We start from the raw sequence: 50,793 nt of genomic DNA, 5'->3' as shown, positions 1-50,793 counted from the left end.
GATCTCTGTAAGTGTGACTGGAGTTCAGTCTTGTGATCTACCGATCGGGCGAGCGAGCACGGCGGGCACGGGCGAGCGGGCACGGCGGGCACGGGCGAGCGGGCACGGCGGGCACGGGCGAGCGGGCACAGCGGGCACGGCGGGCACGGGCGAGCGGGCACGGCGGGCACGGGCGAGCGGGCACTGGCACGGCACGGCGGGTGCGGTGGCGCCTATGGACAGCGCAAGGAGGCGGGGCCCCGATGGCTCACGCCACCGAGGCCCCGCCTCCTTGCTGCTGGTTGTGCTACTCGTCCGCGCCCGCGACGGCGGTGCCAGCGGCTGTGCCACCGAGGTCGGCCGGCACGGCGTCCGGAACTTCGACCGGCTTTTCCGCGCCCCGGAAGACGAGCTTGGACTTGTCGATGTCGTTCGGGTCGCCCTCGCAGTCCACCACAACGATCTGACCCGGGGTCAGCTCGTTGAACAGGATCCGCTCGGAGAGGTTGTCCTCGATGTCGCGCTGGATCGTGCGACGAAGCGGACGGGCACCGAGCACCGGGTCGAAGCCCTTCGCCGCCAGGTACTTCTTGGCGTTGTCGGTCAGCTCCAGACCCATGTCCTTGTTGCGCAGCTGGCCCTCGATCCGCTGGATCATGATGTCCACGATCGAGAGGATCTCGCTCTGACGCAGCTGGTGGAAGACGATGGTGTCGTCGATCCGGTTGAGGAACTCAGGCCGGAAGTGCTGCTTGAGCTCGTCGTTGACCTTCTGCTTCATCCGGTCGTAGTTGGACTCGGAGTCCTCCGACTGCTGGAAGCCCAGCGACACCGCCTTGGCGACGTCACGGGTGCCCAGGTTGGTGGTCAGGATGATGACCGTGTTCTTGAAGTCCACGATCCGACCCTGACCGTCGGTGAGCCGACCGTCCTCGAGGATCTGGAGCAGCGTGTTGAACACGTCCGGGTGGGCCTTCTCGATCTCGTCGAAGAGGACCACCGAGAACGGCCGACGCCGCACCTTCTCGGTCAGCTGCCCGCCCTCGTCGTAACCGACGTAGCCGGGAGGGGCACCCACGAGCCGGGAGACCGTGTAGCGGTCGTGGAACTCGGACATGTCCAGCTGGATGAGGGCATCCTCGCTGCCGAAGAGGAACTCGGCGAGCGCCTTGGACAGCTCGGTCTTACCGACACCGGACGGACCGGCGAAGATGAACGAGCCCGACGGGCGCTTCGGGTCCTTCAGGCCGGCCCGGGTACGCCGGATCGCCTTCGAGACCGCCTTGACCGCGTCCTCCTGGCCGATGACGCGCTTGTGCAGCTCGTCCTCCATGCGCAGCAGGCGCGAGGTCTCCTCCTCGGTCAGCTTGTAGACCGGGATGCCGGTCCAGTTGCCGAGCACCTCGGCGATCTGCTCGTCGTCGACCTCGCTGACGACGTCCAGGTCACCGGCCTTCCACTCCTTCTCCCGCTGAGCCTTCTGGCCGAGCAGCTGCTTCTCCTTGTCGCGCAGCTGGGCGGCGCGCTCGAAGTCCTGAGCGTCGATCGCGGACTCCTTGTCGCGACGCACCTGGGCGATGCGCTCGTCGAAGTCACGCAGGTCTGGCGGCGCGGTCATCCGACGGATCCGCATCCGGGCGCCGGCCTCGTCGATCAGGTCGATCGCCTTGTCCGGCAGGAAGCGGTCGGAGATGTACCGGTCGGCCAGCGTCGCGGCCGCCACCAGGGCGGCGTCGGTGATCGAGACCCGGTGGTGCGCCTCGTACCGGTCGCGCAGGCCCTTGAGGATCTCGATGGTGTGCGCCAGCGACGGCTCACCCACCTGGATCGGCTGGAACCGGCGCTCGAGAGCGGCGTCCTTCTCCAGGTGCTTGCGGTATTCGTCAAGCGTGGTGGCGCCGATGGTCTGCAGCTCACCACGGGCCAGCATCGGCTTCAGGATGCTCGCGGCGTCGATCGCGCCCTCGGCGGCACCCGCACCCACCAGGGTGTGGATCTCGTCGATGAACAGGATGATGTCGCCGCGGGTGCGGATCTCCTTGAGCACCTTCTTGAGGCGCTCCTCGAAGTCACCGCGGTAGCGGGAACCGGCGACCAGCGCACCCAGGTCGAGCGTGTAGAGCTGCTTGTCCTTGAGAGTCTCGGGCACCTCGCCCTTGATGATCTTCTGGGAAAGCCCCTCCACCACGGCGGTCTTACCGACGCCGGGCTCACCGATCAGGACCGGGTTGTTCTTTGTACGGCGGGAGAGCACCTGCATGACCCGCTCGATTTCCTTCTCGCGCCCGATGACCGGGTCGAGCTTGCCCTCGCGGGCGGCCTGAGTCAGGTTGCGACCGAACTGGTCCAGCACCAGGCTGGTCGACGGCGCGGCCTCACCCGGCGCGGCGCCCGCCGCGGCAGGCTCCTTGCCCTGGTAGCCGGAGAGCAGCTGGATCACCTGCTGGCGGACCCGGTTGAGGTCGGCGCCGAGCTTGACCAGCACCTGGGCGGCAACGCCCTCGCCCTCGCGGATCAGCCCGAGCAGGATGTGCTCGGTGCCGATGTAGTTGTGGCCGAGCTGCAGCGCCTCGCGCAGCGACAGCTCCAGCACCTTCTTGGCCCGCGGCGTGAACGGGATGTGCCCGCTCGGCGCCTGCTGACCCTGGCCGATGATCTCCTCGACCTGCTGACGGACACCCTCCAGGGAGATGCCGAGGCTCTCCAGGGCCTTCGCCGCGACGCCTTCACCTTCGTGGATCAGGCCCAGCAGGATGTGTTCCGTACCGATGTAGTTGTGGTTGAGCATCCGGGCCTCTTCTTGGGCCAGGACGACAACCCGTCGCGCTCGGTCGGTGAACCGCTCGAACATGCCCTCGTGCTCCTCACGTGCCGTGCGCCTTGATGGTCAAGATCTTGGCGGGGCCGGTGCACGAACGTCCGGGACGGGCGTCCGTGCCTCCTTACTCTATCGTCGCTGACCGACTCAGCTGAGGTCGTGTGTCTCTGGTCCGGGTCGGTTCCACGTCGTTTTGGACAACCGTCCGCGCTCAGGAGGTGTTCCGGTAGTCCTGTCGCTACGCGCAGAGCGAAATCCGACTGGCACGACCAGAGCCCGATCCGGGCCTCGGAAGCGCTCCGGAGGCCCTCAGGAGGGGGAACCGGGGGTCGCTTCGACCGCCGCACCCCGACCCTGGGGAAGGTTGTCCACAGGCTGTGGATAGTTGCTCCACTGGTTGTGGACAACGCCGGTGGGCACGAAATGCTTCCCCGCCCCTCAACTCCCGCCCGCACCCCCGGACACGGCGACGCCGGCCCGGAGAACTGCTCCGGCCCGGCGTCGGTGTCGCCTGCGGTGGCGACTAACCACCAACAGCTGATGGATCAGCGCTTCGCGTGGTACTCGTCAACGATCTCCTGCGGGATACGACCCCGGTCCGAGATGTCCTTGCCGGCCTTCTTGGCCCACTCCCGGATCGCCTTGTTCTGTTCCCGATCGGCGGTCGCGCCGCCCCGACCGCGGGCAGCCCGCCCACCGATCACCACGCCGCCCCGGCCGACCTTGGTGCCGGCACCCACGTACGAGGCAAAAGCGTCGCGCAATTTAGCGGCGTTGGCACTCGACAGGTCGATCTCGTACTGAACGCCGTCGAGGGCGAACTTGACGGTCTCCTCCGCGTCCCCGCCGTCCAGGTCATCGACCAGCTTGTGAATGATCTGCTTGGCCACGTCCCACATTCCTTTCGAGCAGGGCACTCCTGCTAACGAGAGAACAATAACCCCCGCACTGCTTGCCGCGTCAATAGGATGCCGTTACGGCGTGGGCGAGCCCGGGCGAGACTACTCCGGGCGGACCAACGGGAAGAGGATCGTTTCCCGAATTCCCAGGCCGGTCAGGGCCATCAACAGCCGGTCGATTCCCATTCCCATACCGCCGGCCGGCGGCATTCCGTACTCCATGGCCCGGAGAAAGTCCTCGTCGAGACGCATCGCCTCGTCGTCGCCACGGGCCGCGAGCTGCGCCTGGGCCACCAGCCGCTCCCGCTGCACGACCGGGTCGACCAGCTCGGAGTACGCGGTGCCCAGCTCGAAGCCGAGCACGTAGAGGTCCCACTTCTCGGCCAACCCCGGCTCACTGCGGTGGGCCCGGGTGAGCGGGCTGGTTTCCTCCGGGTAGTCCCGCACGAAGGTGGGTGCCACCAGGCCGGGGACGACCAGTTCCTCGAACAGTTCCTCGGCCAGCTTGCCCGGCCCCCACTTCGGATCTACCGCCAATCCCACCTTGTCCGCGTACTCCACCAGGCGGGATCGGTCGGTGCGGACCGTGACCTCCTCGCCGAGCGCTTCGGAAAGCACGCCGAAGAGTGTCACCGAGCGCCACTCGCCACCCAGGTCGAACTCCTGCCCGTCGGCGTGGGTCACCACCATCGAACCGCTGACCGCGATCGCCGCCTGTTGCACGAGATTACGGGTCAGCTCAGCCATCGTGTCGTAGTCGCCGTACGCCTGGTACGTCTCCAGCATCGCGAACTCGGGCGAGTGCGAAGAGTCGACACCCTCATTACGGAAGTTGCGGTTGATCTCGAAGACGCGGTCGACGCCGCCAACCACGGCGCGCTTGAGAAACAGTTCCGGAGCGATTCGCAGATACAGATCGGTGTTCAGCGCATTGCTGTGGGTCACGAACGGGCGGGCCGCCGCGCCACCATGCAGCAGTTGCAGCATCGGCGTTTCCACCTCGATGAAGCCCTGCCCGTGCAGTGAGTCGCGCAGACTGCGCACCGCGGCGGCTCGGGTACGGACCATCTCCCGTGCCTGCGGCCGGACGATCAGGTCGACGTAACGCTGCCGGACGCGGGCCTCCTCGGAGAGCGGCTTGTGCGCCACCGGCAACGGGCGCAGCGCCTTGGCGGTCATCTCCCACTGCTGTGCCAGGACCGACAACTCACCCCGGCGGCTGGTGATCACCTCACCGGTGACGCCGACATGGTCGCCGAGGTCGACAAGGCGCTTCCACGCCTCCAGCCGCTCCGGCCCCACCCGGTCCAGGGAGAGCATCGCCTGCAACTCGGTGCCGTCGCCGTCGCGCAGGGTCGCGAAGCACAGCTTGCCGGTGTTACGTACGAAGATCACGCGGCCGGTGACCGCTACCTGGTCGCCGGTCGCGGTGTCGGTCGGCAGGTCGGCGTAACGGGCCCGGACCTGCGCCAGGGTGGTCGTCCGGGGAAAGCCGACCGGGTAGGGCTCGACGCCCTCGGCGAGCATCCGGTCCCGCTTCTCCCGGCGGACCTTCATCTGCTCGGGAAGGTCATCGGCGGGGTCCACTGGCACGGCGTTCTGCTCGCTCACGGCACGCTTCCTCGTCACGAAGATTACGGGGGGTCAGGCCCGAGCGTACTCAAGCGCTCAGGTGGTCGTTATCGGATAACCTGCCCGCCATGGCGGATCACACTCAGGCGCTCTCGTTCGGCGCGGCCGCGGCCGACTACGACCGGTTTCGGCCCCGCTATCCGGTGGACGCCGTGCGGTGGGCGCTCGACGGGTTGGGCGGCTCCGCCCGGGTCGTCGACCTGGGCGCGGGCACCGGCATCCTCACTCGGGGGGTGCTCGCCCTCGGCCACCAGGTGACCTCGGTGGAGCCGGACCCCGAGATGCGCGCCCAACTGGACGCCGCCACCCCCGGCACCACCGCGCTGGCCGGCGGCGCCGAGACGCTGCCGCTGCCGGACGGGGTCGCGGACGCCGTGGTGGTGGGACAGGCGTACCACTGGTTCGACAGGGAGCCGGCGCACGCCGAGATCGCGCGGGTGCTCCGGCCGGGCGGGACGTTCGCCCCGATCTGGAACCTTCGGGACGATCGGATCGAGTGGGTCGCCGAACTGGGCCGGATCGCACACATGGGGGACAGCACCGGCAGCGTGCTGGACAAATACGCCGACTTCGGCCCCGCGTTCGAGCCGATCGAGCTGGGCGAGTTCACCCACCACACAGCGCTCACGTCGGACGAGCTCGTCTCGATGATGCACACCCGCTCGTACTGGCTCACCGCCCCGGCCGAACGGCGGGAAACGATCGACCAGGAGCTGCGGGAACTCCTCGCCACCCATCCGGACCTGGCCGGGCGCGCGACCGTGGACCTGCCGTACCGCACGATCGTGCTGCGGGCCCGGCGGCGCTGAAGCCCCGCCCGACGGCTGTCCCCCGGCGGCGGCCGGGGTTCACAGGTTGCGGTCGTAGACCATCCGGAGGCCGATCAGCGTGATCATCGGCTCGTGGTGGGTGATGGTGCGGCACTCGTTGATCACCAGGGAGGCCAGGCCGCCGGTGGCGATCACCGCCTTCACCTCGCCCAACTCCTCGGTCATCCGCTCGACGATGCGGTCCACCTGCCCGGCGAAACCGAAGTAGAGGCCGGCCTGGAGGCACTCGACGGTGTTCTTGCCGATCACCGAACGGGGCTTGGTGGCCTCGACCTTGCGCAGCTGGGCCGCCCGGGCGGCCAGTGCGTCGAAGGAGATCTCGATGCCCGGGGCGAACGCCCCGCCGAGGAACTCGCCCCGACCGCTGATCACGTCGAAGTTGGTGGTGGTGCCGAAGTCCACAACGATCGACGGCCCTCCGTAGAGGGCGTACGCGGCAAGCGTGTTCACCACCCGGTCGGCGCCCACCTCCTTCGGATTGTCGATCGCCAACTGCACCCCGGTCCGCACGCCCGGCTCGACGATCACGCTCGGCAGGTCGGCGTAGTAGCGACCGAGCATGGTGCGCAGCGAGCGCAGCGCGGCCGGCACTGTCGAGCAGGCGGCCACACCGGTGATCTCGACGTTGTCCCCGGCGAGCAGGCCCCGGAACATGAGGCCCAACTCGTCCGCCGTCGAGCGGGCATCGGTCTTGATCCGCCAGGAGTGCACCAGCTTGTCGCCGTCGAAGGTCGCCAGCACGGTGTTGGTGTTTCCGATGTCGATGCAGAGCAGCACGCACGCAGCCTAGACAACGACCGTACGGGCGGGTGCGGACCGGGCGACGGACCGTATCCTTGTCGTATCGCGACATGAGCATGGATCAATCCACGGCGCGGCCGGACGGGGAGCGGACATGTCGGGGACGTGGTGGGTGCGGGGCCGCAACACCCTGCGCCGGCGTCGACGACACGTGTTGGTGCTTGTCGCGTTGGCCGGCGGCGCCATCTGGATGATCGTGCAGGCCTGGCGGGCGTCCCTTCGGGAGAGCGGCAGCTTCGCCGGCGACCTCTACCTCAACATCGGCGCGGCTCTGATCATGACGCTGCTGACGTACGTGGTGCTCAACCCGCTCTTCCGCGAACTTCAGACGGTCAGCATCATCGAGCACCCCCGACTGGACCGGGACGCCCTGATCGAACGGGTCGCCCAGTCCCGGGAGATCGTGGCCATCCTGGAGACCTGGACCAGCATGTTGGAAGGTCCGTACGCGGCCCGGTTCGTAGCCGCGTTGCGCTCCGCGCTCGTCAACGGCGCCGTGGTCAAGGTGTTGCTGCTCGACCCGGACTCGCCGGCGGTCCGGCTGCGCGGCGAGGAGCTGCGCCGGCGGGACGCCTCGGTCGCCATCCTCAACAACCTGTGGCACCTCGCGCGGCTCAGCGAGGAGTTGCCCGAGTCGGCCCGCGCCCGGCTTCAGGTCCGGGTCTACAGCGCGGCCCCCTCCGTACAGATGTACCGCTGGGACGGGAAGGCCTTCATCTCGTTCTTCCCGGTGCAGGGCAGCACCTTCGACACCCAGCAGATCGAGGCGTTCGTCTCGACCCCGTTGGGCGAGTTCGTCGACGACCGGTTCGCCGAGCTCTGGGACACCGCTCCGCTGGAGGACCTGGCGGCCTGCCTCACGCTGCGGCTCTGCCTGCGCCAGGCCGGTCGGGACCTGGAAACCTGCGACGCCCTCTACGTACGCTCCGACGGCGACTGGTACATCGCCGGCACCGACCTGGTGCGCAACGTGGCCCGGCACGGCCTGGCCGGGCTCAGCGTCGTGCTGGACCGGCCCGAGGCGGCCGGCGAGATCTTCGCCATCGGTGAGGCCGACGAGCTGCCGCCGGAGATCTACAACCGGGTGCTGGAGCTGTTCCGCGCCAAATACGGTTTGGACGGCCGGCAGGACACCGAGAACCGGGTGATCTTCAACCTGGCCGCCAGCTCGCTCACCACCGTCTGAGACGCCGGTCTCAGCCCGCTACCCGGTCCGCAGGTCCATGGCGATGTCCAGGATCGGCGACGAGTGGGTCAACGCCCCCACCGAGAGGAAATCCACGCCGGTGGCCGCGTACCGCCCCGCCACCTCCAGGGTCAACCCCCCGGTCGCCTCCAACTCGGCCCGGTCACCCACCGCGGCCACCGCCTCGGCCAACACCTGCGGCGTCATGTTGTCGCAGAGCAGGAAGTCCGCCCCGGCCTCCACCGCCTCCACCGCCTCGTCGACTCCTGTCACCTCGACCTGCACCGGCACCTCCGGGAACGCCTCCCGGACCCGCCGGTACGCCGCCGTGATGCCCCCGGCGGCCAACTTGTGGTTGTCCTTGATCATGGCCACGTCGTAGAGGCCCATCCGCTTGTTGGTGCCCCCGCCGGCCCGCACCGCGTACTTCTCCAGCGCCCGCAGGCCCGGCGTCGTCTTGCGGGTGTCCAGCACCATCGCCTTCGTGCCGGCCAACGCGTCCGCCCAGGCACGCGTGTGGGTGGCCACCCCGGACATCCGGCAGAGCAGGTTCAGCGCCGTCCGCTCGGCCGTCAGCAGCAGCCGGGTCGGGCCGGTCACCGTCGCCAGCACCGCACCGCGGGCCACCCGCTCGCCGTCCCGGGCCAGCACCGACACCTCGACGGTACGACCGAAGCCGGTCACCTCACCCACCAGCTCGAACACGGCGGCCGCCACGGCCATCCCGGCCAGCACACCATCCGCGCGGGCCACCAGGTCGGCGGCGTCGGTCTGCTCCGCCGGAATGGTGGCCACGCTCGTGACGTCCAGGAAATCGGGGCCCAGATCCTCGACCAGCGCGGTTTCGATCACCTGCCGCACCTGCGCCGGATCCAGCCCGGCCGCCCGCAACGCCGCCTCTGTCGACCCCGTCATGAGTTTCCCTCCCACTGTTGGCCCACCCGGCCCTCCGCCCCGACCGACCCGACCAGGTGACCCAGCCACCGCTCGTCGGCCGTCGGGAAGTCCTCCCGCCAGTGGCAACCCCGGGTCTCACCGCGTGCGTACGCGGCGGCAACCAGCGTCGACGCCACGGTGAGCAGGTTGGTCGCCTCCCAGTCGGCGGTCCGGGGTCGGCCCCGGGCAACGCCCAACTCCCGCAGCGTCCCGGCCGCCTCGGCCAGCGTCGCCGCGGATCGGAGCACCCCGGCCCCCCGGGTCATCGCCCGTTGCAGGGTCGGCGTCGCCGCCGCGGGCAGCACCCAGCCGGCGCCCCCGCGCCAGGCACCGGTGTCCGCTGGCTGAACCTGCTCGGGCAGGCCGGCCGCGATGTCCTCGGCGATCCGCCGGGAGAAGACCAGACCTTCCAGCAGCGAGTTGCTGGCCAGCCGGTTCGCGCCGTGCACCCCCGTGCAGGCCACCTCGCCGCAGGCGTACAGGCCGGGAATCGAGGTGCGACCGCGCAGGTCGGTGCGGACACCGCCGGAGGCGTAGTGGGCGGCCGGCGCCACCGGGATCAGCTCCGTCGCCGGGTCCACGCCGATGGCCAGGCAGGACGCCACGATGGTGGGGAACCGGCCGGCCAGGAAGTCCCCGCCCAGGTGCCGCGCGTCGAGGAAGACGTGGTCCGCGCCGGTGGTCAGCAACACCCGGTGGATGCCCTTGGCCACCACGTCCCGGGGTGCCAGCTCCGCCAACTCGTGCTGGCCCACCATGAACCTCTTGCCGTCGGCGTCCACCAGGTACGCGCCCTCACCGCGCAGCGCCTCGGAGACCAGCGGCTGCTGCGCGTGGCCGGCACCGGGCACTCCCGCGCCGGGCGGGGTGATCAGGGCGGTCGGGTGGAACTGGACGAACTCCACGTCGGTCACCGCCGCGCCGGCCCGCATCGCCAGCGCCACCCCGTCGCCGGTGGAGACCGCGGGGTTGGTGGTGGCCGCGAAGGTCTGCCCCATGCCACCGGTGGCGAGCACCACCGCCCGGGCCAGCAGCGCGCCGACGCCGTCCTCGCTGCCCTCGCCCAGCACGTGCAGGGTGATTCCGCAGGCCGGGCCGAGCCCGTCCGGGCCGTCGCCCGGCGCTCGCAGCAGGTCCAGGACCAGGGCGTGGTCGACAAGTCGGATCCACGGGTCGCGCTGCACCGCGGCGTGCAGCGCCCGCTGCACCTCCGCGCCGGTGGCGTCACCGCCGGCGTGCACGATCCGGTCCGCCCGGTGCCCGCCCTCGCGGGTCAGCATCAACGAGCCGTCCGGGTGGCGATCGAATTCGGCACCGATGCGCATCAGCTCCCGCAGCCGGGTCGGGCCCTCCTCGACAAGCACCCGGACCGCCGCCGGGTCGCAGATTCCAACCCCGGCGATCTCGGTGTCGCGGGCGTGCGCCGCCGGGGTGTCCGTCGGGTCGAGCACGGCGGCGATGCCGCCCTGTGCCCACCGCGTCGAGCCGTCGTCGATGTTGACCTTGGTGACCACCGTGACGTGCAGGCCCGCCTCACGCAGGTGCAGCGCCGCGGTCAACCCGGCCACCCCGGAACCCACAACGATCACGTCGGTGGTCTCCACCCAGCCGGGTGCGGGCGCGGCCAGCAACGCGGGCAGGGCCGGCAGGTCGACGGTCGGAAGGTCCATCCCCCCAGTCAACCCGAACCGTCCTCGCTCGGGGCGGCGGGGGCGGGACGAGTGGTCTGGGCTACCCCGTCCGCGCCGTGCCGGCCGTCAGCCCGTTGTCACTTCGTCCGGACCGGAAGGCCGGCCGGGCCCGCGCCCTTCAGCGAGGCGGTCACCCTACGGTCGCTGAGCCACAGGTAGCAGCGGACACCCCGGTCACCGACCCGCCAGCGCCCCGCACCCGGCGGCCGGACCACCAACCCACTGCGAAAGCGCAGGTGGACGTCGTCCGGCACGCCCACGTACCGGCCGAGGACGGTGCGGCACCCGTTGTACAGCGGCGCCCAGTCGGCGTCCCGGGTCGGGTACGCCATGTCCGGCGCGCGCCACACCCCGACGAACTCGGCGTCGTGCTGTCGCGCGCACTCCACCGGGATCAGCGTCTGCACCCCCGCACCGGCCGCGGCGCGGGTCTGCTGGCAACCGAGCCGCAGCCCGGTCGCCCCCTTCAACGCGTCCCGCAGGCTGCCCGACCGGACCACCACTGTGGCCGCGGCCTCGACAGTGGTCAGCTCGGTGAGATCACACCGGAACCACCGGGAACCGGCCGCCCAGCCCGGCCCGGAGGGCAACGCCACCGACAGCCGCAGCCGGCCGGCCCGCCAGTCGTCGCCCACGTACCCGGTCGCCCGGGTGTCGCACTCGGTGAACGCGCCCCGCAACTCCGCCGAGCCACCCGCCGGCACACTCGCCCGTTCGACCGGAAACGCCCCCACATGCACCGTTTCCAGGCGGTGTGGGCCGGCACAGTCCACCGGCTCGTAGGCGGCCAGGGTGACCACATCGGTGAAGTCGGCGGCCTGGCAGACACCGGCGGCCGGGGTGAACGCCGACGGTGGCGGCAAGGCCGCCCAGTCGTCGGTCAGGTCACCGTCCAGGTCACCCGACCCGGCGCAGCCCACCAGCAGCACCGCCGTCACGGCAGCGGCGAACACGGTCGTCCTGGCACTGCGCATAGCGGCCTCCCCCAGCCACCGACCGGCTTTCGCCAGCGCGCCAAGGGTAACCGGAAATGACCTTCCGGTGACAGACCGGAATCGCCTCGCGCGGGATCAGACTCCGGACACGGCCAACGGGCTGGGCACCGGGTGGCCGGCCGTGCCGGGTGCCACCGCGGCCGGGTCGACACCCAACTCGAGCACCCGGTTGTCGGCGTCCACGTGCACCACCCGCGGACGGTACGACCGAGCCTCGGCATCGTCCATCTGGCCGTACGAGATCAGGATGACCAGGTCACCGGGGTGCACCAGGTGCGCTGCGGCACCGTTGATGCCGATCACGCCGCTGCCCCGCACGCCGGGAATCACGTACGTCTCCAGCCGTGCGCCGTTGGTGATGTCCACGATCGCCACCTGCTCGCCGGGGAGCAGGTCGGCGGCGTCGAGCAGGTCCTCGTCCACCGTCACCGAACCGACGTAGTGCAGGTCGGCCTGGGTCACCGTGGCCCGGTGGATCTTCGACTTGAGCATGGTCCGCAGCATCGGGGTGGCCTTTCACGAAAGTGGTGGAGGGTGGCGCGGCCCGGTCAGGGGCGGGGGGCGAGGTGGATCGCCGCGTTGTCGATCAAGCGGGTGGCGCCCACCCACGCGGCGATCACCAGCCGCGCCGGCCCGGTGATCGGCCCCGGCTCCAACTCGGGGTCGGTGAGCACCAGGTAGTCGAGGTGGGCACCCGGCGTACCGGCGCCGAACGCGGCGTGCGCGGCGGTCAGCACCGCACCCGCGTCCAGGCCGTCCTCGGCGGCCCGCGCACCGGCCCGCAACGCGGCGGACAGACTCAGCGCCGCCGCCCGCTCCGACTCGCTCAGGTAGCGGTTGCGGCTGGACAGCGCCAACCCGTCCGGCTCCCGGACGGTCGGCACGCCGACCACCTCGACCGGCACGTCCAGGTCCCGGGTCATCCGCCGGACCAGGGTCAGCTGCTGGTAGTCCTTCTCGCCGAAGAACGTCAGGTCCGCCCGGGTGAGCTGAAGCAACTTCAGCACCACGGTGAGCACCCCGTGGAAGAAGCCGGGGCGGCTCGCGCCCTCCAACTCCGCGCCGAGCGGGCCCGGGTCGAGGCGTACGCGGGGCTGGCCGTCCGGGTACATGTCCGCCACCGACGGGGCGAAGACGAGATCCACGCCCGCCCGCCGGCACACCTCCAGATCGGCGTCGAGGGTGCGCGGATAGCGGTCGAAGTCCTCGTTCGGCCCGAACTGCAACGGGTTCACGAAGATCGTCACCAGCACGTGGTCGGCCTGTTTCCGGGCCGCGCGCAGCAACGTCTCGTGCCCGGAGTGCAGCGCGCCCATCGTCATCACCACACCGACAGTGCCCTTCAGCCCGGCCCGAGCCTCGGCCAGCTCGGCGCGCGAGTGTACGAGCTGTGTCATGCGGCCACCTCCCGGGCGGTGTCGGCGAGCACGCCGAGCAGCGACTGCGCGTCCACCGGCCGTAGCCGGCCGGCGGCGATCGCCCGATCGGCGGTACGCCGGGCCAACGCGAGATAGGCGGGGACGGATTCCGGCGCGGTGGCGGCCAACCGGGCCAGGTGCTGCTGGACGGTGCCCGCGTCGCCCCGGGAGACCGGGCCGGTCAACGCGTCGTCACCGAGCCGCAGCGCGTTTTCCAGGGCGGCCCGCAGCAGCGGGGCGAGCACCTTCTCCGGCCGGGCCACCCCGGCGTCGCGCAGCCGGTCGGTCGCCTCGTTGACGAGGGTCACCAGGTGGTTCGCGCCGTGGGCCAGCGCGGCGTGGTACAGCGGGCGGTCCGACTCGGCCACCCACTCGGGCACGCCACCCAGGTCGGCGACCAGCCGGGCAGCCAGCGGGCGCAGCTCCGCCGGGGCGGTCACCCCGTACGAGATGCCGGCCAACCGGGCCAGGTCGTCCGGCGTACCGGTGAAGGTCATGGCGGGATGCAGGGCCAGCGGCCGGGCGCCGACCGCGGCGGCCGGCGCCAGCACGGTCAGGCCGTGCGCGCCGGAGGTGTGCGCGACCACCTGGCCGGGACGCAGCGCGCCCCGGTCGGCGAGGTCGGTCACCACGCCGGCCAGCGCGTCGTCCGGCACCGCGATCAGCAGCAGGTCGGCGGCAGCGTGGGCGACAGCGGCGGCCGGGCGGCGCGGCACCTCGGGCAGCAGCAGGGCGAGGCGAGCCCGGCTGGCCCCGGAGTCGCCGGTGACGGCGACCACGCGGTGCCCGGCGGCGACGAGCGCGGCGCCCAGGACGGCGCCGACCCGACCGGCGCCAACAACGCCGACGGTGAGAAGACGGGAAGGAGGGGCGCCGGTGACGGCGCGGTCCCGTGGTGTGGCAGGCCCAAACTGGGCGGCCGGGCGCGGGCGCAGCGGTGCGCTCATGACGACGATCCAGTCCTCGAGAAGGGGTACCGGTCGATCGCAAGTATGCGCCCGCGTCACGGGGCCGAAACAGGAGGTGTGAAAACGTTCACCACCGAAGGAAGTGCCCGGTAGTGACCGGTCGGCCTCAGCCCGGGGCCGTCGTGAGCGTGCGTAGTTCGGTGGCCACCTCGGCGATCAGGTCGGCGAACGAGCCGCCATCGCTCTCGGGTGCGACCCAGCGGGCGAGCGCCACCCGGAAGACCATCACACCGGACTCGGTCGCCAGGGCGGCGGTCGTCTCGCTGAGGCCCTTGGCACGCAGAGCGGCGGCGACCGCGGCCGTCAGCGAGCTCGTCTTGCGCAGCTCACGCTCCTGCAACTCGGGACTACTGACAATGATCGACTGGCGCATCCGGACCAGCTCGAGGCGGTCGGTGAAGATCTGCTCCGCCACCTGGCGGAAGGCGGCGACGACCGCCTCGAACGGCCCGACGTCCGTCTCGGCCACCGCCTTGACCAGAACCCCCTCCAACTGCTCGCCGCCGCTGAAGAGCGCCTCGCGTTTGTCGCCGAAGAGCCGGTAGAAGGTGCGCTTGTCGAGCCCGGCCCGGGCGGCGATGTCGGCGACCGTCGTCTGCTCGAAGCCGCGCTCGCGGAACAGCTCGAAGGCGGCCGCCTCCAGGCGGCCACGCGCGTCGGGTTGCCAGCGGGCCATGCGGCGATGGTATCCGATGTCACGCTGCGACATTCTTTCCGGCCGAGCTATGTCACATCGCGACATCGTGCGATACGGTGATGTCACAAGGCGACATGACCATCTCACAAAGGACTCGCCATGCGCGTATTCGTCACCGGCGCCTCCGGCCACCTCGGCTCCGCGGTCGTACCGAAACTGATCTCCGCCGGACACGACGTCGTCGGCCTGGCCCGCTCCGACACGTCCACCGCCGCGATCGAGAAGCTCGGCGCCGAGGTACGCCGTGGCGACCTCTCCGACCTCGACGCGCTTCGGGAGGAGGCGGCCGGCTCCGACGGGGTGGTCCACCTGGCGTTCCGCCACGACCTCCTGGTCACCGGCGACCTGGCCGGCGCCGCCGAGGTCGACCTGGCGGCTCTCACGGCACTCGCCGACGGTCTGGCCGGCTCCGGCAAGCCCCTGGTCGGCACGGGCGGGACGGCCATGCTCGTGATGAGCGGCATCGTCGGCCGACCCGGCACCGAACACGACACCTTCCCCAGCGGCGGCTACCGGATCGACGCGGACAACCTCGTGACCGGCCTCGCCGCCCTCGGCGTGCGCTCCTCCGTCGTCCGGCTCCCCATCGTGCACAGCTCGCTGGACCACGTCGGCTTCATCACCACCATCATCGCGGCGGCCCGGCAGCACGGGTACGCCGCGTACGTCGGCGAGGGGGCCAACCGCTGGCCGGCGGTGCACACGCTCGACGCGGCCGAGCTCTACCGACTCGCCCTGGAAAAGGCCCCGGCCGGTGCGCGCCTGCACGCTGTCGGCGACGCGGGAGTCCCCTTCCGGCAGATCGCCGAGGCCGTCGGCCGCAACCTCGACATCCCGGTCCGGAGCATCAGTCCCGACGAGGCGAACGGGTACTTCGGCTTCCTCGGGACGTTCGCGCAGCTGGACAACCCGACGTCGTCCGCCGTCACGCGCGAGCTGCTGGGCTGGACCCCCGCCCACCCCGACCTGATCGCCGACCTGGATGCGGGGCACTACTTCCAAGCGTGAACCACGACCGCGCGGCCGGGGATCACGAGTCGCGCCGGAACCGGTGACCGTAGGGTCGGCACGGTGACACACCCTGAACTCGAAGTGAACTGATGTCGATCCGGTGGCGGGACGCGATGAGCCGGGCCCTCTACGGGCCGCACGGCTTCTTCGTTGCCGGCGCCGGGCCGGCCGACCACTTCCGAACCAGCGTGCACGCCTCCCCGGCCTTCGCCACCGCGCTGCTACGGCTGGTCTCTCAGGTCGACGCGACCCTCGGCCACCCTGACCGACTCGATGTTGTCGACGTCGGTGCGGGTCGGGGTGAGCTGTTGCTCACCCTGCTCAGGCTCGTCGCGTCGGACAGCGCCGTCGAGGTTGCGGTGGGGGTTTCCGGGGAGCCCACCCGCTCCGGGCGGTCAGGCTTGATCCCTCCGCGGGCGGGCTCCCCGGAAACCCTGACTCCCACGGCCTCCGCCCGCCGGTCGCTCGACGAGCCGTCGTCCGGCACCGCCCGTCCGTCGCTCGCGGAACGCGTGCGCTTCACAGCCGTCGAGTACGCCCACCGCCCCGAGAACCTGCCCGAGGAGATCAACTGGACGTCCGAGATCCCCGCCGAGATCACCGGAGTGCTGCTCGCCACCGAGTGGCTGGACAACGTCCCACTCGACGTGGCAGTGCACACCGAAGACGGCTGGCGATACGTGCTGGTCGACCCGGAGAGCGGCGCGGAAACGCGCGGTGATCTGGTCAGCCCTGACGATCTTGATTGGCTGACAGAGTGGTGGCCCAGCCCCGGGACCTTGCCCAGCACGGACTGTGACCCGAATCCGGGGGTGACCTCGACGGACGCGACAAGCGGAAGCGAGTCGGGCTTCGGGGCAGCCCGGCCGGCGGAGGGATCAAGCCTGACCGCCCGGAGCCGGCCGGGCTGCCCCGAAACCCCCCACAGCGACTACCCACGAGCCGAAGTCGGTCGGACCAGGGACGAAGCCTGGGTCAACGCGGTGCGGAAGATCGAACGCGGGCTCGCGGTGGCTGTCGACTACGGACACTTGCGGGACAGCAGGCCGACGAACGGGACGTTGACGGGTTACCGGGGTGGGCGGCAGGTGCCTCCGGTGCCGGACGGGTCGAGTGACGTGACCGCGCACGTGGCCATGGACTCGGTCGCCTCCGCTGGTGCGGCGGTCGCCCGGTGTGCGTACTCCCTGGTCCCGCAGCGGGAGGCGCTGCGGGCGCTCGGGGCCGACGGCGGCCGACCGCCGCTGAGCCTGGCCGGCACCGACCCGGCGGGGTACGTGCGGGCGCTGGCCGCCGCGTCGGCGGTGGCCGAGCTGACCGATCCGGCCGGGCTCGGCGGGCACTGGTGGCTGCGGCAACCGGTCGGCATCCCGCTCGGCCCGGCCGTGGCACGATGACGGGCATGACCACCGACGCCGGGGACCTCCGTGAACTGACCGTCGGCACCGGGGCCGGCCTGGTCGCCGGCACCGGCGACCAGCAGCTCGGCACCGACATGGTGTTGAACATCGGCCCGCAGCACCCCTCCACGCACGGCGTGCTGCGACTCAAGCTGGTGCTCGACGGTGAGCGGGTGGTCGCCTGCGAACCGATCATCGGCTACATGCACCGGGGCGCGGAGAAGCTGTTCGAGGTGCGCGACTACCGGCAGATCATCGTGCTCGCCAACCGGCACGACTGGCTCTCGGCGTTCTCCAACGAGCTGGGTGTGGTGCTCGCTGTGGAACGCCTGATGGGCATGGAGGTGCCGGAGCGGGCCACCTGGCTGCGGATGGCCCTCGCCGAGCTGAACCGGGTGCTCAACCACCTGATGTTCCTCGGCTCGTACCCGTTGGAGATCGGGGCGATCACGCCGATCTTCTACGCCTTCCGGGAACGGGAGACCATCCAGGCGGTGATGGAGGAGGTCTCCGGCGGCCGGATCCACTACATGTTCAACCGGGTGGGCGGCCTCAAGGAAGAGGTGCCGTACGGGTGGACCGGCCGGGCCCGCGCGGCGATCGGCGAGGTACGCCGGCGGCTGCCCGACCTGGACCACCTGATCCGGCGCAACGAGATCTTCCTGGCCCGCACCGTCGGCGTGGGGGTGCTCTCCGCCGCCGACGCCGCCGCGTTCGGCGCGTCCGGGCCGGTGGCCCGCGCCTCCGGGCTCGACCTGGACCTGCGCCGCGACGACCCCTACCTGGCCTACGACGAGCTGGACGTGCCGGTGGTCACCAAGACCGCCGGCGACTGCCACGCGCGTTTCGAGGTGCTGCTCGACCAGGTGTACGCGTCGTTGGACCTCGCCGAGCAGTGCCTGGACCGGGTGGACCAGCTGACCGGGCCGATCAACACTCGACTGCCGAAGGTGCTCAAGGCGCCGGAGGGGCACACGTACGCCTGGACGGAGAACCCGCTCGGCATCAACGGCTACTACCTGGTGTCCCGGGGTGAGAAGACGCCGTGGCGGTTGAAGCTGCGGACCGCCTCCTACGCGAACGTGCAGGCGCTGGCCACCCTGCTGCCCGGCTGCCTGGTCCCGGACCTGATCGCGATCCTCGGTTCGATGTTCTTCGTGGTCGGCGACATCGACAAGTGACGCGGCCCGGCTGACCGGTCAGCGCCAGCGGTCGCCGGGCGGGGCACCGCCGGCGCGCGGTGCGTCGTCCTGCGGCGGGTAGCCGTAGCGCTCGTCGACCCGACGCCGACCGGTCCGCTCCGGCGCGGGTTCGGCCTGGTGACCGCGCGGGCGCGGCGGGCGCCACTCGTCGGGAACCGGGACGCCGCCCACCGGCAGCGCCGGCCGGTCCGCCGGCTCGGCCCGGTGGTACGACTCGCGCTCCTCGTGCCGACGCGGCTCCCCGTAGCGGCGCGGCTCGTCATGCTGGCGCGGCTCGCCGTGCTGGCGCGGCTCCCCGTGCTGGCGCGGCTCGTCATGCTGGCGCGGCTCGCCGTGCTGGCGCGGCTCGTCATGCTGGCGCGGCTCGTCATGCTGGCGCGGCTCCCCGTAGCGGCGCGGCTGCTCGTGTTGGCGGGGTTCCTCATGGCGGACCTCGGCCCAGCGGTCGGCCACCCGGTACTCGGTGCCGGTGGCGTCGGCGCGTACCTCGGCCCGGCGTTCGCCGACCCGCAGCTCACGGCCGTTCTCGTCGTCGCGGACGGCCGCCCACCGGTCCCCGGCCCGCAGCTGCGACCAGTACTCGCCCGTGTCGTCGGCCCGCAGGGCCGGACCGGGCTGCGGGGCGACCGCACTCGCCCGCTCGCGCTGGTCCGACCAACCGCGATCGTCCGGGCTGTCCCAGGAGCCCGAGGTCGGCCGCTCCGGCGCGTGGTGCGACCTGGGGGCCGGGCCAGGCTCGTCGGGCTGGGCGTACGTGTCGCGCGGATCGGTCCACTCCGGCTCGTCGCGGCGACCTGTCCAGCCCGGCTCGTGGCCGTCAGGGTCGGGCCCGTTCCGGTCGGCACCCCAACCCGACGCCTCCCGCGCGCCGCTCCACTCGGGCTCCCCAGCGGTCGAGGGCTGCGCCCCCCACGCCCGGTTGTCGCCAGGGCGGGCCCGGTCGTCGCCAGGGCGGGCCCGGTCGTCGCCAGGGCGCCGGTCGTCGCCGTACTCGGCTCGGGGGCGCTCCCCCGGCTCGCTCCTCGCTCGGCCGGCCGAGCGGGCACGCTCGTCCGCGCCGCCACCCCGGGTCCACTCCTGCGCCGGCGCGGTCCACCGGCCGGGGTATTCGCCGTCGTAGCGCCCAGTCGGCTCGGCCGGCCCGCCGTCCACCACTGTGTGGCGGGTGGTGACGTGCACGGTTTCGGTGTGCCGGACCACGCCGACCGGCCGGTGCGCCGGCTCGGGGCGGTCGTGCTCCCGGGGACGGGCTGAGCCGTACGCGGTGTCGGCCGGCCGCGCTGCGCCGTACGTTCTGGCGGTCGCCCGCGGCTCGGCGGCCTCCCGTGGGTAGACCGGCTCGTCGTCGTCCGGGTGCGGGGAACGGCCCCGCCGGGACACGTCGTCCGGGCCGGACACCCGGGCCCGGCCCGGCGGTGCGTCACCCGGCACCGAGACGCGGCTGCGGGCCACCGGCGCGTTCTCCAGCGGCGGCTCGACGCTCGGCACCCGCGCCCGGCCGGGACCCGGCGGCTCCGCAACGGGGGCGGCAGCGCCAGCGCCGACGGGGGCGGTACCGGCGAGTGCGGCACCACTGGCGTCCAGCCGGCGACGGACCGCGGCGATCCCCTCCTGTGCCCGGTGCGCCTGGTCGAGCGCCTGGCTACCGCGCTGCGTGGCGGTCGCGATCTCGGTACGCAACTCCCGGCGAAGTTCCTCGATCTCATCCAGCAGCTCGTCGGCTCGCGCACCCTCGCCGTCGGGCCGCAGCGCGATGGAGAGGCCGATCAGCACCACCGCGACGATGGCGAGCACCGCGGCGAAGCGCAGCGGGCCGTTACCGTCGGCGACCAGCAGGATCAGCGCCGCCACCGGCGCGAGAGCGACCCCCGCCCAGAAGAGCACGGTCAGCAGCTGTGGTCGACGCCGGGCGTCAGAGGTGGCCGGGGCTGGCATGGATGTGCAGCCTACCGACGAGTTTCGCTGGAGGGAACGGGGTCCCGGGACGCGCGGACGCCCCCGCCCGGTCGGGGCGGGGGCGTCCTCAGCACGCGCGGAGAGGGCTCAGCTGGTGGCGAACGCGCCGTCCGAGGAGAAGATCAGGCCCACGCTGATCGAGCCGTCGCGCAGACCGCTCTTGGTCAGCGGCCCGCCCTGGTCCAGCGAGGAGAACTTGCCCACCGACAGCCCGTACGTCTTCTCCAGACCCGGCTTGCAGAACGGACGCTGCTCGCACTCCGGCGGCCCACCCAGCACTGTCGCGCTGCCGGAGCACTTCGCGGCCAACTCGGAGAGGGTCCGCACGCCGTACTTGTCGGCGAACGCCTGGGTGACGGCGAAGGCGTTCTGGTCCTGGGCGGCGGCCGGGGCGCCGAAGGTGATGCCAGCCTTGTCGCCCTGGGCCTTGAGCGCGGTCACCGTGGTGTTGATGTCGGGCGAGGAGACCGGCGGAGGAGTGCCGCCCTTGTCCTTGGTGTTGAGGAACTCGGCCATTGTCGCCGCGTACTCCGGGACGACCTGGATCTCGCCCTTCTGCAGCGCCGGCTCGTACAGCTCGCGGTTGCCGATCTGCTGCACCTTGACCTGGTAGCCGGCGGCAGTGAGCGCGATCCGGTACAGCTCGCCCAGGATCTGACTCTCGGCGAAGTTGGCGGCGCCCACCACGATGTCGCCGCCCGGCCCCTTGGCGATGCCAGCGGTGATGTTGTTGGCGCTGGCGAACTCCTCGGCCGCCACCTTGGCGGTCTTGCGGTCCTCGTTGACTGCCTTGTTGAGCTGGATCAGCTTCGGGGTGTCGAGCGTGGCGGAGACCTTGTCCAGTGCGGCGATCAGCTGCGGGTTGGCCGCCTTGCTGTTGACCGCGGGGATGACGTTGTCGGAGTTCTGGAGCTTCTTGTCGTCCTGCAACGCGATGAGCTGCTTGCCAGCGACCGGGGCGCACCCGGCGCCGGAGGCGCTCGTTGCGGGTGCGTCGGTGCCAGAGGAGCCGGCGTCACCGCAGCCGGTGAGGAGCGCTGCCCCGGCGACGGCGCCGATCGCGCCGATCGCCAGACGTGTACGTGCGCGCATGTGCCCGCCTTCCGTGTCCCGGCGCGGCCCGTCCCGGGCCGGCCGCGTGTCCGACGGGCGATCCTGACTGTCGGCCGCCCGCGAATGTCCACCCAACATGCTCCGCGACCGACCGACAACTTGGGATGGACTTCGTCACCTCATCGTCACCGATCAAACGAGCGTCGGTAGCCGGCTCGACGCCTGGCTCACCCGGACGAGTCAGGCGCTTCCGGTGGCGTCGGCGGGCCGGGGCCGACCCGTCCGTTGCCGTCCGCGCCGCAGCGGACGGGGGGTGACAAGGCGTTCGACCCCGCCGAGGACCACCTCGGCCAGCAGCGCGAGCCCGGCCACCAGCACACCGCCGGCGACGATCTGCCCGCCGCCGGCCGCGATACCGATGCCGAAGCCGGTCCGGATGATCTGGCCGAGGCCGCCGCCGTTGACGAACGAGGCCAGTGCGGCGGTCGCGATCACCTGGACCGCTGCGGTCCGGAAACCGGCGGCCAGGTAGGGCACCGCGAGTGGCAACTCGACGCGGCGCAGCAACTGCCCGCCGGACAGGCCCATCCCGCGGGCCGCGTCGCGGGCCTCCGGGTCGACCTGGCGCACCCCGGTGTACGCGTTGGCCAGCAGCGGCGGCACGGCGAAGACGGCCAGCGCCACCACGACCGGCGTCTGCCCGAAGCCGCTGGCGAAGACCACCGGCAGGATGGTGAGCAGCGCCAGGGTGGGGATGGCCAGGGTGGCGTTGGACACCAGCACCACGAGGCCGCCGCCTCGGCCGAGGTGCCCCAGCCAGAGCCCCAGCGGCCAGGCCACCAGGCAGCCGAGCGCCACCGCCAGGGCCGAGATCGTCAGGTGCTCACCGAGCCGGTCCAGCATGCCGCCCGGGTTGGTCCAGTTCAGCGGGTCGTTGATCCAGGTGATCGCCTGGCCGATCGGATTTTCCGCGACGGTCACCGTGCCCTCCGGGCGGACCAGGGGGTCACCAGCCGGGCGACCAGGACGAGCAGGAGGTCGAGCACGACCGCGAGCGCCACGCAGAGCAGCGCGGCGGTCATGATCTCGGCCTTGTAGAGGTTGTTCTGGAAGCCCGCGAAGATCAACTGCCCGAGGCCGCCATGCCCGACCAGCACACCGACCGTGACCAACGCCACAGTCGAGACGGTCGCCAACCGCACGCCGGTCACGATGCCCGGAAGCGCCAACGGCAGGTCGATCCGGAACAGCCGTCCCCACCGGCCGTACCCCATCCCCTCGGCGGCCTCGCCGACCTCCGGGGGCACCTGGTTGAGGCCGGCCACCACGTTGCGCACGATCAACAGCAGCGCGTAGAGGACCAGCCCGACCAGCACGGTGGTGGTCCCGGTGCCCAGGTAGGGCGCGATGAACGCGAAGAGCGCCAACGACGGAATGGTGTAGACGACCCCGCTGACGGCCAGGATCGGACCGGCGAGCGGCCGGAACCAGTACGCCAGCACGGACAACGGCAGCGCGATCAACACCGCCAGCAGCACCGCCCGCCCGGTGAGGGAGGCGTGTTCGCGCACGGCGGCGAGGATCGTGTCAGAGTTGTCCCGCACGTACTGCCAGGAGAACCAGGGGTTACCCGGGTCGGCCCGGTAGCTCAGGCGGAAGGACATACGTGGACGTTACCCCGGAGGCTGCCGGCGCGGCCCGATCCCCTCGCGCGGCGTCGATCTCCCTACAGGGCATCCAGAAGCGCTACCCGAACGGCACCGAGGCCGTCCGGGAACTCAGCCTGGACGTCCGGGCCGGCGAGCTGGTGGTGCTGATCGGCCCGTCGGGGTGCGGTAAATCGACAGTACTGCGCATGATCAATCGCCTGATCGAGCCGACCGCCGGCCGGATCACGCTCGGCGACGAGGACGTCACCGACGTCGACCCGGTGCGGCTGCGCCGCCGAATCGGGTACGTGATCCAGAACGTCGGCCTCTTTCCACACCAGACGGTCCGGGCCAACGTGGCCACCGTGCCGGGCCTGCTCCGGTGGCCCAAGCGCCAGACCCGGGCCCGGGTCGACGAGTTGCTCGACCTGGTCGGCCTGGACCCGGCCCAGTTCGGCGCCCGCTACCCGCACGAGCTCTCCGGTGGCCAGCGGCAACGGGTCGGGGTGGCCCGCGCGCTCGCCGCCGACCCGGTGGTGCTGCTGATGGACGAGCCGTTCTCGGCCGTCGACCCGATCGTCCGGACCCACCTGCAGGAGGAGTTCCTCCGCCTTCAGGCCGAGGTCCGCAAGACGACGGTCCTGGTCACCCACGACCTCGACGAGGCGGTCCGGCTCGGCGACCGCATCGCGGTCCTCTCCGAGGGCGGGCACCTGGAGCAGTACGACACCCCTGCCGCACTGCTCGGCGCACCCGCCACCCCGTTCGTCCGCGAGTTCGTCGGAGCCGACCGGGGCATCCGCCGGCTGGCGGTGACCCCACTCGACCGGGAGTCACTGGAGCCCGTACCCGGCGACGCCGCCGCGGACCTGCCCACCGTGGCACTGGACGGCACCGCGTACGACGCGCTGGCGGTGCTGCTCACCTCGGGACGGGACCAGCTCGTGGTGACCGACGCCGGCCGCCCGGTGGGCGCGCTCAGCCGACACCGCCTGCTCGACCTGGGCCGACCGGCGAACTGACCTGACGGCGACCGGGCTGCCGCAGTCGGCGGCCCGGCTCCGGCCGCCTCCGGACGACCGCGCCGGGTTAGCTCAGGCGCGACCGCCGAGGCTGGCGGTGCCGATGATCCACCCGGTGAGGAAGCCGTAGCCGGCGCCGGTGCTGGCGTCCTGGAGGGCACCCAGCAGCGACGGATCCGGGCTGAGCAGCGCCGCCAGCACGGCGGCGAGCCCGCCGGCGAGCACGTACGCGGCCCAGCCGGAGAGGAACTGGCTGACCGAGCCGGGCACCCGGGCCACCTGCGCGGCCGGCAACAGGTAGAGCAGGGCAACCGCGAGGACCACCAGCAGCACGGCCCGCAGGTCGGCGGCGAACAAACCGCCGGCCTGCCCGTCCGCGTCGAGCCGCCAGGCCGGCCACGCGAGCAGGCGCAGATAGAAGGCGCCGGCCGACTCCGGGTCGGTCTGGGAGGCGGCCCAACCGGTGTACGCCGGACTGCCACAGATCCCGACCAGCAACAACACGGCGAGCGCGCCGGTGCCGGCGGCCGTACCGTAGCGGCTGACCCGGCCGGAGCGGTGCATGAGCGACGCCATCCGCCCAGGCCCCGAACCGGTCGTTCGGGCGGACCTGGGCTGCCCCGAGCGGTTCAGTGCTTCAGCAGGTAGTCGATGAAGGCGGCCCGCAGCAGCGGCGCGGACTCCTCGTAACCGTGACCGGTCAGCTCCCGCCACAGCGCGTTGGCCTCGTCGATGGTCGGGCCGATCGAGTTCGGCGCGCCGTCCAGCACCGTGGCCTCGTCCGCGTTCGGCAGGTGCCGCAGCACCGACCAGTAGAACTTGACGTCGCGACGCTCCCGGGCCAGGGCGAACGCCCGCTCCCGCAGCTCCTCGGTGGACAACGCGTCAAGCTCGGCGAACGAGGTTCCGCCGGGGGTGGCGGCAGGTGTGTCGGTCATGTCGCCGAGCCTAACGGTCGAGATCAGCTCCGGCTCGGCGGACGCCACCCTGATCACCGCTCGTCGGCGTCCCACCGACGCGGGCTGTCCTCCCAACGCGGATCCCGCCACGGGTCGACCGGTTGCGGCGCGGCCGGCGTCGGCAGCGTCGGCGGCCAGTTGTCCACCGACTGCGACTGCGGCATGGTCCAACCCGTGCTGATCGTGCCGTCGGTGACCGGTTCGGGTATGTCGGGGCTGCCCGGTCGGGGCCGACCGAACGTCTCGACCAGCCGGGTGACAAGCAACCCGACGCCGAGCGCGGCGCCACCCACCGCCCAGGTGCTCAGCGTCCAACCACGCTCCGGCGCGTACGCCTGGAAGACGGTGACCAGGCTGACCGCCAGCACCATGCCGAACACACCGCCGCGACGGCCGTACGCGCTGGTGCCGGCGAGCAGGGCCACCCCGATCGCCAGGACCGTCCAGTCCAGCCCCGAGGTGGGCGCGACCGACCCGGGATCCGTGGCCGACCCGGGGTTGTTGGCGGCGATGAGGACACCGGCGAGGGCGGCCAGCACGGTGGAGCAGACCAGCGCGACAGCGGTGACCACGGCGGCCACCACGCCCCGCCGGCGAGCCGGGTCGGCGATCGGGCGGTACCGGCCGACCAGCCGGCGGATCGCCCGGATCGCGCCGAACAACCCGCCGAGGACGGCCACCGCCGCGAAGCCGGCGAACAGGTATCCGGCGCTGCGCCCCGGGTCGTAGTCGCCCTGCACCAGCACGGGCGCCGAACGGCGTTCGATGAACACCACCACACCGGCCGCGCCGGCCAGGCTGGCAGCCCAGCCCGGCACGTGCAGCACCACCACGATCAACGCCAACGCGAGCCCGCCCAGCGCGGCGACCGCAACGGCCGGGCCGAGCGACGCCGGCAGGCCCCGATCACCCTGCTCGGCGTAGTGCAGGGCGGCGGCGACCGCGACCGGCCCGACGGCCAGGTTCGGTGCCGCCGTACGCAGGCTCAGACCGGCGGCCAGGGCGAGCAACCCCAACCCGACCGCGTCGACGAGCAACGAGCGCAGGTTGTCGGCGCGCAGGGCGGCCTGATCCTCCTGCCAGAGCAGCCAGCCCATCGCCGCCACCCCGGCCAGCAGCACAAGCTCCCAGCCCAGCTGCACGCCGATCCGATCCCGGCCGGGGTCTCCGTGCGTGGGGTCGTCGAAGACGTTCTCCAGAACGGCGGCGGGCACCCCGGACGAGGGCTCGGCCGAGCGGTCCCGGCCCGCTTCTTCGTAACCCATCACGCCGCCTCCCCAGTGGCCGGCCGTCCCCGGTCCGGCGCGCGGACGGACCGTGGGCGGCCCTTGCTCTCCGATCGCAGGCACCGTACCCGCGCTCGGAGCCGGGCGTAACCCCCTGCTCAGCGCTGGCCGGGACGGCTCTCCCGTGGGTCCTGCTCGCGTTCGTCGTCCGGGCGTTCCGGCACCCGACACGAGCGCTCCAGCCACAGCGCGGCACCAATCAGAGCCAGCGAGGCGAGCAGACCCCCGCCCGCCGCCGGTCGATCGTCGAGGGCCGCGCGGGTGGTCTCCATGAAGAGCCAGCCGGTGAGCCCCGCGTAGAAGCCGGCGAAGATGGCCGCGGCCAACGCCGACGCCTTGGCCAGCACCACGAGGCGGGCAACCAGCAGTGGGTCGACGGGTTCCCGGCCGGGCTTGCGCTCGATTCGGCCCCGGGTGTTTATCGCGGCGTACGCCTCGAGGACGGCGAGCCCGGCCAGCGTCACCACTGGCAGCCAGGGCAGCCGGGGGACGCCGCTGTAGTAGAGGCTGCTGATCAGCAGCCAGGCCACCGCCGCCGCGGCCAGCGCGGCCACGACCAGTGTCGAAATCCGGGTGGGACCCATCCGGGACCGGTCCGGGCCTGACCCGCCCGGTGGTGGGGACTTCGCCTGCGTCATGCCGGCCGGCTCCGCTCGGTCATGCCGTCGACTCTAACGCCAACTCCGGCCGGGGACGCAGTTCCAGCGCGTCGTCCGCCGCCGGGCCGGCGGTGAGCAGGTCGGTGAGCCAGCCGTGGCCGGGCAGCCGACCGTACGGCTGGATGTCGATCCACGGCCGCAGCACGAAGGCCCGCAGGTGCGCCCGGGGGTGCGGCAGGGTCAGCTCCTCGTCGTCGCTGAACACCGGCTCGTCGTCGTCGCCCCAGACCGCGATCACGTCCACGTCGAGGGTGCGCGGCCCGAACCGCCGCTGCGGGTCACGGACCCGGCCGGCCGCCCGCTCCGCGTCGCGAGCCCGCTCCAGCCAGTCGCGGGGAGTGGCGGTCGCGTCCTGGGCGAGCAACACCGCGTTCAGGTACGCGGGCTGGTCGGCGTCGCCCCACGGTGGAGTCTCGTACACCCCGGAAAGCACGAGTACGGCGTCGCCGAACGTCGCGACGGCAGTGCGCAGGTGGCCCAGCCGGTCGCCCAGGTTGCTGCCGAGTGACAGCACGGCCCTGGTCACCGGTCCCGCGTCCGGGTCATGGTGACGGCCACGTCGGTGAAGGTGTGCGGCACCGGGGCCTCCGGTTTGTGCACGGTGATGGTGGCGGTACGCACCCGCTCGTCGGCCAGGCAGACCCCGAGGAGACGATCGGCGAGGGTCTCGATCAGGTTCACCGGCTCGCCGGTCACCACCGCGACCAGGCTTTCGGCCAGCTCGCCGTAGTGGACGGTGTCCGTGACGTCGTCACTGGCCGCCGCCGGGGCCAGGTCCATCTCGAGGACGGCGTCGACCACGAAGTCCTGCCCCTGTTCGCGTTCGAAGTCGTACACCCCGTGCCGGCCGCGGGCCCGCAGGCCGGTCAGGTGGATCCGGTCTGGCGTCATCGCCGCCCCTCCCGCTCGTGATCGTGTTGCGCCAGCTCCTTGTCGTACGACGGCACGGCCAGGCGCGGACTGCCGGTCGCGGCCCAGACGGCCAGCGCGTCGACGGTGGCCCGCACGTCGTGTACGCGTACGCCCCAGGCGCCCGCGGCGACCGCCAGCAGGCTGGTGGCCACCGTGGCCGCCTCCCGCTGGGCGGTCGGTCGCGGGGTGCCGTCCGGGGCGGCGAGCAACCCGCCGAGGTACGACTTGCGGCTGGCCCCGAAGAGCAGCGGACAGCCGAGGTCCAGCAGCTCCGGCAGACGGGCGCTGAGTTCCCAGTTGTGCGCGGCGGTCTTGGCGAAACCGAGTCCCGGGTCGACGATGAGGCGGTCGGCGGCCACCCCGGCGGCCAGCGCCGCGTCGATCCGTTGGGCCAGCTCGGCCCGGACGTCGGCCACCACGTCGCCGTAGCTGGCCAGCTCGCGCATCGCGCGGGAGTGGCCACGCCAGTGCATCAACACCCAGGGGCAGTGCGCGTCGCGAACCACGCGGGCCATGTCCGGGTCGGCCAGCCCGCCGGAGACGTCGTTGACCACCGCCGCCCCGGCGGACAGGGCGGCCTCCGCGACCCGTGCGCGACTGGTGTCGATGCTGACCACCACGCCAGCGGCCGTCAGCTCGCGGATGACCGGCAACACCCGCGCGACCTCGGTCGCCGCGTCGATCCGTTCAGCGCCGGGACGGGTCGACTCACCGCCGATGTCGATCAGGTGTGCGCCGGCGTCGCGCAGACGGACGCCGTGTCCGACGGCCGAGTCGAGGTCCGCGTACCGTCCGCCGTCGGAGAAGGAGTCCGGTGTGACGTTGAGGACGCCCATCACCACCGGGCCCGAGGCCCGCACCAGATCGGTCACGGCTAGACGGTACCGGTCGCGGCAGCGGCGCCAACCGACCCGGGTCGGCTCAACCGACCACCCCTGACGTGCTCGTTAGAACAGGTGTACGATCGGTCATCCGGGCAGCATCGGGCAGTCCCTTCGCGGCTTGTCGCAATCCGGGGCGGCCCGTACGCTTTGGAATTGGCCAGCATCGAGATGGCGAAGCTTGGAGGGAGGGCCGAAGCGGGGAAAATCCGCCCAAACCTCGCCACCCTCTGTGGTGAGTAACGAACGCAGGGTCAAGAACGCCATGCCCTGTGGAGCAGATTTCCCGCCAGGCTTGCCTATCGCACCGCCGCGGCACCGCCGGCCGCGCTATGGGGAGGTTCCAGTGATCGCCTTCGAGCTCATGGAGACGACGTCGTCCGGCGTCGCCCACGCGCTCTCCACCCTGGCGTCGACTCCGCTCGCGGAGCCGGCACCGAAGGGGATCGACACCAACAGTGTGGTCACCTTCTTCGCCAGCAAGATCGCGCCGATCCTGCTCGCCGTCCTGGGCGTCATCTTCATCGGCCGAGCCAGCCGGGGCGAGATCTCCAAGGTGTTGACCAGCTCCGCGATCGCGATCGTCGGGCTGGCCTTCATCGCCGGCGCGGCAACACTCTTCTTCGTCGGCGATTACCTGATCGACCTGATCTTCGAATAGGCGCGTTCACCAGATGCGGCTGCGCACCGACGACGACATCTACCGGGCCCGCCTGGTCTACCTCGGGCCGCCCGGTTACACCCTTCCGGTCCACCTGCCCTACGCCCAGTACGGGCTCTTCATCCTGCTGGTCCCCCTCTACATGTTCATCCACTGGCTGTTCACGTTTACGGTCGAGCTCTTCCCGGCCTGGGAGATCGCGCTCGCCATCGTGACCACGTCGTTCATCTTCCGGCACGTCGACCCCGATCGGCCGGCGCGGGTGGTCATCCGCACCGCACTGACCGACTGGCGACGCACCCGGGAGCCGGCGATCGAGCAGCGCGATCCGCGCCTGGTCGGCAGCCGGATCAGGATCCGGGAGGAGCTGGCATGACCGGGCGTACGCCGATCGGTTCGTCACACGACGCGGGTGAGAGCCTGCCGCCACTCCCGAAGGCGGTCGCATGAGTCGCTCGTCCACGCCGGGCTCCCCGGCCGGCCACCCGGCCGTGCCGGCCGGTCACCGTGCGCAATCGTTCGACTACGCCGACGACGAGGACGAGGTGGCGCTCGATCCTGCGCTGGTGACGTCGCCCGGCCACGGTGCGGTGGGCGTGTTCCAGGCACCCCGGCCGATCCCCCGCCGGACGCCACCCGCCGAGCCCAGCGCGGTGTCGGCCGGCGAGAACGCCGACATCGACTCCCCCTTCCTGGACCTCTTCGGTGGGGCACGGCCCAGCGCCGAGCGAGCTGTTTCGGCCGGCCCGAGCACCCAGGAGCAGCCGGCGATCCCACCGCAGGCGCCGCCGACAGCCGGCCCGGCGCCGGCCCGTCCGATTCCCGAGCTGGAACCACCATGGACGCCCGACGACCAGTCCCGCAGCGGTCGCCGGTCCACCGAGCCACGGCACGGCGGTGGCCACCCGGCCAGCGAGTCGCGGGTGCCGCACCAGGCCGGCGACCGACTGCCGATGCTCCGTCCATCGGGTGAGCCCGACCCGACCCCCACCACACCACCGGCAAGCACCGGTCCCGTCAGCGGGCCAGTGAGCACCACGTCGGACAGCCGCGCGACGGCCACGCCGTCGAATCGGCAAGCGACTCGGGCAGACCGTCCGGCTGCTCAGACGGCCCGGCCGACGGTCCCGGCTGAGCAGCCGGCCAGCACCGGGCCGACGAATCGGCCGGCGCTGGAGCGCACGCCGCGGCGCGCCGCCGACTCGGATCGACCCAGGAGCTCGGGCACCGAGCCGACCGGACGCGAGATCGCCCCGTCCCGACAGCGTGCCGCGAGCCGACCGGACCGACCGACCAAACCGACCCGGGTCCGCGCTCCGAAGATCAAGTTTGGCGATCGGGACCCGTCGGTCGAGCTGGCCATCACCGAGATCGCCGGTCACCTGACCTTCACCCCCAACACCGTGACGGCCTGGTACTGGCTGCCCGAGGTCCGCTGGGCATTCCGGCCGGACGCCGAACGCGAAGCGCTGTTGTCAGCCATCTCCGAGCAGTACGCCGGCCTGGCCGGCTTCCGGCTGCACCTGCGCCGCACCACCCGGCCGTTCCCCGCCGACGAGTGGGCGCGCACCATCGACGCCCACACCGCCGCACCGCTCGCCGACGTTCCCGGCACCACCGGCTGGGCCGATCACCTGGTCGCCGCCCAGCGGCACCTGATGGCGGTCAACCACGCCGAAGGCCAGACCTACCTGGGTGTCACCTTCGCCCGCCGCTCCCTCGGCGACTCGCTCACCGAGCGGTTGCTGCGCACCTTCGGCCGGGGCACCGCCGAGGGCGAACGCCGCAAGCTGGGCCGCACCGTGGAGCAGTTCGACGAGGTGCTCGGCGCGTTCGGCATGCGCGGCCGGCGGGTCACCGCCCAGGAGTTGGAGTGGCTGCTCTACCGCTCGGTGGCGCTGTGCATGGCCCCGCCCGGCACGCTCTCCCCGGTCACCGACGGGCGCTGGGAACGCGGTGACCTGCTCGCCCTGACCGAACAGGTGGAGCGCTACCGCACCCCGTACGGCTCGACTGTGAAACTCGTCAACCGGATGACCGGCGAGGAACGGCACGTCGCCGTGCTCGCCGTCGGCCGGATGGAGCCGCTGGAGATCCCCGAGCGGCACGAGCCCTGGCTGCACTTCCACGAACGGCTGCCGTGGCCGATGGAAATCTCCACCCGCGTCGACATCCTCGGCTCCGGTGACTCCTTCCGCAATCTCGAACACCGGCTGCGGATGATCCGCTCGCAGCAGCTCGACTACGCCGAGCACGGCATCGACGCACCCCCGGAGCTGGAGCGACTGGCCAAGCGCGCGCTGGTGATCGGCGACGAGATGACCACCGGCCTGCCTGTCGACTCGGCCCGCGCACACGGCTGGCACCGGATCGCCGTCGGCGGCCGGACCAGGGAGGAATGCCTGGAGCGCGCCCGGCGGCTCATCCAGCTCTACTCCCGGGAACTGCGCATCTCCCTGCAACACCCGAAGAACCAGGACTGGCTGGCCCGCGAGTTCATCCCCGGCGAGCCCATCGCCAACACCGGCTACGTCCGCCGCATGCCGGTGCCGTTGCTCGCCGCCGCGCTCCCCCAGGCCGCCTCGAACGTGGGCGACCGGCGGGGCGACCTGATCGGCCGGACCGCCGGCACCTGCCGCCGGCCGGTCTTCCTCGACCTGCACTTCCCCATGGAGGTCCGGGAACGCTCCGGGCTGGCGGTCTTCGTCGCCGAACCGGGAGGTGGCAAGTCGACGCTGCTCGGCGCGCTGGGCTACCTGGCAGCCCGCAGAGGTGTCCAGGTGACCCTGCTCGACCCGTCCGGGCCGCTGGCCCGGCTCTGCGCGATGCCCGAGCTGCGACCGTACTCCCGGGTGTTGAACCTGACCGGCTCGGAGCACGGCACCCTGGCGCCCTACTCACTCATTCCCACACCACTGCGTACCGAGTTCGCTGCCGGTGCGCCTGGTGACCGTGAGTTCGAGATCGCCGTCTCCAACGCCCGGGCCGAGCGACGGATGCTCGTCCAGGACATCTGCATGATGCTCGTTCCGCCGCAGGTGGCCCGTGAGGCGTCGACCGCCACCCTGTTCCGGCACGCGGTCCGGCAGGTCCCCGCCGAGGAGACGTCCACCCTGGACGACGTGGTGAGCTGCCTCGGTCGCCTCGACGCCGACGCCGGCAAGGAATTGGCGAACCTCCTGCTGGACACCGCCGAGATGCCACTGGCCATGCTCTTCTTCGGCCGGCCACCGGAAGGGTTGCTCGGTGCCGATGCCGCACTCACCGTGATCACCATGGCTGGGCTGCGGTTGCCCGACCTCAAGATCGAACGAGAGTACTGGTCAGCCGAGGAGGCACTGGCCCTGCCGATGCTGCACACCGCGCACCGGCTCGCCGTCCGCCGCTGCTACGGCGGGTCGATGTCGTCACGCAAGCTCGTCGGCCTCGACGAGGCGCACTTCATGGAGGGCTGGCGGTCCGGGCGTTCGTTCCTGGTCCGGCTCGCCCGGGACTCCCGCAAGTGGAACCTCGCGGCCCTGGTCGCCTCGCAGAACCCGCGCGACATCCTCGGCCTCGACGTGCAGAACCTGGTCTCCACCGTCTTCGTCGGCCGGATCGCCGAAGACGCCGAGATCGCCTCCGAAGCGCTACGGCTGCTGCGGGTGCCGGTCAACGACGGGTACGAAGCCACCCTCGCCTCGCTCTCCGCCGCCGACACCAGCTCGGCCAGCCGCCTCGGCTTCCGTGAGTTCGTGATGCGCGACGTCGACGGCCGCGTGCAGAAGATCCGGGTCGACGTCTCATACGTCGAAGGGCTGTTGGACCACCTCGACACCACGCCCGCCGCGATAGCCGCGGCGGCCGGCGTGCTGCCGAGCATCTCCCTGCCGGATCTGGAGGCGTGACATGGCGAGGGCCTGGGCAAGGATCGCGTCGTTCCTGCTCGCCCTCGGCGTACTGGCCGGGGCCACCCTCACCTGGCCGCTGATCGGCGCGGGGGCCGCAGCCGCCGCACCGCCCGTCGCCCAGGCCCGCGCCGACCTCTGCACGACCCAGGAATGGCAGGCAGACTTCCGTGCCTGCGTGGGGAAACTGCAAGCGGTCAGCGAGGACGAGGTCAAATGCCGTAACGCGCCGACCCCGGGTACGCCGGACTCCGGACTCGCCGGCTGGTTCGCCGGTCGCCCAGACTCCGCCAAGGAGCTTGGGCCGAAAGGCCTCTACAGCGACTACGGCTACGCCGGCTACAGCTACCCAACGTACGACATTCCGGGCGGCTGCGCATCGTCTGTCCTGCATCCGGACTACAAGTTCACCACGACCGTGGCGAACGGGGAGTTCATGATGGCCACCGCAATCGTGGGGGCGTCCAACGCGCTGCGCGAGCGGGCCTGGGATCCCCGATCGATGTGGGGTTGGGCCGACCCGCTGGTGGAGCAGGCGACCAAGGCCGTGTACCAGAAGGTGTTCAGCGTCTTCGGCATCGTCACCTTGTGTGTTGTGGGGCTGTACCTCCTCTGGCGGTCCCGCCAGTCGGACATGAGTAACGCAATGACCACCGCAGGCTGGGCACTGCTGGTGATGGTCGCGGTCACGGCACTGGCCGCTTGGCCGGTCAAGTCGGCGAATATCGCAGACGGCACCCTGGTCACCAGCCTGGGCGTGGTGCACGATGCTGTGGGTCCCGCAGCCCGAGACACCCCCCCTGATCGTTGCGCCGTCCCCAATCCGGACGCTTGTGTGGACAAACGGCCACCCGCCGTACGAGCCAGTGACACGGCCACTGAGACGATGCTCTATCGGAACTGGCTGCGGGGGGTGCTCGGATCAGCCGACAGCGAGACCGCCCGCAAGTACGGCCCCGCGCTCTACGACGCCAAGGCGCTGTCCTGGGACGAAGCCGAAAAACTGCGCGCCAACCCGGCTACCCGGGAAGCGACGATCACGGCGAAGCAGCAGCAGTGGGCGCGGGTGGCCCAGCAGATCCAGACCGAGGACCCGGAGGCCTACGAATACCTCCAGGGAGTGCGGGACATGGACCGGGTCGGCGCCGGGTTCATTGCCGTGCTCGCCTCGGTGCTCTTCGCCATGTTCGACCTGACCGCGTCGCTGCTGGTCCTGCTGGGCTTCCTGATCTTCCGGTGGGCGGTGATCGCGGCACCAATCCTGGGCACGGTCGGCCTACTCCGGCCGGCCAGCGCCGGGTTGCGCCGCTTGGCGAACGCCGTGGTCGCCGCGGTCTTCAACATCGCCATCTTCGGCACCGGGGCCGCGATCTATCTGTTTGCGGTCGATCTGATCATGAGCACGCCGACCCTGCCCGGCTGGCTTCAGGTGGTGCTGGTCTGGCTCTGCGGGGTGGTCGGCTGGCTGTTGCTGCGCCCGTACCGGCGGATAACCCAGCTCGGCGGCAAGGACAGCAGCGAGGCGGTCAGCTCGGCCGGCTCCTGGCACCGTCGGTTCTTCCGGGACATGCGGGTCGCGGCGCGGCTCGACGTGGTGGAGCCCGGCGGCACGGCTGAGCCGGTGGGTGGACGTCGCCGGTCGCCGGACGCCGAGCAGACCCGGCTGCGCCCAGAGGCGCGCAGGGAGGACCCGGTGCCGACGCCAACGGCTCCGGTCGGGGCCCAACGGACCGGCAGCGCGCGACCGGACGGTCAGGAACGCGCCGATGAGGCCACGAAGGAGGAGACCGGTGGCGGGGGCCGTAAGGTTCCGCCCCAGCCTCGGCGGCGGCAGCCGGCGACCTGGACCGAACCCGACGTGCCGGCCGAGAACCCGTCGTTCGTGGTCTACCGCCCGGGCTCCACGGAGCGTGTGCCGGACCGTACCGGACCGCGGGTGCGCTCAGAGGCCCGGTGACGGCAATGCGACGGGCCCTGGAGTTCCTCTTCACCCGGGCGCTGCGGTCTCGACTGGGGGTGGCGCTGGTGATCGCGGTGCTCATCTTCGGTGTGATCGGGGCCGCCCGCCTGGTCTCCGGTCCGTCCGACCCGGCGGACGGACTGAGTAGCCGGCCGGACCGGCCGATCACCACCGTGGACCCGACGGCCGGTGACGATGGCGTGAAGTCCACCGAGGCTCCGCCGTCGCCGGTCACTCCGGCGGGTGCCCGCACACCCGAGCAGACCGCCGACCGGTTCGCCAAGGCCTGGCTCGGCCGGCCCGGGATGGCCGCCGACCAGTGGCAGGCCGGCCTGCGTCCGTTGTCGACATCGGCGTTGACCGAGAAGCTGTCCGGCGCCGACCCCGGCGGGGTTCCGGCCGAGGAGGTCACCGGGCCACCGGAGGTGCGGGCACGCACCCAGACGTTCGTCGAGGTGCTGCTGCCGCTCGACAGCGGTCGGCTCCGGCTGGAGTTGGTCGCCGACGACGACGGCTGGCTGGTCGACGTGGTGGATTGGGAACGGCAATGACCGTCGGCGGTGAAGCGGTCCCGCTGCGCCGGCGCCTGCGGATCGGGGTGATCACCACGATCCTCACCGGGGTGCTGCTCCTGCTCTGTTGCACCGGCGGCACCGCCGCGTTCTTTCTCAGTGGGCTCGGTGGCGACGCGGAGAACGGGGACACTCTGGCCGGTTGGGGCTGCGGCCCGGTCCGTCCGGTGGACATCGCCGGCGAGTTGCCAAGGTTCACCGAGTACGGCGACCCACAGATCCGCAACGCCGCGATCATCATCAAAATCGGTCAAGATCTGGGGGTGCCCTCGCGGGGCTGGGTGATCGCCCTGGCCACCGCGATGCAGGAGTCCGCCCTGCGCAACCTGGCGAACAGCGACGTTCCCGCGTCTCTGGCCCTGCCGCACGAGGGAGTCGGGGCCGACCACGACTCGCTGGGCCTTTTTCAGCAGCGGCCGGGCTGGGGATCGGTCGCCGAGCGGATGACACCCGCGTACACCGCTCGCAAGTTCTACGAGAAACTCATCAAGGTGCGGAGCTGGCAACGCCGGCCACTGACCGTGGTGGCGCAGCAGGTGCAGGTCAGCGCCTATCCAGACGCGTACGCCAAGCACGAGGAGTTGGCCAGCAAAATCGTTGACGCCCTTGCTGGCGGGGCGGCCCGTACCGTCGAGATCAACGGCAAGGCCGTGTGCAACGCGGCCGAGCACGGCGAGATTGCCGCCTCCGGTTGGACCGCCCCGATCCCTGGCGACGTCGGTTCCGGCTTCCGGACCGGCGACCGTCCCAGCCACAACGGGGTCGACATCGGGGCGGCCAAGGGCACCGAGATCCGAGCCGCAGCCGCCGGGCGGGTGTTGGTGGCCCGTTGCGACCCGGACAATCAGGGACGGCGGAACTGCGACGTGGACGGGTACCCCGGCAAGGGTGGCTGCGGGTGGTTCGTCGACCTGCTGCACGCCGGCGGCAACATCACCCGGTACTGCCACATGGTGGTCCGTCCCCGGGTCGCACCGGACCAGATCGTGCCCGCCGGCGAGGTCATCGGGCAGGTCGGCAGCAGCGGAAACTCGTCGGGCCCACACCTGCATTTCGAGGTACACCTGCGCGGCGACCGATCCAGCCGCGGTGCGATCGATCCGATCCCGTTCATGCGCGAGCGGGGTGCCCCGCTGCGCGCTGCCGAGTGAGGCCACCAGGGGCATGACCGGACCGTTGCCGGACCCGTTCGCCGACCAGCCCGACTGGGCGCCCCGGCCACCCCGCCCGCTGGCTATGGTTCCCGCCACCGAGCGGGTGGAGCTACGCGGGCGACGGGTGCTGGTCGGTCTGCCGGGGTTGGGTTGGCGAGGAGACCTGCGGGCGGACGACCGGGTGGTGCAGAGCGCCCGGACCTATGTGCCGGTGATTCCCGAGCACGAGTGGTACCGGGCCGAGGCCGACCAGGTCGAGGTGTTCGCGCCGCTGGTGCCGGTGGAACGGGTCTGGGTCGAGACCGTTGGCAGCCGGCCGGCGTCGGAGATTCCCCGCGAAACCGGCATCCGGTTGGTCTCGCTGGACGGCCCGGCACACCGGGCCCCCACACCCGTCTTCGAGGCCGACGCCGTCACCGGCCGCCGGGTGGTGCACGTCGAGGGCGGTCTGGAGCACCGGGATCTGCGAGCGGTCACCGAGACCTACTCGGGTGCCGAGGGGGACATCTGCGTCCGGATCACTCCGGAGGTGGAGTGGTACCGCTGGGCCTGGCGCGGCCAGTCACCGACCACTTTGGAGGTTCCGGTCCACCTGCTGTGGATTGAATGACGTCAGCTGGCCCGCGCGCCGCCGCAAACTCGCCAGCCGTCGTCGAGCTGAGCGTCAAATCGCCAGGGCTGACGGTCGCTTTGATTCAAACCGTCTACTCGAGCAGAGATGATTAGCGTGACTTCGACGGCTGCGGCATCGTCATGCTTCTGCACGCTGAGGCTCCCCCAGCTGACAGCCATGGTGACGCCAAAACGCTTCTCACGCTCGAGCAGATCGGTCCGCAAGGACCGTAGCGCCTCCAACTGCGACCCACCCTCGCAGGTGAAGAGGTCTGCTCTCGCGTCGTTGCGATCGACGAGAAACGCACGCAGATAGTTGTCCACCACCACGTCGGGCGCGCTGCGGTCCGGGGCGGACGCGCGGTGGTACAGCACAAGCCCCGTGGCGAGCCCGCCGAGGCAGAGCAGCGCAAGCACCCCCGCGACGACAGTGAGCACCGTCCGCATTCGGCGGCGCGGCGGCTGCGGCTCCGGCGGCACCGGGGCAGGTGGTAGCTGCTCGGATGGTGTCCGTTGGGCCGGTACGTGGGAGACCTGGGAACCGGCGGGGGGCTGCACTGATTCCACCTCCTGACGCTATCGGCTGGACGCCCCGGAGCCAATGCCTCAGATCCAGCGGATCGTGACGGACCCCTACCCATCGGTGAGATCCACGACATCACCGGCGCAGCACCGTGCCACCTCCCGGAGGAGCAGCGTCGGCTGGGATACCGTCTCTGCTCGGGAGGGGTTGCCAACCTCGGGCAGAGGGGGTGGACGCGGTGGCCGGTCCGAAGGCACGCACGAACCGCGCCGCTGCCCTGCATCGCCGGGCAGCGGCCGTCGCGACCGCTGCCGCCGGAATCCTGGACGAGACCCGGCCGGCCCCTGCCGACCAGCGCCGCCAGTACGAGCTGGCCGATCGCCTCCGGGCGGTCGCGGCGCGGTTGGCCCCGGGCTGGTCGGGCGCTGCGTTGGACTCGCTCACCGTGGACTCTCCGGCGGGTGACGGCCCGCCGCCGTTCGTCCGGGTCGGCACGGCGGCGCCGTTGGACGATGCCCGCTTTCCCGCGTTGGTGCCACTGGTTGGCACCGGTCATCTGAGCGTGGACGCTGACGCTCGGGAGCCTCGGGTCGCGGGGTTGCTCCGGGCCGTACTCCTGCGATTGTTGGCGGCGACGCCGGCGGGTGCGCTGTTGATTCGCGCGGTGGATGCCACGGGTGCGGCGCTGACCCCGTTCGGAGCGCTCGCCGATGCTGGCCTGTTGCCGCCGCCGGCGGTGGACGTGGCGGGTCTGCGCGCGGTGCTGACCGAGGCGGAGCAGTGGGTCACTCCTGGGGCTAGTGGGCGACGTCGGCACGACCGCACGCTGTTGCTCGTCGTCGCCGCTCTGCCGGAGTCGACCGGTCCGACCGATCTGGCACGGATCGAGGCGCTTGCCGAGCAGGGGCCCGCCGCCGGCCTGCATCTGGTGGTGGCCGGCTGGCCCCCGGCCGGCCCGTACGCGACCAGAGCCGCGCTGCCGCACAGCACACCGCTGGCGATGCGCAACGCGTACGCGTTGCTCGGTGACCCACCGAGCGCCTCCTTCGCGAGTCCGGGCGCGGATCCCCCGGGCGGATTGAACTCGCCGGTCTTCGTCGAGGCGGACCCACCGGTCGAGTTGGTCGACGCGGTGTGTCGACGGCTGGCCGAGCAGGTGGAGGCCGGCTCGCGGTTGGGGTTGGCGGCTCTGCTGCCGCCGACGGGTGAGCGTCTGTGGGAGTCGGATTCCGCGGACGGGCTCACCACCACGGTCGGTGATGCCGGGGGCCGGTCGGTGCCGTTGGGTTTCACCGAGCTGACGCCGCACTGGCTGGTCAGTGGGCGGTCCACGGCGGGTCGCGCGGCGTTCCTGACCACCGCGTTGCTGGGGTTGGCCGCCCGGTACGGCCCGGACGAGTTGGCGCTCTACCTGGTGGATCTCGGCGATGGCGAGTCGTTCGTGGAGTTTCTGCAGACCGAGCGGGACCGGTCGTGGATTCCGCAGGTGCGCGCTGCCGCGATGGCCGCCGATCGGGAGTACGTCCGGGACCTGCTCGACGAGTTGACGGCCGAGGTGCAGCGTAGGACGGAGGCTGGGGCGCGGGCTGGCGGCCAACGCTTCGCCGAGTTGCGTCAGCACCAGAAGCTGCCCCGGATCGTCTGTGTGTTGGAGAATGTGCCGTTGCTCTTCGCCGAGCGGGACCGGCTGGCCGCGGAGGTGGCCGCCCAGTTGGACGGGCTGGCTCGGGCCGGTCGGGCGTACGGCGTGCACCTGGTGTTGGCCGGTGCGGGCGAGCTGGGGTTGAGTGCCCGCGCGGATGCGGGTCATCGGGATTCGGTGCTCGGGCAGTTTCCGGTGCGGGTGGCGCTGCCGGGCGGTAGTCCAGTGCTGGAGCCGACGAACGACTCGGCCGCCGGGCTGCCGGTGGGCAGTGCGGTGGTGAACACCGCGGGCGGGCTCGGTGGCCCCCGGGGCGCGATCCGAGGTCATGAACGGCTGATCCGGCACCCTGATCCGCAGGACCACCCGGCGGTGGTGGAGGGGCTGCGGCGCGAGCTGTGGGCGGCTCGGCCGGCCGGGTCGGTGCCACCGGTCGTCTTCGCCGGGTATGCCCGCCCTCTGCTCGGGAACGATCCACGGCACCGGGCGGCGTTGGCGGGGCAGTCGCACGGGCCGGCTGCCCTGCTGGGCCGCGCGGTGGACGTGGCCCGCTCGACGGTCGCCGTACCGTTGGGGCCGGCTGCGGGCCGCAACCTCGCGGTGCTCGGATCGGGTGCCGCGGCGGGTGGGTTGCTGGCGACGGCAGCCCGGAGCACCGCCGACCATCATGCGCCGGGCACCGCCCGTTTCCTGGTGGCGGTGCCGGACCCGGGCGCTCGGGCGCTGGCGGAGGCGTTGACGGCGGAGTTGGCCACCCGGCATTCGGCCGAGCTGGTGGATCTGCCGACGCTGCTCGCGGCCCCGGCCGACGAACTGCCGACGTACCTGGTGGCCTTCGGGCTGGACCGGCCGGGCCCCCGGGAGCTGCCGGTGGACCGGATGCGTGCGCTGCTGCGCAACGGGCCGCCGACGGGGAGACACCTGTTGGGTTGGTGGCGTGCGGTACCCCCGTTCGCGGCGCTGTTCGAGCCGGCGGGCGAGGTCGACAAGTTGGCCGCCGTGGTTGTGCTGGACGTGCCGGTCGCGCAGCTCACCGCGGTCTTCGGTCGGGCGGTGGAGTGGCGGGTTCGCCCTGACCGGGCGGTGCTCTGGGACGGTCCGGACGAGCGGGGCACGGTCCTGGTGCCGTTCGCCGACGAGGCCGGGTGATCCGGTGGCGCGGGCAGGGGATGTCGAGATGAGTCCGGAGGCGACGGTGACCGGGCCGGGGCGGCAGCGGATCGCCGCGGCGAACGGGGACGCCACGCAGGCTGTGGTCGAGCCCGGCACGGCTTGGGCGGAATACCTGGCCGCGGCCCGCCAGCTGGACGGGGTACGCCGTAGTGCGGCTGCCGCCGCCGGTGAGCAGGCCCGGTCGGCGGAGACCGCCCGGGAGGAGCTGACGGTGGTCCGTACCGGGCTGGCGAGCCAGCAGGAACAGCTGCGCGAGTTGGGCGTACCAGCGATCTCCCTGGTGCCGTCGCCGCCGGAGCTGACCGAGGCGTCCCGGTCGATGGCGGGTGGTCCGGCGGCCGTGCTGGCGGCGCTGCGGGCCGCGCGGGGCCGGGCCGAGGCGGCGGACGCGGCCCTGACGGCGCGGCGCCGGTTCCGGCCGGGGTCCTGGCCGGCGCGGGCGCGCAACCTTCTGGTGTACGGGCCGTTGGCGCTGGTGGTGCCGCTGATCCAGGTCGCGGTGTACGCGGCGACGGGGGTGGGACCCGCAAGTGTGGCCGCGTTGATCTGTGGGCTGCCGATGCCGGCGGTCGCGTTCGTCGCCGGTTGGGTGGGCATTGGGCGGTTGTTCCGGGTGAGTCCCGCCGAGCGACTGGACCGGACGGTGCGCTTCGGCGCGCTGGTGTGCCTGGTGCCGGCGGTGCTGGTGACGGCGGGCCTGCTGCTGGTCCTACTCGCCGGCTGACCTGCCCGGCTGGTCGGCGCCGGGCAGGAGAGCGGACGGGCGGGAAGGCGACGGCCGGCCGTCCCCGCAAGGGTCGGCCGGCCGGGATGCGTCGGACTGTCAGCGCGGGATGATCAGCGCCATTGCCTCGGCACGGGACTTGGAGTCCGTCTGCAGGATGCCGCGCACCGCCGACGTGATGGTCTTGGCACCGGATTTCTGGATGCCGCGCATCGCCATGCACATGTGCTCGCATTCGAGCACGACGACGACGCCGCGTGGGGCGAGTTTGCTCATCAGCAGGTCGGCGACCTGCGAGGTGAGCCGCTCCTGTACCTGGGGCCGGCGGGCGAAGACCTCGACGAGTCGGGCCAGCTTGGAGAGGCCGGTGATCCGCCCGTCCGGGCCGGGGATGTAGCCGATGTGCGCGCTGCCGCGGAACGGCAGCAGGTGGTGCTCGCAGAGGCTCATCACGTCGATGTCCCGGACGATCACCAGCTCTTCGTGGTTGGCCTCGAAGGTGGTGCTGAGCACCTGGGCCGGGTCGACCCGCAGGCCGGCGAAGAGTTCGGCGTACGCGCGGGCGACCCGGGCCGGGGTCTGCTGGAGCCCGTCGCGGTCCGGGTCCTCGCCGACCGCGATGAGGATCTCCCGGACGGCCTTCTCGATGCGGCCCAGGTCGACGGCGTCCTCGACGGGCCGGCCGGTGAGCCGGCCGCTGATCAGTCGGGCGGCAACGTAGTCCAGCCCGTCGTCGCCGTCGGGCTCGGTCGCGGAGACGGCCAGCTCCCGGTGGGGGGAGCTGGCCGTCGGGTCGTTGCTCAGTGCGTACCGTCCGAGTTGTTGGACGGTGCCCCACCGCCAACCGACGCCTGCGCGCCGTCGGCCTGGGCCTGCGCCTTGAGCTTGTCCTTCTCCGCGGGGGTGAGCACGGGCGGCTCGGTGGAGGGCTGACGCTTACCGAAGCCGTTGTAGGGCGCCAGCGGCGGGCGCTTGACCACCCGGGAACCGATCCGCGCCATGTCGGCAGTGGAAAGGGTCTCCTTCTCGATCAGCTCGAGCACGATGTTGTCCAGGACGTCCCGGTATTCCACCAGGATCTCCCAGGCCTCGTCGTGCGCCAGCTCGACAAGTGCCCGCATCTCGCCGTCGATCTCGGCGGCCACCGAGTCCGAGTAGTCCCGCTCGTGGCCCATGTTGCGGCCGAGGAACGGCTCGTCTCCGCTGGTGCCGTACTTGATGGCGCCGAGCTTCGAGCTCATGCCGTACTGGGTGATCATCGCGCGGGCCAGTTGGGTGGCCTTCTCGATGTCGTTGCCGGCGCCGGTGGTGGGCTCGTGGAAGACCAGCTCCTCAGCGGCCCGACCGCCCAGCGCGTACGCCAGGGTGTCGATCATCTCGGCGCGGGTCTGGGTGTACTTGTCCTCGGTCGGAAGCACCAGGGTGTGGCCCAGCGAGCGACCACGGGACAGGATCGTCACCTTGTGCACCGGCGCGGCGTGCGGCAGCGCCCAGGCGACCAGCGCGTGTCCAGCCTCGTGGTACGCGGTGATCTTCTTTTCCTGGTCGCCCATCACGCGGGTCCGCCGCTGTGGACCAGCGATCACCCGGTCGATCGACTCTTCGAGCGCGTCGTTGTCGATCGCCCGCTGGTCCTTGCGGGCGGTGAGCAGGGCCGACTCGTTGATCACGTTGGCCAGGTCGGCGCCGCTGAAGCCCGGGGTACGCCGTGCCACCGCGTCGAGGTCGACGTCGGGGGCGAACGGCTTGCCCTTGGCGTGGACCCGCAGGATGGCCTTGCGGCCCTCCATGTCGGGGGCGTCCACCGGGATCTGCCTGTCGAACCGGCCCGGGCGCAGCAGCGCGGGGTCGAGGATGTCCGGCCGGTTGGTGGCCGCGATCAGGATGACTCCACCCTTGGTGTCGAAGCCGTCCATCTCGACGAGCAACTGGTTGAGCGTCTGCTCACGCTCGTCGTGACCGCCGCCCATGCCGGCGCCGCGGTGTCGACCGACGGCGTCGATCTCGTCGACGAAGACGATCGCCGGGGCGTTGGTCTTGGCCTGCTCGAAGAGGTCGCGGACCCGGCTGGCGCCGACACCGACGAACATCTCCACGAAGTCGGAGCCGGAGATGGAGTAGAACGGCACCCCGGCCTCGCCGGCGACCGCGCGGGCCAGCAGCGTCTTGCCCGTGCCGGGCGGCCCGAAGAGCAGCACGCCCTTGGGGATCTTGGCGCCCAGGGCCTGGTACTTCGCGGGGTTCTGGAGAAAGTCCTTGATCTCGTACAGTTCCTCGACGGCCTCGTCGGCACCCGCGACGTCCGCGAAGGTCGTCTTCGGAGTGTCCTTGGTGATCATCTTCGCCTTGGACTTGCCGAAGTTGAGCACCCGGGAGCCGCCACCCTGCATCTGCGACATGAAGAACAGCAGCAGGAGTACGAGCAACGCGATCGGCAGCAGGTTGACGAGCAGGCTCACCCAGATGCTGTCCGACGAGACCTTGGCGTCGGCCGGGCCGGTGACCCGGTTGGCCGCCTTGGCGTCCAGCACCTCGTTCCAGATCTCGTCACCGACCTGGTACGGGAATTGAGCCTCGATCTTGTTGGTCTCGGTCTTGCCGAACTTGGTCTTCTGGGCCAGGTCCAGTTGGAGCGTCTGCTCCTTGTCCTGGAAGACCACCTTGTTGATCTTGGCGGTGTGGAGCTGATCGAGCGCAACGGAAGTGTCCACGCGGTGGTAACTGGGACCAGCGGTGAACAGCTGACTGAGCACAACTGCGCCGAGGATGACCAGGATGATCCAGACCACCGGTCGGCGGAAGAAACGCGTACGTTCCATACTGTTGTCGAGCGCCGGAGCGCCCGCATCCTCCTGATCGACGTCCTGACCATCTGATTGGTGTCGCCGCGGTGAGCGGCGGTCGGAGCTGCCATGCGGGGCGGCCTCGACCCCGAGACGCGAAAACTGCCGCGCCGCGGTCATTCGACGGTACACCGTGTACGCGAGGAGCGAGCTCGCGAGCCCCGCACTGGGCGCACCTTTCATATCGATGGCGCGCACCGTGGGCAGGCCCACCAGCCCCGCGACCCGCGTACGGCGGGTCCGGCTGGAAACCGGCGTGGCGGGGAGTCCGGCCCGGCCACCCGACGACCAGATCGCGCGGCCGAGGGGGGTCGGGCACGGAGTAACCTCCGGGCCACCGGGTCCACGGTAGCCGCAAGAGCTGAGAGCGCGCTGAACGTCGGCTCGATGAATGCCGATGCGAGTCGACCTCACGCCACTCCGGGTCACCCCGACAGCGTCGCGGCCGGCGTCAGGAGCGGGCGTAGACCTCGGGCTTGAGCACCCCGACGTACGGCAGCTCCCGGTAGCGCTCACCGAAGTCCAGGCCGTAGCCGACCACGAACTCGGTGGGGATGTCGAAGCCGACGTACTTGACCGGGACCGGCACCTTGACCGCGTCCGGCTTGCGGAACAGCGCGACGACCTCCACGCTCGCCGCCGAGCGGGACTCCAGGTAGCGCAGCAGCCAGGAGAGGGTGAGCCCGGAGTCGACGATGTCCTCGACGACCATCACGTGCCGACCGGCGATGTCCCGGTCCAGGTCCTTGAGGATGCGGACCACCCCGGAGGAGGTGGTGCCCTGGCCGTAGGAGGAGATGGCCATGAAGTCGAGTTCGGCCGGGGGGCCGTTGCGGCCCAGCGCCCGGGCGAAGTCCGCCATGAACATCACCGCACCCTTGAGCACGCACACGAGCAGCAGCCCGTCGTTCACGTGGGAGTAGTCGGCGGAGACCTGCTTGGCCAGCTCCGCCGTCTTCTCGCGAATCTGCGCCTCGGAGATGATCACGTGGTCGATGTCGGCGTCGTACCAGGAGCCGTCAGCCATGACTCCTAGCCTGCCGTACGTCCGATGGCCTCCGTCGGCGGGGCCGCACCTTTTGGCGCGGTCCCGCCGGGGATTTTCTGGGCAAACGATGCTAATCACATCAGTTGGTACGTGACCGCCAGCGGCGGCCGTCGTCACTGGGCTTCCAGTCCGCCGAATCGTGACTGTCGACGGTCAGCCCGGCCGCCGAGGCGGCGACGAGCAGGACAAGGAAGAGGAGGAAGAGCAGGAACTCCATGGCGGCGCTCACTTTCGCATGGTTGCTGTCGGTTTCGCCGCCGGTGCGCACCGGACTGAGACCAGTCTGCGACCACTCGCGCCGACCGGACAGTGGCAGCAATGCCATTGGTCATCGATTTACTGCCACCTGTCGGGTTACCCTCGTCACATGCTCCGGTCCATCGCCGTTCTCGCGCTCGACCAGGTCGCCCCCTTCGAACTCGGCGTGCTCGCCGAGGTGTTCGGCACCGACCGCACCGCCGACGGTTTCCCCGGCTACCGCTTCCAGGTGTGCAGCCCCGACGGCGCTCCGGTGCGTACCTCGTCCGGTTTCCACCTCACCCCGCACGCCGACCTCGTCCCGCTCGACGAGGCCGACCTGGTGGCCGTCCCCGCGCACACCCATGGCGCCAAAGTTCCCGACGCGGTGCTCGACGCTCTACGCCGGGCCGATGCACGCGGCGCACACCTGCTCAGCGTCTGCTCCGGCGCCTTCCTGCTCGGCGAGGCCGGCCTGCTCGACGACCGGGAATGCACGACCCACTGGCGCTTCGTGGACGAACTGCAACGCCGGCACCCACGTGCCCGGGTGCGCTGCAACTCGCTCTACGTCCAGGACGGCCAGCTGCTGACCAGCGCCGGCACGGCGGCCGGCATCGACGCCTGCCTGCACCTGATCCGCCAGGAGCACGGCTCGGCCACCGCGACCCGGCTGGCCCGGCGGATGGTGGTCCCGCCGCACCGCGACGGCGGCCAGTCACAGTACGTCGAGGCGCCCATCCCGAAGGCGCCCGAGGCGCCCACTCTGGAACCGGTGCTGGAGTGGCTGATGGGTCACCTGGACCGGACGACCACCGTGGAGGAGTTGGCCGCCCGCGCCGGCATGGCGCCACGCACGTTCGCCCGCCGGTTCCGCGCCGAGACGGGCACCACCCCACACGACTGGCTCACCAACCAACGGGTGCTGCTCGCCCGGCGACTGCTGGAGGAGACCCCGTTGAGCGTGGAGGCCGTCGCCGACCAGTCCGGCTTCGGCGACGCCGCGGCGCTACGCCACCACTTCAGCCGGCGGGTCGGCGCCACCCCACACAGCTACCGGACCACCTTCCGGGACCGGACGCACAACGACTGACCAGGTCTCTCACCCCGGGAGGACGGGTGCCAACCGGTCGGCGCGACGGAGCACCCGGACACCTCCGGGCAGGTCGGTCGGACCCTGACCACGCCAAGCGGTGACCAGCGCGTCCAGGGCGTTGACGTGCCGGTGCGACAACGCACCGGGCAGGGCACCCAACTCCCGCGCCCAGGTGTGCAGCACCCGGCCCCGCACCGCGGGAACCAGACCGACAAGCGCCGACACCCGGAGCCCTCCTTCGGGACAACGAGCAGCCGCCAGCGCCGTCGCCGCCAACTCGTCGAGCGCGGCGTTGTCGGCCGCCAGCAGACCGGCGGTACGCGCCAGGTTGCCCACCACGCCGGGCCCGAGCACCCGTACCAGCGCCGGCAGCAGGTCGACCCGCACCCGGGAGCGGGCGTACGACGGGTCGGTGTTGTGCGGGTCCTGCCACGGGCTCAGCCCGAGCACGGCACACGCGGCGCGCGTCTGCTCCCGACCGATCTCCAGCAGCGGACGCAGCAGCGGCACCCCGTTCAGGTCCCGCCTGGCCGGCATCCCGGCCAGCCCGCGCGGACCGGAGCCCCGGGCGAGCGCGAGCAGCACCGTCTCCGCCTGGTCGTCGCGGGTGTGCCCGGTCAGCACCGCTACCGCGTCCTGCTCCCGGGCCACCTCGGTCAACGCCTGGTAACGGGCCTCCCGGGCGGCCGCCTCCGGCCCGCCTGGACGCCCAGCCACCTCCACCCGCACCACTGTCGACGACGCGAACCCGAACCCACCGGCCCAGGTGGCCACCGCCTCGGCACGCTCCGCGGAGCCGTCCTGCAAACCGTGGTCGACAGTGACCAGCACGGCGGCGCGGCCCAGTCGAGGCGCCACGAACGCGGTGGCCGCCGCGAGGGCGAGCGAGTCGGCTCCGCCGGAGCAGGCGACCAGCACCGGCCCACCGGCCGGCAGACCGGTCAGGGCGCGACGGACCGCCACCCGGATCGCGGCCAACGGTGGGGCGAGCGCGGCCACCGGCGGGCGGTCAGCCAGCGGCCGGAATGGTGCCGGCCGGGCCGTGCACCCGGGCCACCCAGGCATCCGGGTCACCCAACTCGGACAACCGGGGCAGCGTGAGCGGCGAGTTGAAGATCGAGTTGAACCCCTCCATGCCGACCCGCTCCACCACGCCGTGCACGAACTTGCGCCCCTCGGCGTACTGGCGCATCTTGACGTCCACCCCGAGCAGCCGGCGGATCGCCTTCTCCAGCGGGTTGCCCGCCTCCCGGCGCCGGTTGAACGACGCCCGGATCCGCTCCACGCTCGGGATCACCTGCGGACCGACGCCGTCCATCACGAACTCGGCGTGCCCCTCCAGCAGGGTCATCAACGCGGTGAGCCGGTCGAGCACCGCCCGCTGCGCCGGGGTCTGCACGATGTCCAGCACGCTGGTGCGGCTCTCCGGGTCACGGACCGCCTCGGACAGCGTGGCCACCCCGCGCCGCAGCCGCTCGACGAGGTGCTCGCTCCCGCTGGACGAGGCGTCGACGAACGCCTGCACCTCGCCGAGGAAGTAGCCCCGCATCCACGGGACGGCGGTGAACTGGGTGCGGTGGGTGACCTCGTGCAGGCACACCCAGAGCCGGAAGTCGCGTGGGTCCGCGCCGAGCTTGCGCTCCACCTCGACGATGTTCGGCGCGACAAGCAGCAGTTGGCCCGGGTCGGCCGAGAAGACCTCGTACTGCCCGAGCACCCGACCGGAGAGGTAGGCCAGCACCGTGCCGGCCTGCACCCCGGTCAGCCGGGACCCGACCGCCTCGGTCAACGCACTCGGCTGTTTGTCGCCGGACAGCCGGCTCACCAGCGGAGTGATCACCTCGCGAAGACCGGCGATGTTTGTCGCGGCCCAGTCGCGCCGGTCGACCACCCGGACCGGCGGATGCGCCACCTGCGCCCGCAGCCCCGTGTAGTCGGCCACGTGCCCGGCCGCCTCGTCGGTCAGCCGGCGCAGGTCGCCGACCACGTCGGTGGCCTCGGTATACGACACCCGGGGGCCCGACTTGCTCAACGCCCCCGCGGTGGCGGCGGCCAGATCCCAGTCCACGAACTGCGCCATGGACCCACCGTACCCGCGCCGCGACACCCCGGCCCGGGCTCGCGTCCCCGATCGACGGCGATGGCGGCCCCGGTCGGGGCCGGAGACCCCGACCGGTGACGGTCAGCGGCAGCCGCAGCCGGCCAGCGCGGCGGTGATCCGGTCCAGCGCCGGTTGGGCGGTTTCCTTCCCGCCAGGCACCCGATCCGTGAGCACCGCGAAGGTGAGTAGCCGCCCATCGGCGGTGGTGACCAGGCCCGCAATGGAGTGCACAGCGGTCAGGGTGCCGGTCTTCGCCCGAACACTGCCCGCCCCAGCGGCGGTGCCGGCGGCGGTGCGGTAGCGCTGATCCAGGGTCCCGGACCAGCCGCCCACCGGCAGACCGCCGAAGACACCGGCCAACTCCGGATGGTCCGGGCTGGCGGCCAGTCGGATCAGGTCGGTCAGCAACGACGGGCTGATCCGGTTGTTGCGGGACAGCCCGCTGCCGTCGGAAAGGGTGATCTCCTCGGCGGGCAGGCCCAACTCGGCCACCTCCGCGTCCATCGCGGCAGCGCCGCCGTCGAACGAGGCCGGTTGGTTGCGGGCCAACGCGACCTGACGGGCCAGCGCCTCGGCCACCAGGTTGTCACTCTCGCTGATCATGATGTCGACCAGCCGGATCATCGGCGGAGACTGCACCAAACCCAGCTCGGTGCCCGGCGCCGGGGTGCCACCGGCTGCGGCGGGCGCCGGTGCCGTACCGCGCTTCACGGCGTCGCCCGGCACACCGAGCAGCCGGGCGAACGACCTGCCGGCGGCCAGGTCCGGCTCGGCGAACCGCGCCGCGGCCCCGTGCGGGACGCTCGGGTCCCGGCGAGCGCCGTCGGTCATCAACGCCGTCACCGCGCCGCCAGACCCACCGGTGGGGATGTCGTCGTCCCAACCCGGGCCGTAGACCGGCCCGGAGTAGACCGATCCGTCGACTGTGACACTCGTCGGGGTGGCGCTGCCGAGCGCCGTACGCACCTGGGCGGCCAGCTCGTCGAGCCGCGCCGCTCCCGGGTAGTAGCCCTTCTTGTCGATCGCGAGGGTGGGATCGCCACCACCGATGATCACCACCTCGCCGGCCTTCGCACCGGCCACCGCGCGGGTGGGGATCCGGTAGCCCGGTCCTCGGGCTGCCAGCGCCGTCACCGCGGTCGCCAGCTTGGTCACCGAGGCGGGCACTGTGCCGTCGTCCGCCCCCTTGTCGAACAGCGTCTGGCCGGAGATGACATCGGCCACCGAGACGTTCACCCGATCGCCCAGGGCTGCGACCCCGACCAGCGGGTCGAGCGCGGCACGCACCCCGTCCGGGGTGGGTGTCGGAGCGTTCGGGTCCGGGCCGGTCAGCACGTCCGACGGGTCCGGCTCCGGGGTCACGCCAACGGCGTTCGGCGCGGACCCGGCGTCGTCGCCCAGCCATCCGGCGACCGGGCCGGGTCGGACGACGACGACTCCGACGCCGGCGAGCACCAGCAGCAGCACGACGGCCAGCACCACCGGCAGCCGCCGCCGGCGGGGCGGTGCGACGGGCGTGGGTGCCGGCGCGGCACCGGCGGGCGACGGCAGCGCGGAGATCGGCGGACCCAGCGGTGGGACGTCACCGGGGGTGGCGCTCGGTCCGGGCCACGGGCCGGGCGGGGCGCCGACAGCAAGCAGCTCGTCGAGGCGTACCTGCGCGATCAGCAGGTCCGGGCGACCGTCCTCGGGCCCGTGTACTTCATGGAGAACGCGCTCA

General features: G+C 71.7%; 46 protein-coding genes. 16 read left to right on the top strand and 30 right to left on the bottom strand.

Annotated features, from left to right (window positions below; translation table 11 throughout):
• Positions 1-286 precede the first annotated feature (286 nt).
• The 3 genes from ABZU25_RS29610 to lysS form a co-directional block, all read right to left on the bottom strand.
• Positions 287-2,830 (bottom strand): ATP-dependent Clp protease ATP-binding subunit, encoded by a 2,544-nt coding sequence (locus tag ABZU25_RS29610; RefSeq protein WP_204942407.1) that lies wholly within the window; start codon positions 2,828-2,830, stop codon positions 287-289.
• Positions 2,831-3,342: 512 nt separating this feature from the next.
• Positions 3,343-3,687, bottom strand: coding sequence for an Lsr2 family protein (locus ABZU25_RS29605; RefSeq protein ID WP_355032647.1), 345 nt, complete (start codon positions 3,685-3,687; stop codon positions 3,343-3,345).
• Positions 3,688-3,798: 111 nt separating this feature from the next.
• Positions 3,799-5,307 (bottom strand): lysine--tRNA ligase, encoded by a 1,509-nt coding sequence (gene lysS / locus ABZU25_RS29600; protein WP_355032646.1) that lies wholly within the window; start codon positions 5,305-5,307, stop codon positions 3,799-3,801.
• 89 nt (positions 5,308-5,396) lie between these two features.
• Between lysS and ABZU25_RS29595 the strand changes: the two genes are divergently transcribed.
• On the top strand, positions 5,397-6,137 hold the full coding sequence (locus ABZU25_RS29595) for a class I SAM-dependent methyltransferase (RefSeq protein WP_355032645.1): 741 nt from the start codon (positions 5,397-5,399) through the stop codon (positions 6,135-6,137).
• A 39-nt stretch (positions 6,138-6,176) separates the two neighbouring features.
• On the opposite strand, the gene ABZU25_RS29590 is transcribed toward ABZU25_RS29595, so the two are convergent.
• Positions 6,177-6,935, bottom strand: a complete 759-nt coding sequence (locus ABZU25_RS29590; protein ID WP_355032644.1) for a type III pantothenate kinase — start codon at positions 6,933-6,935, stop codon at positions 6,177-6,179.
• A gap of 118 nt (positions 6,936-7,053) precedes the next feature.
• On the opposite strand from ABZU25_RS29590, the gene ABZU25_RS29585 reads away from it, so the two are divergent.
• Positions 7,054-8,145 (top strand): hypothetical protein, encoded by a 1,092-nt coding sequence (locus tag ABZU25_RS29585; protein WP_355032643.1) that lies wholly within the window; start codon positions 7,054-7,056, stop codon positions 8,143-8,145.
• Between the two features lie 18 nt (positions 8,146-8,163).
• Here the strand turns inward: ABZU25_RS29585 and nadC are convergent, their stop codons facing one another.
• The 7 genes from nadC to ABZU25_RS29550 all read right to left on the bottom strand — a co-directional run bounded on the left by nadC (position 8,164) and on the right by ABZU25_RS29550 (position 14,829).
• The gene (gene nadC / locus ABZU25_RS29580) at positions 8,164-9,060 is read right to left on the bottom strand and encodes a carboxylating nicotinate-nucleotide diphosphorylase (RefSeq protein WP_355032642.1); all 897 of its coding nucleotides are present in this window, start codon (positions 9,058-9,060) and stop codon (positions 8,164-8,166) included.
• Complete coding sequence (locus ABZU25_RS29575; protein ID WP_355032641.1) at positions 9,057-10,751, bottom strand: L-aspartate oxidase; 1,695 nt, start codon at positions 10,749-10,751, stop codon at positions 9,057-9,059. The genes nadC and ABZU25_RS29575 overlap by 4 nt, the downstream gene beginning before the upstream one ends.
• 98 nt (positions 10,752-10,849) lie before the next feature.
• On the bottom strand, positions 10,850-11,746 hold the full coding sequence (locus ABZU25_RS29570) for a septum formation family protein (RefSeq protein ID WP_355032640.1): 897 nt from the start codon (positions 11,744-11,746) through the stop codon (positions 10,850-10,852).
• A gap of 96 nt (positions 11,747-11,842) precedes the next feature.
• Complete coding sequence (panD, locus tag ABZU25_RS29565) at positions 11,843-12,271, bottom strand: aspartate 1-decarboxylase (RefSeq protein WP_355032639.1); 429 nt, start codon at positions 12,269-12,271, stop codon at positions 11,843-11,845.
• Positions 12,272-12,315: 44 nt separating this feature from the next.
• The gene (panC, locus tag ABZU25_RS29560) at positions 12,316-13,164 is read right to left on the bottom strand and encodes a pantoate--beta-alanine ligase (RefSeq protein ID WP_355032638.1); all 849 of its coding nucleotides are present in this window, start codon (positions 13,162-13,164) and stop codon (positions 12,316-12,318) included.
• A complete protein-coding gene (locus ABZU25_RS29555) occupies positions 13,161-14,132 on the bottom strand; it encodes a Rossmann-like and DUF2520 domain-containing protein (protein ID WP_355032637.1) in 972 nt (323 codons plus the stop codon). The genes panC and ABZU25_RS29555 overlap by 4 nt, the downstream gene beginning before the upstream one ends.
• Positions 14,133-14,259: 127 nt before the next feature.
• Positions 14,260-14,829, bottom strand: a complete 570-nt coding sequence (locus ABZU25_RS29550; protein WP_355032636.1) for a TetR family transcriptional regulator — start codon at positions 14,827-14,829, stop codon at positions 14,260-14,262.
• A gap of 120 nt (positions 14,830-14,949) precedes the next feature.
• Here ABZU25_RS29550 and ABZU25_RS29545 point away from each other — a divergent pair, with 120 nt between their 5' ends.
• The 3 genes from ABZU25_RS29545 to ABZU25_RS29535 all read left to right on the top strand — a co-directional run bounded on the left by ABZU25_RS29545 (position 14,950) and on the right by ABZU25_RS29535 (position 18,442).
• Entirely contained in the window at positions 14,950-15,858 is a 909-nt protein-coding gene (locus ABZU25_RS29545; RefSeq protein WP_355032635.1) for an SDR family oxidoreductase, read from the top strand.
• 92 nt (positions 15,859-15,950) lie between these two features.
• Positions 15,951-17,258 carry an SAM-dependent methyltransferase gene (locus ABZU25_RS29540; RefSeq protein ID WP_355032634.1) on the top strand — a complete coding sequence of 436 codons (1,308 nt, stop codon included), beginning with the start codon at positions 15,951-15,953 and terminating at the stop codon, positions 17,256-17,258.
• A complete protein-coding gene (locus ABZU25_RS29535; RefSeq protein ID WP_355032633.1) occupies positions 17,255-18,442 on the top strand; it encodes an NADH-quinone oxidoreductase subunit D in 1,188 nt (395 codons plus the stop codon). Before ABZU25_RS29540 ends, ABZU25_RS29535 begins: the two co-directional genes overlap by 4 nt.
• Positions 18,443-18,460: 18 nt before the next feature.
• Here the strand turns inward: ABZU25_RS29535 and ABZU25_RS29530 are convergent, their stop codons facing one another.
• The 4 genes from ABZU25_RS29530 to ABZU25_RS29515 form a co-directional block, all read right to left on the bottom strand.
• On the bottom strand, positions 18,461-20,398 hold the full coding sequence (locus tag ABZU25_RS29530) for a hypothetical protein (RefSeq protein ID WP_355032632.1): 1,938 nt from the start codon (positions 20,396-20,398) through the stop codon (positions 18,461-18,463).
• A 108-nt stretch (positions 20,399-20,506) separates the two neighbouring features.
• A complete protein-coding gene (locus ABZU25_RS29525; protein WP_355032631.1) occupies positions 20,507-21,511 on the bottom strand; it encodes a glycine betaine ABC transporter substrate-binding protein in 1,005 nt (334 codons plus the stop codon).
• Between the two features lie 201 nt (positions 21,512-21,712).
• Positions 21,713-22,453 carry an ABC transporter permease gene (locus ABZU25_RS29520; protein ID WP_355032630.1) on the bottom strand — a complete coding sequence of 247 codons (741 nt, stop codon included), beginning with the start codon at positions 22,451-22,453 and terminating at the stop codon, positions 21,713-21,715.
• A complete protein-coding gene (locus tag ABZU25_RS29515; protein ID WP_355032629.1) occupies positions 22,450-23,136 on the bottom strand; it encodes an ABC transporter permease in 687 nt (228 codons plus the stop codon). Before ABZU25_RS29515 ends, ABZU25_RS29520 begins: the two co-directional genes overlap by 4 nt.
• Before the next feature lie 2 nt (positions 23,137-23,138).
• On the opposite strand from ABZU25_RS29515, the gene ABZU25_RS29510 reads away from it, so the two are divergent.
• A complete protein-coding gene (locus ABZU25_RS29510; protein WP_355032628.1) occupies positions 23,139-24,143 on the top strand; it encodes an ATP-binding cassette domain-containing protein in 1,005 nt (334 codons plus the stop codon).
• 72 nt (positions 24,144-24,215) lie between these two features.
• Here ABZU25_RS29510 and ABZU25_RS29505 read toward each other — a convergent pair whose 3' ends face one another.
• From ABZU25_RS29505 to folP, 7 genes are all read right to left on the bottom strand, one after another.
• Positions 24,216-24,719 carry a hypothetical protein gene (locus tag ABZU25_RS29505; RefSeq protein ID WP_355032627.1) on the bottom strand — a complete coding sequence of 168 codons (504 nt, stop codon included), beginning with the start codon at positions 24,717-24,719 and terminating at the stop codon, positions 24,216-24,218.
• Between the two features lie 53 nt (positions 24,720-24,772).
• Positions 24,773-25,081, bottom strand: coding sequence for a hypothetical protein (locus tag ABZU25_RS29500; protein ID WP_355032626.1), 309 nt, complete (start codon positions 25,079-25,081; stop codon positions 24,773-24,775).
• A 53-nt stretch (positions 25,082-25,134) separates the two neighbouring features.
• Positions 25,135-26,367, bottom strand: coding sequence for an ABC transporter permease (locus ABZU25_RS29495; RefSeq protein ID WP_355032625.1), 1,233 nt, complete (start codon positions 26,365-26,367; stop codon positions 25,135-25,137).
• 119 nt (positions 26,368-26,486) lie between these two features.
• The gene (locus tag ABZU25_RS29490) at positions 26,487-27,026 is read right to left on the bottom strand and encodes a DUF3180 domain-containing protein (protein WP_355032624.1); all 540 of its coding nucleotides are present in this window, start codon (positions 27,024-27,026) and stop codon (positions 26,487-26,489) included.
• A 19-nt stretch (positions 27,027-27,045) separates the two neighbouring features.
• The gene (gene folK, locus ABZU25_RS29485) at positions 27,046-27,573 is read right to left on the bottom strand and encodes a 2-amino-4-hydroxy-6-hydroxymethyldihydropteridine diphosphokinase (RefSeq protein ID WP_355032623.1); all 528 of its coding nucleotides are present in this window, start codon (positions 27,571-27,573) and stop codon (positions 27,046-27,048) included.
• On the bottom strand, positions 27,570-27,938 hold the full coding sequence (gene folB / locus ABZU25_RS29480) for a dihydroneopterin aldolase (protein WP_355032622.1): 369 nt from the start codon (positions 27,936-27,938) through the stop codon (positions 27,570-27,572). The genes folK and folB overlap by 4 nt, the downstream gene beginning before the upstream one ends.
• Entirely contained in the window at positions 27,935-28,831 is an 897-nt protein-coding gene (folP, locus tag ABZU25_RS29475) for a dihydropteroate synthase (protein ID WP_355032621.1), read from the bottom strand. The genes folB and folP overlap by 4 nt, the downstream gene beginning before the upstream one ends.
• A 355-nt stretch (positions 28,832-29,186) precedes the next feature.
• Here folP and ABZU25_RS29470 point away from each other — a divergent pair, with 355 nt between their 5' ends.
• From ABZU25_RS29470 to ABZU25_RS29440, 7 genes are all read left to right on the top strand, one after another.
• Positions 29,187-29,501 carry a hypothetical protein gene (locus ABZU25_RS29470; protein ID WP_210912049.1) on the top strand — a complete coding sequence of 105 codons (315 nt, stop codon included), beginning with the start codon at positions 29,187-29,189 and terminating at the stop codon, positions 29,499-29,501.
• A 13-nt stretch (positions 29,502-29,514) separates the two neighbouring features.
• A complete protein-coding gene (locus ABZU25_RS29465) occupies positions 29,515-29,877 on the top strand; it encodes a hypothetical protein (RefSeq protein WP_355032620.1) in 363 nt (120 codons plus the stop codon).
• A 70-nt stretch (positions 29,878-29,947) separates the two neighbouring features.
• Positions 29,948-33,388 carry an ATP-binding protein gene (locus ABZU25_RS29460; protein WP_355032619.1) on the top strand — a complete coding sequence of 1,147 codons (3,441 nt, stop codon included), beginning with the start codon at positions 29,948-29,950 and terminating at the stop codon, positions 33,386-33,388.
• A gap of 1 nt (position 33,389) precedes the next feature.
• Positions 33,390-35,345, top strand: coding sequence for an MFS transporter (locus ABZU25_RS29455; RefSeq protein ID WP_355032618.1), 1,956 nt, complete (start codon positions 33,390-33,392; stop codon positions 35,343-35,345).
• Positions 35,342-35,899 (top strand): hypothetical protein, encoded by a 558-nt coding sequence (locus ABZU25_RS29450; protein WP_355032617.1) that lies wholly within the window; start codon positions 35,342-35,344, stop codon positions 35,897-35,899. The genes ABZU25_RS29455 and ABZU25_RS29450 overlap by 4 nt, the downstream gene beginning before the upstream one ends.
• Positions 35,896-37,071 carry a M23 family metallopeptidase gene (locus ABZU25_RS29445; protein WP_355032616.1) on the top strand — a complete coding sequence of 392 codons (1,176 nt, stop codon included), beginning with the start codon at positions 35,896-35,898 and terminating at the stop codon, positions 37,069-37,071. Before ABZU25_RS29450 ends, ABZU25_RS29445 begins: the two co-directional genes overlap by 4 nt.
• Positions 37,072-37,084: 13 nt before the next feature.
• A complete protein-coding gene (locus ABZU25_RS29440; protein WP_355032615.1) occupies positions 37,085-37,684 on the top strand; it encodes a hypothetical protein in 600 nt (199 codons plus the stop codon).
• A 2-nt stretch (positions 37,685-37,686) separates the two neighbouring features.
• On the opposite strand, the gene ABZU25_RS29435 is transcribed toward ABZU25_RS29440, so the two are convergent.
• Positions 37,687-38,244, bottom strand: coding sequence for a hypothetical protein (locus tag ABZU25_RS29435; RefSeq protein ID WP_355032649.1), 558 nt, complete (start codon positions 38,242-38,244; stop codon positions 37,687-37,689).
• Between the two features lie 194 nt (positions 38,245-38,438).
• Here ABZU25_RS29435 and ABZU25_RS29430 point away from each other — a divergent pair, with 194 nt between their 5' ends.
• Positions 38,439-41,000 (top strand): FtsK/SpoIIIE domain-containing protein, encoded by a 2,562-nt coding sequence (locus ABZU25_RS29430; RefSeq protein ID WP_355032614.1) that lies wholly within the window; start codon positions 38,439-38,441, stop codon positions 40,998-41,000.
• A 28-nt stretch (positions 41,001-41,028) separates the two neighbouring features.
• Positions 41,029-41,748, top strand: a complete 720-nt coding sequence (locus ABZU25_RS29425; protein ID WP_355032613.1) for a hypothetical protein — start codon at positions 41,029-41,031, stop codon at positions 41,746-41,748.
• Between the two features lie 99 nt (positions 41,749-41,847).
• On the opposite strand, the gene folE is transcribed toward ABZU25_RS29425, so the two are convergent.
• From folE to ABZU25_RS29405, 4 genes are all read right to left on the bottom strand, one after another.
• Positions 41,848-42,513, bottom strand: coding sequence for a GTP cyclohydrolase I FolE (gene folE, locus ABZU25_RS29420; protein WP_139583250.1), 666 nt, complete (start codon positions 42,511-42,513; stop codon positions 41,848-41,850).
• A gap of 35 nt (positions 42,514-42,548) precedes the next feature.
• Entirely contained in the window at positions 42,549-44,567 is a 2,019-nt protein-coding gene (gene ftsH / locus ABZU25_RS29415; protein ID WP_355032612.1) for an ATP-dependent zinc metalloprotease FtsH, read from the bottom strand.
• A 475-nt stretch (positions 44,568-45,042) separates the two neighbouring features.
• A complete protein-coding gene (gene hpt, locus ABZU25_RS29410) occupies positions 45,043-45,618 on the bottom strand; it encodes a hypoxanthine phosphoribosyltransferase (protein WP_355032611.1) in 576 nt (191 codons plus the stop codon).
• 100 nt (positions 45,619-45,718) lie between these two features.
• The gene (locus ABZU25_RS29405; protein ID WP_355032650.1) at positions 45,719-45,868 is read right to left on the bottom strand and encodes a hypothetical protein; all 150 of its coding nucleotides are present in this window, start codon (positions 45,866-45,868) and stop codon (positions 45,719-45,721) included.
• Positions 45,869-46,006: 138 nt separating this feature from the next.
• Between ABZU25_RS29405 and ABZU25_RS29400 the strand changes: the two genes are divergently transcribed.
• Positions 46,007-46,969: a helix-turn-helix domain-containing protein gene (locus ABZU25_RS29400; protein ID WP_355032610.1), complete on the top strand. Its 963-nt coding sequence runs from the start codon at positions 46,007-46,009 to the stop codon at positions 46,967-46,969.
• Positions 46,970-46,978: 9 nt separating this feature from the next.
• Here ABZU25_RS29400 and tilS read toward each other — a convergent pair whose 3' ends face one another.
• The 3 genes from tilS to dacB form a co-directional block, all read right to left on the bottom strand.
• On the bottom strand, positions 46,979-47,971 hold the full coding sequence (tilS, locus tag ABZU25_RS29395; protein WP_355032609.1) for a tRNA lysidine(34) synthetase TilS: 993 nt from the start codon (positions 47,969-47,971) through the stop codon (positions 46,979-46,981).
• Positions 47,972-47,981: 10 nt separating this feature from the next.
• On the bottom strand, positions 47,982-49,052 hold the full coding sequence (locus ABZU25_RS29390; RefSeq protein ID WP_355032608.1) for a zinc-dependent metalloprotease: 1,071 nt from the start codon (positions 49,050-49,052) through the stop codon (positions 47,982-47,984).
• A 102-nt stretch (positions 49,053-49,154) separates the two neighbouring features.
• A complete protein-coding gene (gene dacB / locus ABZU25_RS29385; protein ID WP_355032648.1) occupies positions 49,155-50,624 on the bottom strand; it encodes a D-alanyl-D-alanine carboxypeptidase/D-alanyl-D-alanine-endopeptidase in 1,470 nt (489 codons plus the stop codon).
• Positions 50,625-50,793 lie beyond the last annotated feature (169 nt).

Source organism: Micromonospora sp. NPDC005215, from assembly GCF_040607915.1.
In the GTDB taxonomy this organism is placed as follows: Bacteria; Actinomycetota; Actinomycetes; order Mycobacteriales; family Micromonosporaceae; genus Micromonospora.
Note: the sequence above shows the minus strand (reverse complement) of the source record. Positions and strands in the feature narration are given on the sequence as shown.

Coding starts and splice junctions, on each gene's coding strand:
- ABZU25_RS29610 (WP_204942407.1), bottom strand. CDS start 2,830: ATGTTCGAGCGGTTCACCGACCGAGCGCGACGGGTTGTCGTCCTGGCC.
- ABZU25_RS29595 (WP_355032645.1), top strand. CDS start 5,397: ATGGCGGATCACACTCAGGCGCTCTCGTTCGGCGCGGCCGCGGCCGAC.
- ABZU25_RS29585 (WP_355032643.1), top strand. CDS start 7,054: ATGTCGGGGACGTGGTGGGTGCGGGGCCGCAACACCCTGCGCCGGCGT.
- nadC (WP_355032642.1), bottom strand. CDS start 9,060: ATGACGGGGTCGACAGAGGCGGCGTTGCGGGCGGCCGGGCTGGATCCG.
- ABZU25_RS29575 (WP_355032641.1), bottom strand. CDS start 10,751: ATGGACCTTCCGACCGTCGACCTGCCGGCCCTGCCCGCGTTGCTGGCC.
- ABZU25_RS29570 (WP_355032640.1), bottom strand. CDS start 11,746: ATGCGCAGTGCCAGGACGACCGTGTTCGCCGCTGCCGTGACGGCGGTG.
- panD (WP_355032639.1), bottom strand. CDS start 12,271: ATGCTGCGGACCATGCTCAAGTCGAAGATCCACCGGGCCACGGTGACC.
- panC (WP_355032638.1), bottom strand. CDS start 13,164: ATGACACAGCTCGTACACTCGCGCGCCGAGCTGGCCGAGGCTCGGGCC.
- ABZU25_RS29555 (WP_355032637.1), bottom strand. CDS start 14,132: ATGAGCGCACCGCTGCGCCCGCGCCCGGCCGCCCAGTTTGGGCCTGCC.
- ABZU25_RS29550 (WP_355032636.1), bottom strand. CDS start 14,829: ATGGCCCGCTGGCAACCCGACGCGCGTGGCCGCCTGGAGGCGGCCGCC.
- ABZU25_RS29545 (WP_355032635.1), top strand. CDS start 14,950: ATGCGCGTATTCGTCACCGGCGCCTCCGGCCACCTCGGCTCCGCGGTC.
- ABZU25_RS29540 (WP_355032634.1), top strand. CDS start 15,951: ATGTCGATCCGGTGGCGGGACGCGATGAGCCGGGCCCTCTACGGGCCG.
- ABZU25_RS29535 (WP_355032633.1), top strand. CDS start 17,255: ATGACGGGCATGACCACCGACGCCGGGGACCTCCGTGAACTGACCGTC.
- ABZU25_RS29530 (WP_355032632.1), bottom strand. CDS start 20,398: ATGCCAGCCCCGGCCACCTCTGACGCCCGGCGTCGACCACAGCTGCTG.
- ABZU25_RS29525 (WP_355032631.1), bottom strand. CDS start 21,511: ATGCGCGCACGTACACGTCTGGCGATCGGCGCGATCGGCGCCGTCGCC.
- ABZU25_RS29515 (WP_355032629.1), bottom strand. CDS start 23,136: ATGTCCTTCCGCCTGAGCTACCGGGCCGACCCGGGTAACCCCTGGTTC.
- ABZU25_RS29505 (WP_355032627.1), bottom strand. CDS start 24,719: ATGGCGTCGCTCATGCACCGCTCCGGCCGGGTCAGCCGCTACGGTACG.
- ABZU25_RS29500 (WP_355032626.1), bottom strand. CDS start 25,081: ATGACCGACACACCTGCCGCCACCCCCGGCGGAACCTCGTTCGCCGAG.
- ABZU25_RS29495 (WP_355032625.1), bottom strand. CDS start 26,367: ATGGGTTACGAAGAAGCGGGCCGGGACCGCTCGGCCGAGCCCTCGTCC.
- ABZU25_RS29490 (WP_355032624.1), bottom strand. CDS start 27,026: ATGACGCAGGCGAAGTCCCCACCACCGGGCGGGTCAGGCCCGGACCGG.
- folB (WP_355032622.1), bottom strand. CDS start 27,938: ATGACGCCAGACCGGATCCACCTGACCGGCCTGCGGGCCCGCGGCCGG.
- ABZU25_RS29465 (WP_355032620.1), top strand. CDS start 29,515: ATGCGGCTGCGCACCGACGACGACATCTACCGGGCCCGCCTGGTCTAC.
- ABZU25_RS29460 (WP_355032619.1), top strand. CDS start 29,948: ATGAGTCGCTCGTCCACGCCGGGCTCCCCGGCCGGCCACCCGGCCGTG.
- ABZU25_RS29455 (WP_355032618.1), top strand. CDS start 33,390: ATGGCGAGGGCCTGGGCAAGGATCGCGTCGTTCCTGCTCGCCCTCGGC.
- ABZU25_RS29445 (WP_355032616.1), top strand. CDS start 35,896: ATGACCGTCGGCGGTGAAGCGGTCCCGCTGCGCCGGCGCCTGCGGATC.
- ABZU25_RS29440 (WP_355032615.1), top strand. CDS start 37,085: ATGACCGGACCGTTGCCGGACCCGTTCGCCGACCAGCCCGACTGGGCG.
- ABZU25_RS29425 (WP_355032613.1), top strand. CDS start 41,029: ATGAGTCCGGAGGCGACGGTGACCGGGCCGGGGCGGCAGCGGATCGCC.
- ftsH (WP_355032612.1), bottom strand. CDS start 44,567: ATGGAACGTACGCGTTTCTTCCGCCGACCGGTGGTCTGGATCATCCTG.
- hpt (WP_355032611.1), bottom strand. CDS start 45,618: ATGGCTGACGGCTCCTGGTACGACGCCGACATCGACCACGTGATCATC.
- ABZU25_RS29400 (WP_355032610.1), top strand. CDS start 46,007: ATGCTCCGGTCCATCGCCGTTCTCGCGCTCGACCAGGTCGCCCCCTTC.
- ABZU25_RS29390 (WP_355032608.1), bottom strand. CDS start 49,052: ATGGCGCAGTTCGTGGACTGGGATCTGGCCGCCGCCACCGCGGGGGCG.